Origin of the sequence: Bifidobacterium canis (assembly GCF_009727065.1) — a bacterium.
GTDB classification, from domain to species: domain Bacteria; phylum Actinomycetota; class Actinomycetes; order Actinomycetales; family Bifidobacteriaceae; genus Bifidobacterium; species Bifidobacterium canis.
The window spans coordinates 230,685-288,355 of sequence record NZ_WNLP01000002.1 but is presented as its reverse complement, the minus strand read 5'-3'; the positions used below and the strand labels follow the sequence as shown (position 1 = coordinate 288,355).

Genomic DNA, 57,671 nt, shown 5'->3' with positions numbered 1-57,671 from the left:
GCGAGCCGTGGCGCGCGAATCTTGGCATCTCATATTCGGCGGCGTCGAGCGCGCGGAACGAGTCCGCACGCGTGGGATCGTTGGAAATAAGCGGAATATACCCACGCTTCGATCTCGCGTATTCGTCGACGAACAAGATCGTGGAGCCATCCGCGCGATGCACGAGTGCGGGTCCTTCCACCCACGTCATCTCGGCGAGCGCGCGCTGCGGCACTACTGTGAACTCGCGCGACAACGCTGACGTTTCCGGCGCGTTCGCATCTTCGTCGAACAAATGATCCGCCGTTTTGACATCGATGCGCTTGTCTACTTCGTCTTTGACGATGAGTAGCCAGCGCCCGTTATGCGGGGCGATCAATGTGTCGATGCGCGAGTGCGCGTCGTCGATGAGCAGAAACGCTGGCGAGCAACTGGTGAAATCGGTGGTCCAGCACCCGTAGATGCGTTGCTTGGCGTAGTTATCGGCGGCTGTGGTGCTCGACCAAGTAATTAAATATTGCCCGCGTTCCGGCACGAACACTGCTTTGGGTGCCCACGCATTCCCCGCGTTGAGGTCGCGCGCCACCGGCAGTGTGCGCGGACCGTTCCAATGCACGAGATCGTCTGATTTCCACACCAGAATATCGGTGCGGCCGTGCGTTTCCATACGCCGCCACTGCGGTGCCCCGTTCGCGTCGGCGTATGCGGGGGCGTTCGTGTTGAGATCGGTGCCGATGAGCGCGAATCCGCCGTGTTGCAACCGTATGAGGAACGGATCGCGAACGCCGCAGTCGTTGATATGCGACTCGAGTATCGGTTCGCCGCCGTTCAATTCCAGCCAGTGCAGACCGTCGCGACTCATCGCGAATCTGATCTGCTGGCTGTCTGCACGTGATTCGTCGCCGCTGAAATATGCATACAGATATCCTGCGATCTGCTTGTGTTGCATACGACCACCTTAATGCGCCTGAATATTGGAGACGGCGGGTGATGCTCGCACGCGAACACCGCCCGCCGTCTCGCAAATTACTGAGGAAAAGAAAAGATATCAGTTACTGATTGACCGTATAGCCCTGCTCCTTTCCGTATGCAACGAGCTTGTCTTGCCATTGCTTCAGACCATCTTTGAGTGTGGTGGTCGAATTCTTCGCGTATGCCTTGCCAACGGTGTCTGCGAACACGTCGTTTGCATACACCTGGAATGGCAGGAACTGGAACTCGGTCTTCACGTCGCTTGCGGACTGCGCGAGTACCTTGTTGATCTGCTGGCCGCCGAAGTAGTCGACCTTCTTGTCGAGGAAGTCTTTGTTCTCAAGCGTCGCCTTGTCTGGCGGGAAGCTGCCGCCGTCGGTGAACGTCTTGTTGCCGCCGCCGATCGCAACGTACTTGGCGAACTTGTATGCGGCGTCGCCCTTCTTCGTGCCCTTCACCACGGCGAGCGCACCGCCACCGTTCTCGGAGCTCACGGCTTCGCCGCTAGGAGTCGGCAGTGCTGCCACGCGATACTTGCCAGCGGCGTCTTTCACACTGTTCTCAAGGGTGATCGGCATCCATGCGCCCGTCATCAGCGAAGCGATCGAACCGTCGTTGAGCGACTTGTACCAGTCTTCGGACCAGCCTGCGGTTTGCGTGTCGATCAGGTCTTCGGAGATCATCTTCTGCCAGAAGTCAGCGAACTTCTGCACGCCGGAGTCACCGGTCAGGTTGATCGTCAGGTTCTCGCCGTCCACCTTGAACGGGGCGCCACCGGCTTCCCACATCATCGACATCGCGAAGCCTGCATCACCGGAGTCGGAGGTGATGTATGAACCGGTCTTGCGAATCTTCTTGGCGGCTTCGTAGAACTCGTCCCACGTCTTCGGAGCCTCGGTCACGCCCGCCTTGTCGAACACATCTTTGTTGTAGAACAACGCCATCGGGCCGGTGCCCATCGGCAAGCCATACACCTTGTTCTCGATCGTCACAGCGGACTTCGCGCCGTTGGTGAACTGGTCGATGATGTCGCCAGAACCATATTGGCTCAGGTCTTCCAAGCCGCCCGTCAGCGCGAACTGCGGAACGGCGTTGTAGTCGAGCTGCACCACGTCAGGCGCGCCGGAACCTGCGTTCAAAGCATTGCTCAGTGCCGTGTATTCCTTGGAATTGGTGCCGGCGTTGGTGATCTTCACCTTGATGTTCGGATTCTCTTTTTCGAAGCCAGGAACCACTTCCTTGAGCAGTGGCTCCCAGCCCCACACGTTCAGTTCGACCGTCTCGCCATTCGAGCCCTCCGACGAGCTCGACCCGTTTGAGCCACAGGCGGCGAGCGGAACGATCATGGCCGCAGCCACGGCGAATGCTGCTACTTTCTTCTTCAACGACATACCTTGCTCCTTTGCATGATTCATCGATATCGATAAGCATGTTAACTCAGCGTTGCTTTCGCAAGTCAACCACTCAAGTTTATCGGTAAACTTTTATCGGTAAACCTCATAATAGAACACGGTTTTCACTCTGTCAACTCGATCACTGAAATTCTCGGCTGAACGCCGCTTACGCAGTATATAATCAAAGCGATGTGCGAGCATGCCGGTTTGTGCACGCGCGTTATGCCGCCTTTTCGACCAATATATATTGGTCGAAAAGCATACGCGGCACCGGCAAGAGGCAGGCACGCCCGAAAGGAGACGCAGATGACCACCATCCAAGATGTTGCGGCGGCGGCCGGCGTCTCGAAAATGACCGTGTCGAACGTCATCAATAACAAACCGAACGTCGGCGCCGCAACGCGCGAGCGCGTGCGCGCCGCGATCGAGCAACTCAACTACCGCCCGAATATCGCGGCGAGCGCTCTAAGCTCGGGCCGCAACGGATTCGTGGAAATCGTCGTGCAAGACATCGATTCGCCGTTCTACAGCAGACTGTCTCGCGCACTCACCGAGAGCATCGACGCCGCCGGCATGCAGGCCATCGTGCAGCAGGCGTTGTATTCCGAGGAATCCGAGCGGCGGATTCTCGAGCAGTCCTCACGCATGTTCTGCGACGCGATCGTGCTGGTGACGCACGGCATCTCGCTCGCGGACGCTCGTCGTTTGGCTGACGGACGCGCGATCGTGCTCATCGACGAACTTTCCGACCAGCAGGAGTTCTGCACGGTGAACACGCCGAATTATGAGGGCGCTAAAGCTGCGATGAGCCACTTGCTCGACCGCGGCGTGCGCCACCCGTTCGTGCTTGGCGCAGGACGCGAGCAGATCGTGCACGAAGACGGCAATCGCAAGGGCGATTTGGTGGGGCGCAAGCGCTTGCAAGGCGTGCGCGACGCGTTGCAGGAACATGGCATAGCGCTTACCGACGGCATGGGTGTGACGATTGATTGGACGTATGAGAACGCACGCCGAGCCGCCGCCGAACTGCGTCGGGCTCACCCCGAGTGCGATGGCATCTTCGCGATGTCAGACACGGTGGCGATCGGCGCGATACGCGGGCTCGCAGACATCGGTGTGCGCGTGCCCGACGATGTGCGCGTCACCGGCTTCGACGGCGCGACGATCGGCCAATTCCTCACGCCGTCGCTCACCACCGTTGACGTTGACATGAATGCGATGGCCGACGTTATCGTCAAACGGCTGCAAGCGCAGCTCGACGCGGATTCCACGCAATCGCCGGCGCCCGTCACGCATGACATCGCCCCGTTCACATTGCGCGAGCGCGACTCCACGCGCTAAAACCATTGCCGCACAACCGATTATGATGGAGCATGACAGTTATTTGTAACCAGGAGGCGACATGGCGAAGCCGGAGGATGCGCACACCAGCAGACCGCGCGGGCGCAGAAGTGGCACCGACTCATCCGCCACAAGTCGCGAAGAAATAATCGAGGCGGCGAAACGCGAATTCGCGGAGCACGGCTACGATGGCACCACCATTCGCAGCATCGCCGCGCGCGCAGGCTGCAATTCGAAGCTCGTGCACTACTATTTCGGCACAAAAGACCACCTCTTCACCACCGCGATCAAAGAGACGAGCCAAGCACACCACTTCATGACGCGGTTACTGAACGCCTCCAATGATTCCCAAGACTTCGGCGCGCAATTCCTCACATTGCTGCTGTCTGCCGTGGAAGACGAGGAATTCGGACCGCCGTATTTGGCGCTGATCCGCGACATCGGCACTAACAACAACGTACGCGACCTGTTCCTCGAGTTCATAGAAACCGAGATGCTGCCGGCGATTGCCGACTCGATTCACACCGATCACTTTGAGCGGCGCCTCGGCTTGGTGTGCAGCCAGATTCTGGGCATTGTGATCACACGCTACGTCATCAAACTGCCGGCGATCACCGAGCAAAGCATCGAGCAGATCGCTGCGATGGCAGGCCCCACGCTCGACCGTTATCTCTTCGCGCCGCTCGACTGACCGCGCACTGTGCCACGCACGGCTCGCATATTGCGCGCGCAGAGCGCACAATATGCGAGCGCGGTAATTCACGAAATATGCGCATACAACTATGCATATTTCTTGCAAACGAACAAATCACGCATGGCCAGTCCTTCAAATGTGTCGCCGAGCGCGCAAAAAATCAGCTGGTGTTTGCTCAGCGATTTCGTGCACTTACTATGAGAATCATGCTGAAAAATACTGTGAGGATTATGAGCAAGGAGCGCACCGTCGCATTCACCGACGCCGTGCTCGCGATCATCATGACGATTCTCGTGCTCGATTTGGAGACTCCGAAAGAGCTCACGTGGGCGGGATTCGCGGAACTGTGGCCGCAATATGCTGCGTATGCGCTCACGTTCTTCTGGCTGGGCGCGCTGTGGATCAATCTGCATATCGAGTGGGAACATGCGCGCAATGTCAGCGTTCCCGTGCTCTGGTGGACGATCATCATGCTGTTCTTCGCGTCGTTCACGCCCTACACCACCGGCATGGCCGCAGAGCACTTCTTCAGCCCCACGGTTCAGGCGATCTACGGCGTGGTCGTCATGCTCATTTCGCTGTCTAACCTCGCGCTGAGCTGGCAATTGCAGAAGGTGAACACGAGCACGGAATCCGGGCTGTCTTCGCAACGGCACCGCGGTGCGTTGTGGATTGACCTGAGCATCAAACTCATCGGTTTGGTGCTCGCACTGACTGTGTGGCCGCCGGCGATGATGCTCGCCGTCGTTATCGCAGGCACACTGGTGAGCGTTGCACTGCAGGTGCAACGTCCCAGCGGAACGGCTGAACTCGGCGCACGGGAACATAGCGCACAGAAATAATCTGTGATACTGCTGCAATATTTCGCGCGAATGTGTTGATTCTGTGTTTTCAGTCTCTTCTCAGTGATTCCCTATCTCAATTCAATTGTTTGCTCAGCCAGATTCCAACAAATACTAGTTGACTGAATTGTGCAACAGGGAGGGCGTGCGCCTTCCCGCAGATATGGCGAACACAAAACGTAAAGAATTGAGACACAGATGAGCGACAAGAACACGAGCGCGCAAGACGCGCAGGAAACCGCGACGATGCAGCCGCAGAACGCGGCAGCGCAGGCGCAGGATACCGACAACACGCAGATTATCGCAGCCGAGCAGACTGAGCAGACTACTGTGCAGCCGGTGCAGCAGGCGAACGCGGCGCAGCCGCAGGCAGCTGCGCCGAACGCCACGCAGAATGCGATGACCGCCCCGCAGCCATACGCGTTTGATTTTGCACAGCATCAGCAGGGGGCACAGCAGAACGCGCAGGCGAACGGCATGCCACAGAACGCAGGTGCCGTGCCACCGCAAGGACCTGTCGGCCCAGGCGTGCCAGGTGCGATGCCGAACAATCCGCAAGATCCGAAGAACGTGAAAGTGCACGACAAGCTGAGCAACAAGATGATCGGCCTCGTCGTGGGCATCAGCTTGGCATGCGGTCTCGCGGCGGGCGTCGCCGGCACTGCCATTGCGAATGCGATCTCAGATAGCAGCAAGCACGACGATTATTCGAAGTTCGAGTCCCGCGACGGCTCCAGCGGCATGGGGCAGATGCCGCAGGGTGGCTATGGCAACTCGAATGGCTACGGCAATTCCGACAGCGAAGGCGGCATGGGCATGATGCCAGGCCGCGGCAACCGCCAGATGCCGAACTCGCAAGACCAGGATTCGACTGACGGCAACAGCAACTCCGACAGTGATTCCAACAGCAAGTCGAACTCGAACAAAGATTCCAGCAGCTCGAATTCGAAGAATTCCGCAGATGAGAGCTCGTATTATTACGAGCTGCTCGGCTTGATCAACTCCTGACCCGATGCCCCGCCACGTGCGGGGCATTGTTGTATGCGCTCAACTTGTGCGCTCACCACACTTCGTCAATGTTGTTGACGAGTTTCACCACGATCGCGCGAATCTCCGGCACCGACACTTCCTGCGGAGTCTTCAGCCAGAATCTCACGCCGGAGATGAACGCGGTCGCCGCCATATCGAGCACCAGTGCACGGTTCACCGTCGCCGGACCGCGCTCGCCGTTCACCATATCCGCCGGTTTCTCATCGCCCGGTTTGCCGGCAAACAAGCGGTGCCACACGTGGTATTCAAGCACTTTCTTCCACTGCTCAATGAACCGCTCGCTCGGCTGCTCCAGCACGAGCAGCCGAAACTCAGTTTCGTGCTCGCGCAGCACGTCGACGAACGAGTTGAATGATTTCATCATCTCGTCTGTGCCGTCTTCGCGTATGCGCATCGGTTTCGCGCACATGAATAATTGGTAGAGCAGTCTGTCTTCCACCGATGTGAGCACCTGCCCCATGTGCTGATAGTTCGCGTAGAAAGTACTGCGCGCCACGAACGCGAGTTTGCACAGTTGCGATACACTCAGATCTTGCGCTGGCTTGCCGGTTTTCACCATCCACTGCACCAGCGCGTTCTCTATGGCGCGGCGCGTGGGCGTCAGCGTCGGCGCTTCGATGCGCGCCACCGCGGTGTAAGGGTTCACGTCAGACATATGACAAGCATAGAAAACAACGCGCGCAAATCTCAGACACTTTTCACTTTTTGTAGCGCGGAACTGTGCGCCGCCGCTGATCGAGCTATTTCAATGGATTGAATAGCGCACGGAAAGGCGGCTGAATTGAGTCAGACTGAACGCATCGGTGTTATTGACGTTGGCGGTGGATTGCGCAGCGCGTATGGCGCCGGAGTGCTCGACTACTGTCTCGACAACAATATTCACTTCGACTATGCGCTGGGCGTGTCTGCCGGAGCCGCGAATATCACGTCGTATTTGGCGCATCAGCGTGGGCGTTCACTGCGTTTTTACACGAAATACATTCACCGCAAGCAATACATGAGCGTGGAGAACTATCTGCGCACCGGCTCATATCTCGGACTCGACTACATTTACGGCACATTGATGAACGAAGACGGCGAAGACCCGCTCGACTACAACGCGCTGGTGCACAGCTATGTGCCGTATCGCATTGCCGTCACCGATGCGTTGAGCGGCAGGCCGCGCTTTTTGGGCCCTGAGAGCATGAGTCTCAACCATTATGACGCATTGAAGGCGACGGCGTGCTTGCCGGTGCTCGACAAACCGTACCCGCTCGATGGGCGGCCGTATTTCGATGGGACGATCAGCGACCCGATTCCGCTGCGGCAGGCGTTTGCGGACGGCTGCACGAAAGTGGTGGTTATTCTCACGCGTCCGCGCGACTTCTACCGCAACCCCGACAAAGACATTCTCTCGTCGATGATGCTCGCGCCCTCATACCCGAACGCCGCGCACGCGTTGCTGAACCGCGCGCATACCTACAATTACGAGCTCGGCTTGGCTAAACGCTTGGAATTGCAAGGAAAAGTGCTCATTATTGCCCCGAAGACGATTCGCGGCATGAGCACGCTGACGAAGAATTCCGATGCGATTCACAACCTCTACACCAGGGGTTACAACGATGCGCTGGCGCTCAGATCCTGGTTTGCCCCCGCTCACTAGGAATCAATCGAAGCGGAGGATGCGGTCACAGAAGTGCGCGGCGAGCTCCTCGTCGTGCGTGATCACCAGTACGCACACACCACGGTCGGCGAGTCGGCGCAATAGTTCGCCGACTTGCATCATGTGCGTGTAGTCGAGTCCGCTCGTCGGCTCGTCGAGCACCACCAGCTGTTTGCGCGCCATAAGAGCAGTCGCGATCGCGAGCCGCTGCTTCTGCCCGCCCGACAAACTCATCGGGTGCCGATCCGCGAATTCCAGCAGATCAAGCTCGCGCAGAATCTCATCGCAGCGTTCGCGCGCGCTGCACATATCAGCCGCATCAGCACCGCCGCGCATCTCCGTTTCGAGCATCACTTCTTCGCGCACGCTGTCTGCGAACAGCTGGTAATTCACGTCTTGCATCACCATCGCCGCATTATTCGCCAGTTTCGCCGGCTTCGCGAGCTTGCCGTCGAGCAGAATCTCGCCTGATAGCGGTTTGCCCAGCCCGCAGATCGTGCGTGCAAACGTGCTTTTGCCCGCACCGTTGCACCCCATGAGCCCGATGATCCGCCCGCCGCGCAGTTCAGCGTCGGGCACCTCGCGCGCGAACGCGTTCTTCGCGCGGCGGTGTGTGATGTGCGCGAGCAGTCCGCGCCCGCCGTACCCGACCACCAGATTCTTAGTGCTCAAAAGTGCTGGATTTTCAATGGTTTCCGCAGATTCAGCCTGCGCAATAATCCGCTTGATACGCTGCTGCTGTTCGCTTAGATCGCGCGAACGCAGTCCTTGGTCACGCAACTGCTGCGCAGGCAGCGCGGCGAACTCACGTGCGGAATACTCGCCGATAATCTGCCCATCGTCGAAGAGCACATATCGATCCGCGAGCCCGGCGCACCAGGCGAGGCGATGCTCAGCGATCACGATCGTGTTACCAGCGCACTTGAGCTGCATGAGCATAGTGCGCAGCCGTTCGATCGCGTCGGCGTCGAGGTTGCCGGTCGGCTCGTCGAGCACAAAAGCGCGCGGGTCAAGCATCGTCGCCGCAGCCACCGCGAGTTGCTGCTGCTGGCCACCGGAGAGCTGGATTATTGAGCGGTCACGCAGATGTTCAATATCGAACTCGCGCAGTCGCTCGCTTATTCGCGCGCGTATCTGCGCGGGCTCCATGCCCACGTTCTCGCACGGGAACGCGAGCTCATCGCTCGAATTCGCGTGGAAATACTGGGTTTTCGGGTTCTGGAACACCGAGCCGACGCGCGTGACATAGTTGTTGACCGATGTGTCGCCGGCGATGCAGTCGGCGGTGCGCGCGCGGCCGTCGAGCTGACCGGCGAAATGTTCGGGAGCCAGCCCGTTGAGCATGCGCGTCACCGTGGTTTTGCCGCACCCACTGCGGCCTGTGAGCACAACGACTTCGCCCGCGCGCACGCGCAGCGTTGCGTTGCGCAGCGCCGCACCACTCTCCGCGTCGGCGTAGCGGAACGTGCAGTCACTGAGTTCGCACACAATATCGGTCATTATTATTTGCAGTTCTTTCGTATGTTGGCAGATTACGGCAGAAGAATATGAAGGAGCATCGGCGCGCAGATCAGTGCGAGCGCGAACCAGTCTGCCGCGCGCATGCGCAGCTCGCTCGCACTGGAACGATTGCCCTGCAAGCCCATGCCTTTTGTGAGCGCGGAAACGGTGAGATCGCGCGCGACATTGGCTGCGTTCATCAGCAACGGCACGAGCACGTATTCGAGCGAGCGCATCGGGTGACGCCAGAAACCGCAGATGCCGCGCAGTTTCATGCTACTGCGAATCATGCGGTAGTCGTGCGCGATGGTCGGGAAGAAGCGCAGCAGCACGATGGCGGGGATGATGATTGCGTTCGGCAGGCGAAGTCGGCGTAGCGCGGCGACCAGATCGCCGGGGCGCGTGGTGCAGAATGCGCTCATGCCGGCGACGATGCACGGCAGCATCAACAGCAAGCCGGTGGCTGAGGCACCGAAGAAGTGGAGCCATGGAGCGGAGCCTGCGAAAGTGACGCTTGCCCAGTCCACGGCGCGCAGAATCGCGTAGAATCCCAGCATGTGTGCGGCGGTCAGCGCTTTGCCGCCGAGCAGCATCGGCAGCGCGAAGATGAGCACGCCAACGGTTTGCACCATAGGGCTCACGTGCAGGAACATCATCAGATTCGCCACGACGAGTGCGCATAGTTTCACACGCGGGTCGATTACTAGGCGACCCCGCGCAACAGTTGCCGCGGTGTGCTGCTCTTGTGCGCGAAGCACTGCAGCGTTTGCTGCGGCGTCGCTCATGCCAGCACACCGGCCTTCGCGAAGTGGCGGCGCATCAAACGCAAGCCAAACAGTGCGCCGAGCACCGCGCCTACGACGGTGGCGATCAGCACGATCACCAACGAGGTCGTGTTCACCGCGCTGAACAACGTGTTGATGTATGCGGAATCCTTGCCTTTGCGCCCCAAGTTGGCGATGTAGGCGTCTTTCATCATCCACAATGGCAGAATCGGGCCGGTGCAGCCGAACGAGAAGATCACATATCCACAGATCAGCGTGAGGCGGTTGCGGTATGCGCTGATGCGCGCCACTGCGTCACCGATGAGCGGGAACACGATGCCGGTGATCAGCGAAATCGCGAAGTGGCCGGAGATGAAGAGGAACAGCGCGAGAATCGTGCCCATGATGGTGATTGCGCCGAATCTGTGCACACGAGCCACCATCAGCATGAACACCGGGCCGGAAAGCAGCGCGGCGAGCGCGGGCAGCAGCAGATTGCCGACGACGCCGAAGATCGCCATGCTCGCGAGCGCGCACACGCCGACGATGGTGAAGTAGAGTGCGGAGAACACGCCGATGGTGATCAGGTCAGACACGGTGAGGCGTTTGTTTTCAAGGCTCGTGGCTGGGGTTTGGGCGGTAGACACTAGTCCTCCTCGGTCAGGGGTCGCACTCGATATATTCGTATACCATGCACTGCAATCTCATTATGCGAACACTCGCTGTGATAAGTAGCGAGCAGAGCAGCGCGCAATGGTTCACAATCTATTGGCAGAACGCAGGCTTGGCAATACTTCGGCGCTGAATCACCCAAACATTTCCACAATGCGGATACATTTCTGAACCTCCGCACAAGAGATGTGGCGCGCATAGTCTGAGGGCATAATCGCGCGAATCGCACAGGCTCGCGACTCACAATATGTATATATATCCGCGGTATGTCTAACACACATCACGCCGCACGCGCGCAAACATCGAGCAGGGAGTAGCCAAAATGTCACGTAACGCTACTATGCTCGTAGCGCTACGTAAACCGTATCGTTTTGCAACGGAACGGCGCACCAGCCAGGGGACTCGAGACCAGTAAGGAAGAGCGAAGAGAAGAATGCGCAACATCGGTTTCATTTTGCGGCGCGACTTGAAGCGTCTGATTCGCATACCCGCCGCCTGGGTCATCATCTTCGGCCTCACGTTCATCCCTGCGCTGTATGCGTGGTTCAACATCATCGGTTTCTGGAATCCGTACGGCAACACCGGTGGCATCACCGTGGCAGTCGCCAACGAAGACGCCGGCGCGAACAGCTCGCTCATGGGCAAGCTCGAGCTCGGCGATCAGATAGTCGACACACTCAAAAAGAACCACGATCTCGGTTGGACGTTCAAAACCAAAGCCGAGGCCATGCAATGCGTGGAATCAGGCAAATGCTACGCAGCCATAGTGATTCCGAAGAACTTCAGCGAGAACATGTCGAACGTGGTCACCGGTTCGGGAGACCGCCCGCAGCTCGACTACTACGTGAATGAGAAGGTCAACGCGGTCGCCCCGAAAATAACCGACGTCGGCGCAACCACGGTAGATCAGCAGGTCAACAGCACGTTCGTTTCGACAGTCAGCAAAGTTATCAGCGAGATAGTCAACAAAACAAACGTGTCGATCACCAGCAAAGGCAACGATGCGATCGACACGACCACCGCGAAACTCGACAAAACCAAGGCGACGCTTGAAAAATCGCGCTCGATGATCGCGGATCTGCGCACATCGCTCAACGGCGTGGAGAGCAAGACGCAAGCCGCGAAACAGTCCATCGCACAGGTAAACACCGCAATAGACGGCGCGTCGAGCGGACTTAGCTCCGCGTCCAGCCTGCTCACGAAAACGCAGGGCAGCATCACCACGTTCAGCAACGATCTTTCAACGCAGCTCGACCAGGGCAGCAACCTGTTCCTGCAGGCGAGCGGCAAGGCGAGCACTTCCGCCACGCGCGTGGCGAACGGCGTGCTCACGGCGAGCAACGCCACCGGCAGCGCGCTCAACGAACTCACGTCGGTGAACAAGCAGAATCAGCAGATTCTCGAAGACATGAAGAATCTGCCAGACGGCCCGCTCAAAGACGACATCAATCAGATCGTCTACGATCTCGGCCAGCAGAACGCGAAAGTGGCGAAAACGCTTGACACGCTCACGAATCTGAACAATTCGACCACTGCGGCGGCCAACAGCGCGCTCGACACCACAAACCAGTTCTCCACGACGTCATCCACCACGATGAACGCGCTTTCCGGTGCGCGCAGCACCATCAATTCCAGCGCAATCCCCCAGCTCAACTCCGGTCTCGGCACGCTCTCGGGCACTGCGGGCACACTCTCCGGCTTCGTCAGCAGTCAGAAAACGCTGCTGGGGCAGACGAATCTGATTCTCGACCAGCTGGCGCAGATCAGCACGTCCGCGTCATCGTCGCTCAAGGAAACCTACGATCTGCTCGGTCAGTTCGTCACGCGCATCGACAACGTGAACACCGATCTGAAGGCGTTGATGAACACGAATCTGCTGGGCACTGTGCTCGGCAGCGATTCCCTTGACGTTTCGAAAATCGCCGAATTCATGATGTCGCCGACCGTGCTCAATTCGCATACGCTCTACCCGATCGACACGTATGGCTCGGGCATGGCTCCGCTGTTCACGAGCCTGGCGCTGTGGGTCGGCGTGTTCATGCTGATGGTGCTGTTCCGCCTCGAAGTCGACGACGAGGGCTTCGAAGGCCGTCACGTGACGATCAAGCAGACGTATCTCGCACGCTACCTGCTGCTGGCTATCGTTGCCGGCGCGCAGGGCATCGTGTGCAGCGTGGGCGATCTGATCATCGGCGTGCAGTGCGTGAACCCGTTCGTGTTCGTGCTCACGGCGTGGTGGTCGTCGCTGGTGTATCTCTCCATCGCCTACGCGCTTTCAGCCACATTCATGCATGTGGGCAAAGGCTTGGTGGTCGCGCTCGTCATGGTGCAGATTCCGGGCGCTTCCGGCCTCTACCCGATCGAGATGATGCCGGGCTTTTACCGCGCGATGTATCCGTTCTTCCCGTTCACCTATTCGATCGACGCGTTCCGCGAAACGATCGGCGGATTCTATGACGCCCACTGGTGGCGCATGATGGGCGTGCTCGCCATATTCATGGTGTGCTCGTTCTTCGTTGGACTCGTTATTCGCCCGTGGATGGCGAATTTCAACCACTTGTTCGCGCGCGAAGTCGAGGAGTCCGACATGATCGTGGGCGAGCGCGTATATATGCCGTCTCGCAGATTCAATCTCTCGCAGGCGGTGGAAATACTCTCCGATCACGGTGAATACCGCCGCCGTCTCGAACGCCGCGCCGAGCACTTCGCCAAGCTGTATCCGCGCCTCATTCGCGGCGCGCTCGTCGCCGGCTTCGTCGTGCCGATCACTTTGTTCATCGTGTTCTCGTTCGTCGACACCGACGGTGTCAAACTCATCGCGTTGGCGACTTGGGGCATATGGATTCTCGTCATCATCATCTTCCTGATGGTGGTCGAATCGATTCGCGACAGTTTGCGTAACCAAGCTGAGCTTGGTTCGCTGAGCGAGTCGTCGTTGCAAGACATGATCATGTCGCAGAATCTGTTCGGCTTCTCGCATCACCACATCAGCTTGCGCGACAATATTGTGAACCATACCGCCGCCGCACACACTGCGCACGCCGACGCGGAGCGCGGCGCGCAGCATGATAATTCACAGCAAACCACCGCTCAGCAGAGCGCGCATACTGCGGCGACGAGCATGGCGGAACGTGCTGAAAATACTACAAATACTGCAGATAGTTCGGAAGAACAACGCGAAGAGCACACACTCGACTCGCTGGAAGACACGTTAGATCTCAATCTCGAGCAACTTCGCTCGCGTGAACGCAAACACCGTAGATGGGGTCGCAACAACCATGAAGGGAGGCACTCGGCATGAGAATGCTCGGCAAAATCTTCGTCGATGACGTGCGTCACCTGACGAGCAATATTGTTTCGATCATCATCACGATCGGTTTGATCGTTATTCCGGGACTCTTCACATGGTTCAACGTGACCGCATGCTGGGATCCGTTCTCGAACACCAGTAATCTACGATTCGCCATCGCGAACGAAGACGAGGGATACAAGGGAGATCTGCTGCCGATGAGCATTGACATCGGCAGTCAGGTGGTCGACACTCTGCGCGCGAACTCACAGCTCGACTGGACGTTCACCAAAACGAGCGACGAGGCGATTGACGGCACGAAATCCGGCAAATACTACGCCGCCGTCGTTATTCCGAAGGACTTCTCGAAGAACATGATGACGTTCTTCACCGACGACTCACATCACGCGACGCTCGATTACTACAACAACGAGAAACTCAATGCGCTCGCGCCGAAGGTCACTGGTCAGGGCGCCGACACGATCTCCGCGATGATCAATCAGACGTTCTCGAAAACACTTATCAGCACGGCACTGAATCTCGCGTCTTCGGTGATCACGCTGCTCGACAAGCCGGAGGCCAAGGATCGCCTGACGTCGTTCAATGCGAATATCGCTGATCTGGCTGGCATGCTGACCGACAGTTCCGACGCGTTGCGTGCGTATTCGTCGCTCACCGACTCCGCGCAGACGCTGCTCACGAGCTCGAACAAACTGCTTTCCGACGCGAATAAGTCCACAGATGACGGCGCGAGCAAGCTCTCGGAGGCGAAGAACGGCGTCAGCGATCTTTCCGGTGCGCTGAACACGTCGGTGAGCGCGCTCAGTTCCGCGCTGAGCACGTCGAAGACGAGTCTTTCGAGCTTGTCGGGCAGCATCAACTCGCTGTTCGCGGCGGTTGACAAGCAGGCGGGCAATGCGTCCGCCTCGATTCTCGATCTCGCAGGCAATGTGCGCACGGAGGCGAACGCATATGCTGCCACGCGCGACCGTTTGCAAGATCTACTCAACAAGTCGACGAACTTGACGAGCGGTGTGAGGGCGTTGATTCAGGCGTTCATCAACCGCATCGATTCGGTGGCGAACACGCTGGCACAGATCGCCGATCGCCTGACCAGTGCCGCGAACGACGTGACAGGCAAAGTGACCGACAGCAAGAACAGCCGGCAGGAGATCAAGGATCTGGCGAACAAGGCCGCCAACTCCATCGCGTCGATCAACAAAGATTTTGAAGAGACGATCAAACCTGATTTGACGGCGATGACCAACTCGTTCGCCGCCGCCGCGACTTCGCTGAAGTCCGCGTTCGGCACGCTGCAGAGCTCGCTCGGCAATCTCGATGATGCCGCGAGCAACGCGAAAACTCAGCTGACCAATGTGCACGATCTGATCAACGACGCGTCGGACCAGCTCAGCGGCGCTGCGAAAGATCTCAACAACTTCAACACGCAGCTCAAGAACGCACTGAACACCGGCGATATGAACACGGTGAAGCAGCTGCTCAGCGGTAGCACGTCGAAGCTCTCCGAAGAGCTGTCTTCGCCGGTTGAGCTCAACCGCAAGGCGCTGTTCCCCGTCGACACGTTCGGCGCCGCACTGACGCCGTTCTACACGTTCCTGCCGCTTTGGGTGGGCGCGCTGCTGATGGTGGTCACGCTGAAGATCGGCATTTCGCGCAAACGCCAGCAGGCGCTCGGCAACCCGAAGCCATGGCAGATCTTCCTTGGGCATTACGGCATTTTCGCGGCGATGGCGTTGATGCAGAGCACGTTCTCGTGCGCTGGCACACTGCTGTTCCTGCGCGTGCAGGCCGTGCACCCGTGGCTGTTCATGCTCGACGGGTGGATCAGCTCGCTCGTCTACTCGTTCTTCACCTACACGCTCGTCTCCACGTTCGCAAACGTAGGCAAGGCGATCGGCGTGCTATTCCTGGTGATACAGATCTCCGGCTCGAATGCCGCATATCCGCTCTCGATTCTGCCGCACTTCATCAGCAGCATCAGCCCATGGCTACCGGTGAGCTATTCAGTGACGGCGATGCGCGCCGCAATAGCCGGCATCTACGAGAACGACTATTGGATCGCGATCGGCAAACTGCTGCTCTTCGTGCTGCCGATGATCTTCATTGGCTTGGTATTGCGCCACCTGCTGCTTGGCTTCAACCGCTGGTATGAAGCCAAGGTCGAGAGCACCAAGCTGCTCGGGTGATCGCGATGACTGTGATTACTACTACGAAGGGTGCGGCGCAGCAGCCGGCTGGCAATGCGCTGAACGCGCCGAAGACTGACGCATCACGCCACGGCCAGCGCCGCGAACGCACCGACGAGAAGATCATGAGGGCTGCACTCGATCTGATTCTGACCCGCGGCATCGGGGCGGTGTCGATCGAAGCGATCGCCAAGCAATCCGGCGTGGCGAAAACCACCATCTATCGCCGATACTCGAATGTTGACGATCTGCTGCAGAATCTGTGCCCGGCTCCCCGCGGAAACAAGTTGGATTTCAGCGATCTCGAGCCAAGTTACGATTCGCTGCGCATCGTACTCACCCGCATCATCGATGGATTCGACAAGGAGTTCGGGCTCAAGGCGATCGGCATGGTGCTGACATCGAACAACCAGCATCTGCATGCGTTGGCGGATCGCGTGATCGGCCCCGTGCAGCAACGTTTCTCGGAGTTCATCGCCAAAGGCATGGCTTCGGGGGCGTTCAAGGAGAACATCGATGTGCCGTTTGTGTTCCAAACGGTTATCGGCGCGATGATGGCGGCCAAGGCTCTCTCGTCCACGCCGCACAGCGCCTGGGTCGACCAGACGGCAGCGCTCCTCTACCCTGCCATCTCCGCATCGTAGAATCCGCGCTGCGCCCTTGCAAATAAACGGGAAAAGAGGGAACACTAGACCAATAAAAACTTTCAGGAAGCTCTCAGAAAACTCTCTCAAAAGCTCAAGTATGAGGTGCCTACAATATAGGCATCAGCTGAAAAGCTGAAACACCTTCTTTCTTCTTCTCTTCTCTCTGAAGGCTCGGCGGATCCCCTTAACCGCCGAGCCATTTTCCCTTTTTGCACCCTTTTTACCCCTCCTGCCCACGCTTTTCGCCCATCCTCGGCGCTCAATCCTCCCCCCCACCCCCTTATTTTGCTGGCGGGGATATAAAACTCGAGTATGGGCATGTATACGTGCTACAAAAATGGCTATTTTCCAACGAAAAGAAATGGCGGATACTCGGGGCTATAAGAGTTTTATATCCCGCCAGCAAAATAGTGGCGAATGCACGGGATCATTGAGGGTGGAAGCGCTGCGAGTGCGCGCTATTGCAGGGGCTACGATACGAGTATGGAAGAATTAGCGAAGTCGCAACAGCCGGGCATGCATAACAAGCTGCCCGGCTGGATCTCGTGGGTGCTGGGACTGCTGTGCTTCTTGGATTTTCCAGTCGCACTGATCATGTGCCTTGTCACAGGCATGGACTGGGACAACACAGTGACCGACATCACGCCACAATGCGACGGATACAACTGCACCACCCCGCAGCAACATATGCGAGAGCGGACGCTGCTCATTCTGGTTCAGCTGCTCTGCCTAGCCATCGCCGTTCTTGCGTATTACATCGTGAATGCATGGCTTGCACCCAACCTGACGATGCGTTCGCGAGCGCTCATAAGCGGCGGTCTGTTCCTTGCACTCGTCGTCATGCTCACTGCAGCGGGTTATGGCATCACCCGCTGGTCCGAAAACCCTTCAGACACCGCGATGCTGCTTGCGTCACTCATCGTGCTTTCCATATGGGTTCCGTACCTGCTACTTCGCAACAAATACAGGTATTACGTTCCGACTACGCAATACGTACCTCCCGCCAAGCCCACCAAACCTAGCGAGCCCGCCGAAGCCGCCAAGCCCACTGAGCCCGCCGAACCCGCCCAAGAAAAACCTTCAGAAGATCCTGAAGGAAACTCTCAGCAGCAAGAGGATCCTCAACACAGCAGCGAGGCGTCCAATAGCGAACGCCCCGCGTAATCGCGCATCACAGTTGCACGCGGCGATCCTTGTAGTAGAACTCGCGGTCGTGTTCGCCGACCTCGCGCAGCACGCGGCATGGCGTACCCACTGCCACGACGTTCGACGGAAGATCCTTCGTCACCACACTGCCTGCGCCAACCACCACGTTGTCGCCGATCGTCACGCCGGGCAGCACCGTCACGTTCGCGCCGAACCAGCAGTTTTCGCCGATATGCACCGGCATGTTGAACTGATACCCTTGCGCGCGCAGCTCTGCGTCGATCGGGTGGCCAGCGGTTGTCAATGTCACATTCGGGCCAAACATCGTGCGTGAGCCGACGTAGATGTGCGTGTCATCCACGCAGGTGAAGTTGAAGTTCGCATACACGTAATCGCCAAAGTGAATGTGCGCGCCAGCCCAGTTCGCGTGGAACGGCGGCTCGATGTAGCAGCCCTCGCCAATTTCCGCGAACATCGAGCGCAGCAGTTCGTCGCGGCGCTGCTGCTCGTGCGGGCGGGTCTGGTTGTAGTCGCACAGCAGTTCCAAATGATCGGCCTGCGCAGCCATAATCTCTTCGTCGTTCGGGTAATACAGCTCGCCCGTATGCATGCGTTCTGCTTGTTCGCTCATGTTGCTCCTTCGCAATCCTTAGTATTTCTCCACTGTTTAAATATCTTACTCTACGCAAGAAAATATATATTTTATGCAGCCGTGCACGGGCGGCGGTACGCTGAACACCATGACTTCGCAACCATCAAACTCAGCGAAACATATCGCGCAGAACAGCGAGCGCAGCAGCTCCCTCACTCGTTTTGTCTGGCCGGGCATCGGCGTGCTCGCGCTCATCGGCGTCGTGATTCTCACCGTCAGCGTGCACGCGCACGGCATTCTCGCGATCGACCGCGCGGGTTATGGGTTCATCTCCGCGCGCATCATCTCCGATTCGCTCACGCCGGTTATTCGCGTGGTCACCAAGGCGGCAAGCGCGGTCACGCTCATCACCATCGCCGCGGTGATGCTCGTCGTCACAAGTCTGCGACACCGCCCGCGTGTGGGTATTGCCGTCGCGCTCAATCTCGCGTTCATCGCGGGTATCAATGAGATTTTCAAAATGATTATGCAGCGTCCGCGCCCGAACGTGCCGAGGCTTGCGGTTGAGAACGGGTACAGCTTCCCGTCTGGGCACGCGATGGCGAGCACTGCGTTCTACGGGTTCCTCATCTACCTGACCTACCGCTATGTGCACAATCGCGCAGCCAAGTGGGTGATTATTGTGTTGCTGGCGCTGCTTGTGCCGACGATTATGTTCACGCGAGTGTATTTGGGCGTGCACTATGTGAGTGACGTGCTCGCCGGCTGCCTCTGCTCGATCGCGTGGCTCACGCTCGTCTGGGTGCCGATCATGAAGCACACCCTCCTCAAGTAGTTACCAGTCCTTCGCCTTCCTTACACAAAAAGAAAGAGGCTCGGGAAGGGAACCGAGCCTCTGACAGAAGAGAAGAGAGAAGAAGTATTCAGTTATAATTATCGCCAACCTCCCGGCTGGTGATTACATACTAAGCCCGCCATTCTTGGCACAACAGAAAAAGAAGCTGGGAACACGCATAAAACACCCTCGAATCTTCCTCAAACCACTTCTGTAACACCGTCGTGCGCATTCAGCAGGATAAGTCTGCTAACTGCACTCCAGTGATCTTCTTCGCGTGCATGCAACAGAACCGATCTGTGCAACGTGCGCTAGTGACTCTCCTCACGCACAAACAGCAGAACCAATCTGCACACTGCACGTTAACTCTCTTCCTCACGCACACACAACAGAATCCTCCTGTCCGCTGCACGCGAGCGCACTCCCTCACGCACACATAACAGAACCAACCTGTTCACTGCACACGAGCCTGCTCCCTCACGTGCATACAGCAGAACCGTCCTGTCCAGCGTGCAACAACGATCCTCCTTACGCACACGCAACAGAACCAATCTGCCCACTGCACGCGAACTCTCTTCCTCACGCACACACAACAGAGCCATCCTGCCCACCGCACGCGAGCGCGCGCGCTCGTCTGCAAATAGCAGAACCGATCTGTGCAGCGTGCGCCAACAGCTCTCCTCGCGTGCACGCAACGGAACCATCCTGCTGACTGCACGCGAGCGCAGTCCCTCGCGTGCTCGCAACAGAATCACTCTGTGCAGTGTGCGCCAGCGGCCCTCCTCACGCACACATAGCAGAACCAACCTGTCCACTGCACATGGGTGTACTCCCTCATCTGCATACAACAGAATCGTGCTGCAAAAAGCACGTGGGCTACAGCCGCGGGGCGCGACGATAGGCCACTGGCGCAGTAGTAACCAGTTCGAACAGCGCGCATACTGCCAGCACAGTAAGCGTTGCCAGCAGCCACCACTTCAGCGGGAACACCGTTGCCACCGAGCCAAAGGTCGGAGCCATGACCTGTGCGGTCCACCATGCGCCAAGCCAGATGCAGAATGCGGACTGCGCGCTCGCCACGAGCACGGCAATCATGAATTGCAAGAGTTGCTGAGCAATCTGCTGCATCGGCGTCTCGCCAGCCAGAGCGCCCATGGTCATCGTCGCGTGCTGGCGACGCCCTTCCATGACCAGCGACATCAGCGCGGAACTCATCGCCATCAGCAACGGCAACGCGCACAGTGCTATCAGAGAAGCAATGTCAGCCTGCACGCTCGACTCATTTCCGCCGTGAGTGGCGAGTGCCGAGGCGAGCGTCCACGCCAATGGCAGCAGCAATTGGCTCGGCAGGAGCAGATCGCCTCGCAGATTCACGACGCGCTCAGCGCTGAGCTCTCATATTTGATGCTGCATATGCGGCGCAATGCCGCGGATCCGCAGTTCGATGAGAAGTCGCGCGCGGAGTTCGCGTCGCTGGCGCAAAATGCCGGCGACGCGCTGCGCAAAGTGCGCGACATCGTGCACGATCTCTCCCCCGACGAGCAGACTACTGCTGTTTCCACCGGCGTCACTGACGAAAATATTGAACGGAACAATATTATTCAGTTACTGCGTGAAGACATCGAACACAGCGAGTCGATGCTGCGAGATCTGGGATTCACCGGCTCGATCTCCGTGCGCGGAGATCTGCGCACATTGCCCACGCCCGCGCTGGAGTTTGCGCGCACTGTATTGACCGAACTCGTGGCGAATATTATTCGCCACGGCGAACCCGCGCACTATCTCGTGCAGATATATATTGATAGCAGTCTCCGCATAGAGTCACGCAATCGCGTGCGAACAGCCTCCCAGTTGCCGCACTCCGGGCATGGTGTGGCGGCGCTCAGGCGTGCGGTTGCGCAGCACCACGGAACTGTGACCGCGCAGCTCGACGGCGACACTTGGCACACGGTGGTCACTGTGCCGCTGCCTTTCTTTCCGACCAATATATATACAGGTCGCAAAGGCTAGAGCAGTTTGGGCGCGCAAAGCAGCAGGCGGCAAAAGAACAAAGCAGAAAAAGAAAGAGGCTCGGGAAGGGAACCGAGCCTCTGACAGAAGAAGAGAAGAGAGAAGAAAATGTGTTCAGTTATTCAGTTGTGCCCAACCTCGCGGCTGGTGATTACATAATAACCAGCCCACTCTTGACGCAACTCTAAAGAAACCTGAGAGTTTTCTGAATTCTGTGCTGCGCCGGTGAAAAAGGAGATGCTGGCGTCACCGATAAGCGAGCAACCGCCGCCGGAAAGAGCCAGCGGAGGCATCCTGGCGCCTAATATTGCTTACGAGGCGACATTATCAGCGCTTTTGCGATGTATGTGATTCAGGAAACGTTGAAACTCCGCCGCTTTCCAACTGGCTTACCTGCGCAAACAGCCAATAACGTCTCCTTGTAAGCGAAATAGCGCGCAATAGCGGCAGTGGCCGGTTGCGCTGACTCAATGCAGCGCAACCGGCCACTGTCTGCAACCCTGTTCGCCGCTTCCTTATTGCGCAAGCGTGAACTGGGAGTTGTAGATGTCGGCGTAGAAGCCGTTCTTGGCGAGCAGTTCGTCGTGCGTGCCGCGTTCCACGATGTCGCCGTCTTTCATCACCAAAATCATGTCGGCGTCGCGAATCGTGGAGAGGCGGTGCGCGATCACGAACGACGTGCGGCCTTCGGTGAGCTTGTCCATCGCCTTCTGGATCAGCTCCTCGGTGCGCGTATCGACGGAAGAGGTGGCTTCGTCGAGAATCAGAATCGGTGAATCCTGCACCATTGCTCGCGCGATCGTCAGCAGCTGCTTCTGGCCTTGCGAGAGCGTGGACGATTCATCGAGCACCGTGTCGTAGCCCTGCGGCAGCGAGCGCACATAGTGGTCGAGCCCAACGGCCTTGCATGCGGCCATGATCTGCTCGTCGGTGACGCCCTCCTTCGCATAGGCCACGTTCTCGCGCACCGTTCCGTTGAACACCCAGGTGTCTTGCAGCACCATCGAGAACTGGTCGTGCACGTTCCAGCGCGGCACGTCTTTGGTGTTGATGCCGTCGATGGAGATGGAACCGCCGGCGATCTCGTAGAAGCGCATCAGCAGGTTGACCATAGTGGTCTTGCCGGCGCCGGTCGGTCCGACGATGGCGACCTTTTGGCCGGGTTCGATGTTCGCGGAGAAGTCATGGATGATGAGCTTGCCCGGGTCGTACCCGAACTTGACATGTTCGAAGCTCACACGACCCTCGACAGGCGTGATCTCGCCATTGCTGCCACGACCGAGCAATGGCTGCTTGTCGCTTTCGTCGGCGAGCTCCGGCTCGTTGAGGAAGCTGAACACGCGTTCGGAACCGGCGGCACAACGCTGCAGGTTCTGGAATGCCTGCGCGAACTGCGAGAGCGGCTGGGTGAACAGGCGGATGTACATCATGAAGGCCACGATCACGCCGAATTCGATCTTGCCATCCATCGCGAGCGCCGCACCCACCACGCAGACGACCACATAGCCGAGGTTGCCCACAAGGTTCATCATCGGCATCATCAGGCCCGAGAGGAACTGGCTCTTCCAACCGGAATCGTAGAGGTCGTTGTTGTAGCGTTCGAAGCGGCGAATCGCGTCCGCCTCACCACCGAACGCCTTGACGACGGTGTGGCCGCTATACATCTCTTCGACGTGTCCGTTGACGTCACCGAGCGCGATCTGCTGGCGCACGAAATACTTCTGCGACACCTTCATCACGACGAGCATCAGAATCATGCCGAGAATGCTCGCGCCCACCGCGCACAGCGCCATGATCACGTTGTTCTTGAACATCATCACCAATGCGCCGAAGAACAGTGTGATCGACGAGATGAGCGAGCCGAGCGACTGACCGAGCGTCTGCCCCACCGCGTCGACGTCGTTCGTGATGCGGCTCATCACATCGCCGGTGCTGTGCTCATCGAAGTATTTGAGCGGCAGCTTGTTCATCTTCTCGTCGATCGCCGTGCGCAGATTCTGCGCGGTGCGCTGTGTCACCGTCGCCATCATCCAGCTCTGCACATATGAAAGCAGAGCATACCCTGCGTAAAGCGCCACGAGTGTCCATCCGATGCGTGCCACCGCGCTCATGTCGATCGAACCGAGCACTGGCTTGCCGTTGACGAGCGCGGGCAGTCCCTTGGTGATTTCGTCGGTCATGTCACCGAGATAATCCGGGCCGATGATCTGGCAGATCGCACCGCCCACACCGAGGATGAGCGCGATGATGATCGCCGGAATATATTTGCGGCTGAACCGCATGAGATCTTTGAGCGCGCCGCCGAGATCGTCGGCTTTCTCCGTTGACGCTCCGCCACGAGGTCCGTGAGGACCCATTCCTGCTGGCATTGTATGTCCTTTCAAAACGACTGTTTCACATGAAACTTTGCGTGCCGCGAGCACTGTGCGTATGTGCGTGCGCGCACGCTCGAGTCTCCGAACTCATGCGCTGAGTTCTTCTTCGCTGAGCTGGGATTCGGCGATCTGCCTGTAGACTTCGCAGTTGTCAAGCAGTTCGCGGTGCGTGCCTTTGCCGACGAGCTTGCCGTCGTCAAGCACGAGGATGCAGTCGGCGTCCATGATCGTGCCCACTCGCTGCGCGACGATCAGTTTCGTGGAGTTCTTCGCGTACGACTTCAACGCGTCGCGCACCACGCGGTCGGTCTTGAAGTCCAACGCGGAGAACGAGTCGTCGAAAATAAGAATCTCAGGATTGCGATACACGGCGCGCGCGATAGACAGTCGCTGCTTCTGACCGCCGGACACGTTCGTGCCGCCCTGCGCGATCTGCGCATCGAACTCACCCTGCATTTTGCGCACGAACTCGGTGGCCTGCGCCACATCGCATGCCTCTTCCACACGGTTCGCCTCCTGTGCGGTCAGCGCGCGCTCGGCGTCTGCCTTGAGCATTTCGGCTTCGGCTTTGCGGCCAGACATGCGCGAGACGTCGATCATCGGCACGTCCTCGGATTCGCCCGGCTTGTCTCCGTAGCTCACGTTCGATGCCACCGTTCCCTTGAACAGGAACGAGCGCTGCGGAACATAGCCGATTTTGTCACGCAGTGTTTTGAGGTCGTATTCGCGCACGTCAACGCCGTCCACAATCACTTCGCCGTCGGACGTGTCGTAAAAACGCGGCACCAGATTGATCAGAGAGGACTTGCCCGAACCGGTCGAGCCGATAATTGCAACAGTGTCACCCTGGTTCGCGGTGAAGCTGATGTGTTCGAGCATGGCTTCGCGCGAATCGGGGTATGTGAAGCTCACGTCACGGAATTCGATTTCACCAGCGAGCTCGTCGTCGTTCGCGTAATCGCTAGCATTGGCGGCGGTGATCACGCCCTGCTGCTTGGCTTCGGCGACGGTCAAGCCGCGTTCGCGTGTGCCGGACTTGACGAGCGGCTCGGTGTTGATCACTTCAAGCACGCGCTGTGCAGACACGTCCGCGCGCGGCCAGAGCACGAACACCATGCTCATCAGCAGGAAGCTCATGATCACCTGCATCGCGTAGCTGGAGAAGACGACCATGTTCGAGAACAGCGTGAGCTTGTCGGCAGCGCCCGCGTCTTGAATCAGGTATGCACCGATCCAGTAGATCGCGAGCGAGAGGCCGTTCATGATCGTGCTCATCAGCGGCATCATCACCGCCATCGAACGGTTGGTGAACAGCTGCGTGTTCGTCAGGTCGGCGTTTGCCTTCTCGAACTTGTTCTCCTGATAGTCTTCGGCGTTGTAGGCGCGCACCACACGCATACCGGTGAGGTTCTCGCGCGCCACCAGGTTGATGTTGTCGGTGAGGCGCTGCATCGCCTTGAATTTCGGCATCACGAGCACCATGAGCACCACGATCGAAACGAGCAGGATCACCACGGCGATCGCGGTGGTGAGCGTCCACTCGAAGCCTTCGCCGGCGATCTTGCAGACCGCCCACACAGCCATGATCGGCGATTTAATGATCATCTGCAGACCCATCGTGATGAACATCTGGATCTGCGTGATGTCGTTCGTGGAGCGCGTGATCAAGCTCGCTGTGGAGAAGTGATGCATCTCCGATGGGCCGAACGACTCGACCTTGCGGAACTCCATCGAGCGCAACCGCTGGCCGAACGAGGCGGCGATGCGCGCGGCGAAGTAGCCGGTGACAACGGCGCAGGCGAACGAGCCCGCCGCCACCAGCAGCATCTTGCCGCCGGCGATCCAGATGTCGCGCATCTGGCTGTTCGGCGTCTCCACCAGCGTGGTGATCTCCGACATGTAGCTGGGCAGTTCAAGGTCGAAGTAGACCTGCCCCACGATGGTGATGAGCGAGATCACCAACTGCCCTATCTCCGTTTTGGAGAGGTATTTCATGATTCGTAGCATTACTGCATCTTTCTTGTACGTTTTGTATACGTTCTGTGGCGTCTATTCCGTCCGCTTGCCCCACCCAAACCACTCATTGTGCTGGCGGGGATATAAAACCCCCAACACCGCAAGTAGCCGCAACTCAAAAACCGCTATTTTCCAACGCTTTCTGTTTCGCTATACCGAGGCTTGCGCGCGTTTTATATCCCCACCAGCAAAATGGGGAGGCAAGATAGGCGAGAATCACTCGCGCTGGGGCGCATGAGGCGGGCGGCGGTGCACTTGCTCTGCGAACAGGCCGTCTTCGGCGATTTTCTTAGACAGCTTGACCATTCGCTCGTGCAGGCGGTCGCGCCGCTCAAAAGCCTGCGTCACCTGCTCCTGCGTGGGCTGCGGTCCCTCCGGCTGGCAAATCGACATGTAGACCATGAAGTCGGAGAACAGTTTGACGAATTCGCGCGTGCGCTCCTCGCCCATTTGCGAGAACACCCAACGCAGATCCGCAACGAGCTCCTCCCCCTGCTTTTTCGCCACTTCCCGACCTTCGTCGGTCAAGTCGACGAGCACGCTGCGGCGATCTCGCGGATCGTTCTCACGCTCAATCCACCCTTTGGCATACATGCCGGAGAGCAGTGACGAGATTCGCCCGGACGTCGCATTCATCGCCTCGGCGAGGCTCGACGGCGTGCACGGCCCGTGAAACATGAGCTCGCGCAACACGAACATCTCCCCTTGCGTGCCGCGCTCAAACGTGCGCACTGATTTCGACCGCGAGCTCCACATGGCAAACAGATACTCGTGAATCGCTTCCAACTGGTAATCCATAGTGCTTAAACTCACTTACCTTTGGGTGTAAGTTATTACTAGTGTAAAATATTATCACTGTAAGACAATTTCTGAGTACACTATGAGACTCGTCGGGGAGTCTACAGAGAAAACCGCAGAATACTGCGGAAATTATTTACTCAACATCACTGAGCTGGCGGATTGAGATTATCTACCGCCTCTTTGAGATCACGGTTCTGGAAGCGGTCGTGCAGCACGCAATACCCGCCGAACACAAGCAGCCACACCAGTCCGGCGATCGCCGGCCCGCGCGTATCTGCCCCCAGGAACAGCGTGCAGTAGATGAACACGAAGAATGCCGTGGTCAATGGGTTGAGCACTTTGTACGCCGGCATCAGGAACCCGTTTTCCATGAACTGCGCGGAGTTGCGGTATTTGTAGTGCGCGATCATCGTGAGAATGTAGATGAAGATGATCACCGCGGACGACGCCGATGAGAACATGACGAACGCGCCCGACACCTGCGGAATCAGTTCGATGAGCGGCGACAGCAGAATGAGGATTGCAGACACGACGATCGCCCTCGCCGGCACCTTCGTTTTCGACACGACGCCGAGTTTGCTGATGGTCGGCGACGGTGATTCCTCGGCGATTTCGAACAGGTGACGCCCTGCGGAATACAGCAGCGAGTTGAGTGACGAGGCCGCCGCCGTCACAACGACGAAGAACACGAGGGCCGCCGCCCAATTCGCGCCCGCGTATTCGAACACCATGATGAACGGTGAGGCGAAGGTGCCGTCTTTGTTCGGCGCGAAGTTGCGCCACGGCACGATGGTCATGATGGCGAGCAATGCACCGACGTAGAAGATCAGAATGCGCACGATGATGCCGTTGATCGCCTTCGGCAGCACTTTGCGCGGGTTCTTCGTTTCCGACACGGTGACGCCGATGAATTCGATCATCTCGTAGGCAAAGAACACCATCTGGAAGCTCATCAAAAACGCGAGCCAACCGTTCGGCGCAAGCGAGAATCCGTCGGTGAGATTGCGCAATGTCACACTGCCGGCAGGCGACACGTGGTCTTGGCCGGGCACTTGCACGGCGTTGTATTTGAAGCCGGTGATGAGCATGATGATCGCGGTGGCGATCATGGCCACGATCAGCGTGATCTTGATCATCGAGAACCAAAATTCGGCTTCTCCGAACGCTTTGACGGCTATCAGATTGATGAGCACGAGCACCACGAGGAACCCGAGTTCGATCACTCCCCTCCATGCCGAGACGTCGTACCCGAGCGTCGCGAAGAAAGTGACGCAATACTGCCCGACCGCCGTGATCTCGGTCATGCCCACCAGAATGAGCACGATCCAATACGACCACAGCGCGAACGTTCCCCAGCCGTTGCCCAAATACATCTTGATGAAATTGATGAACGTGTGTTGGCTCGGATCTCGGTACATGAGCTCGCCGATCGCACGCATCATCAGGAACATGATGCCGCCGATGAGAATGTAGACGAAGATGATGCTCGGACCGGCGAGGTTGATGGACTTGCCGGAACCGAGGAACAGGCCGGTGCCGATCGCCCCGCCGATTGCGATGAACTGCACGTGGCGGTTGGTCAGGCCACGTTCCATTTCGTTGTCTTTGTCGAGCGTCTCCAGCGAGGCGTTCACTTCCTCTTCGTGAATCTGTTCAGAGGATTCCGATGATTGATGCACGTCAGACATAATGAATTTGACTTTAGCAGTATGGGGTTGCCAACAGTTTTCACACTATGCACAAGATTTCTGACAGCTTATTGCACAGCGCGCACTGGCACGCTATTCGACGGATTTGAGCGAACTCACCGGATCGATGCGGTCGAGCACGGGGTTGACGAACAGTCGCACGAGCCAAGCGAACGCAAGCGTCGCCACAACGGTGATCAGATAGCTGTACCAAGCGATCGACACTTCGAAGTAGAGCCCCGGCATATTGAGTGCTCCGGTGAGCAGCCCCGAAATCCATCTGCCGAGTGGCAGCCCGATGATGATGCCGATGATGGTGAGCACCATCATCTCGCGGTTCACGTAGTGATGCACTTCGCGGTCGTAGAATCCGAGGACTTTCAACGTCGCCATTTCGCGCAGACGCTCCGACACGTTGGTGTGCGCCAATGTGAACAGCACGACGAGCGCAAGGCTGCCGGCGAGCGCGACGATCAGCGCGACCACCGCTCCCATCAGGTCAAAGGAGAAGTCTTCGGCTTGTTTCGCGCTTGACGTGGCGCTCATCACAGCGGCATCATCTTCGAGCTGATTCACGTAGTCGATCTGCTCTTGGCCGCTGCCCTTGAGTTTCGCGTAGACGGCGTTCCACACCGTTTCCGAAGTATCGTTTGATTGCGATTGCTTAGACTGGCTTGCCGTTTGACTTGTGGATGCGGGGAAGATCTGATGGTAGAGATCTTCACTGATGAAGACTTCGGCCCCGATGAGACTGCGCGTGACTGCGGCGACTTTCACCTTATGCGGCTGTGTGCCGTCGCCGCGCAACGACACTTCATCTCCGGCTTTCACGTTCAACGATTGCGCGGCGGATTGCGCTACGATCACACCGCTGTTATTGAGCGTCACCGTGCTGTTGCCGTTGGATTTGTGCATCCACCCGAACAGCGAATCGTTGCGCGCTGGCTGCAGGTCGAACATTGTGTTGAGTTCGCGCAGTTGGTTCTGCGGTATGACGGTGAGTTGCACGCTGGTGCCGTGGTCGGCCGTGTTGGTCAGTTCTCCGCTTTCGATGCGGGCGTCCAGCATGTCGGTCGTTTTGCCATCTGACTTCAATTGCTTGCGCATGGCGTCTTCATCGCCGGTGTTGGCCATCACGAGCGTGTCGTATTGATCGACGCCGCGGTATTGGTTCGGGCCGAGCGCAGCCACCGTGTCGTTGATCGCCAAGCCGCACAGGATCAGCGCTGTGCAGCCTGCCACACCGCCCACCGTCATGATCAGGCGCGACTTGAAGCGAAAGATGTTGCGTGCCGTGACCTTGTTGAGGAAGCTCATGCGCTTCCAGATCGGCGTGATGTGTTCGAGCAGAATGCGCGAACCGGCTTTCGGCGCTTTCGGGCGCATGAGCGTGGCCGGCATCTGCCGCATTTCGCGAATCGAAGCGAACAGTGCGGCTCCGAGCACGCCGACGACGAATAGCGCAATGCCGATGGAACCATACGCCCAGTCGTATTCCAGCCGCATGTCAGGTATCGCATACAGCCCGCGAATCACCACGAGCAGGAACGCCGGAATGCCCAGGAAGCCGATCAGCAATCCCAACCCGCCACCGATCAGGCAGGCGAGCAGGGCGAACAGCGCATATCGCATTGTGATGGCGATGCGTCCATAGCCGAGCCCTAGGTATGTGCCGACAAGCCCGCGATCTTCTTCCACGAGTCGGCTCATCGTGGTCAGGCTCATCATAACGGCCACGATGAGGAACACGATCGGGAACGCCTTGCCAAGCGATTCGATCGAACTGATGTCGGATTTGAGCGAACTGAATCCCGACAACGCCGAACGCGATTGCACATACCAGCGTGGCGTCTCGATATCGTCTATCTTCTGCTGTTCCGAAGCGAACGTATTCTCCAGCTTGGCACGCTGCGAGTCAAGGTCGCGCTGTGCCGCGGTAAGTTTCGCTTCACCAGACGCCAATTGCTCCTGTGAGGCGCTCAACTGCGCAGGCATTTGCATGCCGGCGGGAATCTGCGAGGTCTGCGCTTCGAGCTGGCTGCGTTGCTCGCCCAGCTGGGAGCGCTGTGCATTGAGTTGTTGCTGTGCGTTGTCAAGCTTGGCGTAGGCGGCGTTCTTCGCATCATCGAGTTGCTTCTGGGCGTCATCCACCAACGCCTTTTTGCGCGCCTGCTCGCGTGTGCCCTGCACGTTCTGCTCGATGTCGTGCACCGCCGATGATGTCAACGAATCGTAAGCGTCGCTGAACGCATCTTTCTGCGCGGCTCCGGCAATGCGCAGCACGATCGCCCCATACACGTCAGGGTCGTAACCGTCATCGCCGAACAGTTGCTCCAACGCTCCGTTGGCCATGTAGAAGCTGTAGTCGTTCGCTATCGAGGAGCGGAACGTGGAATCCGAGTAGCCGTCTGGATTCGTCAGATCGGCAGGATCGGTGACGATGCCGACGATCTTCAGCGCATGGCTCTTCGCTTTGTCTGCCGAATCAGCGGAATCCGCAGAATCATTGGAATCCGTAGACGTTGAAGCGGCTCGCACGTCAATCGTGTCGCCGAGTTTGAGGTGCACGTCGTGCACGAACTGCTCGGTTACGGCAATTTCGCCGTCGTTCTGCGGCAAATGCCCCTGCAACACGTATGGCTCATCCAGCGACTTTGAGCCGACCTTGCCCAATTCGCGTATCGTCGCCGCCTTTTGCCCATCGTCTGTACTCACATCGATGCGTTCCATCCGCACACCTTGCGTCTGCTCCACATCACTCTGCGCGCTCAGCGCCTTCACGTCATCGTCGGTTAGTCCCATCGTCGAAACGACTTGCACGTCGTGCAACCCTTGCTGGCGGTAAAAACGGTTGGCGGCGTTGAATGTGTCTTCGCAGCCTGCGTAGATGCCGGTGAGCACAGCCACTCCCAGCATCGTGATGATCAGAATCGAGAGGAACGGTTTCCATGCGCGCAGCCAGCAGCGAAGCGTGTCGAGCACGAAAGCCGCGCCGACGCCATGCGCCCGCGGCTTCGCGTTCTTGCTCATGTCACACCTCCACTAGCTTGCCAAATTCACCCATTACCATTCGATATTTGCGATCGGCGTCGGATTCGCGTTCTCCTCCTGAGCCGTCACCGTTCCCGACCTGAAGCGAATGATCTTATGCGCCATCGGCGCGAGAGCCGAATTGTGCGTGATGATCAGCACCGTCATGTTCTCTTCCTCGCAGATCTGCTGCAGCAATTCCAGTACCTCTTTGCCCGTCTCATAGTCGAGAGCACCGGTCGGCTCGTCGCACAGCAGCAGTTTCGGTTTCTTCGCGATCGCACGCGCAATCGACACGCGCTGTTGCTCGCCACCGGAAAGCTGGGCGGGGAAATTGCCCAAGCGATCGCCTAATCCCACGCGCTTGAGCACGTCAGCCGGGTCGAAATGGTCGGGGCAGATCTGCGAAGCGAGCTCAACGTTCTCCAACGCCGTCAAATTGGGAATCAGGTTGTAGAACTGGAACACAAAGCCGATGTCGTTGCGCCGGTACGTCACCAGATCGTGATGGTTGAGATTCGTGATGTTGTTTCCACCGACGATCACCGTGCCACTCGTCGCGGTATCCATGCCTCCCAAAATGTTCAGCGCAGTCGTCTTGCCAGCACCGGATTGCCCCAAAATAACAGTCAGTTTGCCTTGATCGGCGGTGAACGAGGCATCGTCGAGCGCGCGGATGGTCGACGACCCCGCCGGGTACTCCTTGACTACGTTGTCAAACTCTATGTATGCCATCATTTCATTCTATGCGCTTAATTTTGGCACTTCAAGAGTCCACTTAAGCGCGTCGCCACACCACATCTCGCGAACATCTCAGCATCCTTCAAATTTCATCGTTTCAACATGTGCGTCTCTTTTGCCTAACGGTGTTCAACGCGTCGCATCTTCTGCGCACAATGAGCAACATCACACGAATACTTCGCTACTCCGCACTGGTCGCCGCATTCATCAAACCGATCGTTGCGCTCTTCCTGATTGCCGGTATCGATATCGTCTGCCTGATCATTCTCGGTACGCAGCACAGCTGATGCGTCCGCCAGCACAACGCACTATCTATAGAACGTATCTGCTGAATATGGGTGAGGCTCGGGAACGCGCAGTTTCCGAGCCTCACCCATATTCATATTCAGCAGAAATCTAATCTGTATTTCTATTTCGCTTCAGCCGATTCGAGCCGCGTGTGCACGCGCTCGCGCAGTGCATACGCGTTGAACAGCACGGCGAGCCAGATCACGCCGGCGATCAACGCGATGCGGTAGCTCGCGGAGAAGCACATGAGCACCGCCACCATCAGCAGGAACGCGATGATCACGTACGGCGTCCAGTTCCAGCCGGGCAGTTTGAACTGAATCTTGTTCAACGCAGCTTTGCCGGTCAATCCGTGCAATTCGCCGGGGCCTTCGCCAGCAGCCACTTTGCGGCGGAACAGCATCTCGGTGATCATGATCATCGTCCAGTTGATAATAGCGGCGATCGTGGCGATCGACATCAAATAATTGAACGCAAACTCCGGCCACAGGAACACCACGACGACGGCGACGATCGTCACGGCGGCGCTCGTGAGCACGCCGGCCACCGGCACGCCGCGCTTGTTCACGCGGCCCAGGTACGCGGGCGCGTTGCCTTGCTTGGCGAGCGAATACAGCATGCGCGAGTTCGAGTAAAGCGCGGAATTGTAGACGCTCATCACTGCGGTCAGGCACACGAAGTTGAGGATTCCGGCGGCAATCGGCACGCCGGTCGATTCGAAGATCTGCACGAACGGGCTCATCTTGCCGTCAATGCGATCCCACGGAACCACAGCCATGATGATGCCGAGCGCGGCGACGTAGAACACGAGAATGCGCCAGATGATGCCATTCGTAGCCTTCGGAATCGTCGTGCGCGGATGCTCCACCTCGCCCGCGGTGATGCCAATGAGCTCGGTGCCGCCGAAGCTGAACATCACCACAACGAGTGCCATCAGCAGACCGCTCCACTTGCCGTCTGCGCCGTGCTGCATGAGTCCGTGCGGGAAGAATCCGCCGTCGATCGTGAACCAGTTCGCGAACGACGCGCGTATGCCCGAGTCAGTCGGCAGATTGAAGATGATGATGGCGAGTCCGCCGATGATCATTGCAATCACTGCGATTATTTTGATCAGCGCAAACCAGAACTCAAATTCACCGAACTCGCTCACCCCGCACAAATTGAACGCGGTGATGAGCACCAGGAAGAACGCCGCAGACGCCCACTGCGGAATGTTCGGGAACCAGTAGTTGACGAACGAGCCGACCACCGCCAGCTCGACCATCGACACCAGCACATAGTTGAACCAGTAGTTCCAACCGGAGATGAATCCCGCGCGCTTCGACCAGTAACGCGACGCGTAATAGCTGAACGCGCCCGCGCGCGGATCTTCCACCGACATTTCGCTCATTGCGCGCACAATCATGAAGATTGCCGCGCCGCCGATAATATATGCCAGCAAAATAGACGGTCCGGCCAGCGAAATCGATTCGCTCGATCCGTAGAACAGGCCGGTGCCGATCGCTCCGCCCAGAGCAATCAGCTGAATATGGCGATTTTCAACGATTTCTTGAGTTCAGGTTCCCCGCTGCCGTTGACTGCTGTGTTCGCGGCTTCCTTGCCAGACTGCACGTCTGCGTTATTCTCTCTGCTCATGTTCTCTTCCGTGCTCGCGCATCGTAGCGATGTATTCTGGCGTTTGACAGAACGTTCCTATTGTAAGATGCGCCCTCCCGCATCCCGATACGCCCCCGAAACAAACTTCTATTTGCCGGCTTTCTTACCGGCTGTGCGTGCAGGAGGCATGAAGTAGCGGTCGTAGGAGATGAAGCAGCGCTTGTAGACGAGCGCGAGGATCGTCGAATCGGCCAGCAGCGTCAGCGCACTGATGGCGGCGAGCACCACGAACTGGTATTTCGCCGCGTTCACCGGGCTCTGGCCGGCGATGATCTGGCCTGCCATCATGCCTGGAATCGTCACGATGCCGCTCGAAGCCAGCGTCGCGATCGTCGGCAGCAAACCGAGCGTGATCGACGAGATGATCGATGGTTTCGCAGCCTCCCACTTCGTAGCACCCAGCGCGAGCAGCGTGTTGACCTCGTCGTAGCGTTCGCGCATCGAGTTGAAGAATCGGCTCAAACCAAGCGCCAGTGCGGAAACAGTGTTGCCGAGCAGCATGCCGCTCAGCGGCACGATGAATTGTGGCGCGTACCACGGCGTGGGGCGTACAACGAGTTCGCCCACAATCGACACCATCAGCAGCATCGTCACCGTCAGGCTCAACAGAATCAACGGGACCAAGCCTTTCGGAATCCCTTTCGCGCGGTCGAGTGTGATCTGCGTGGCGGCGACGAGCATCAGCACAATCAGTCCGAACACCAGCCACACGTTGTTCTGTTTGATCACATACGCGAGAATGAATCCCATCGCGAGCAGCTGCACAAGCGAGCGAATCGTCGCCCAGATAAGCGATTTCGCAATGTCAAGCTTCATCAGCACGGACACTCCGGCCGCGATGAGCACCATCACGACGGCGATCAGCAGTCCCCAGTTGTCAATTGCGAAATACATCAGCGAGCCTGCCCTTCCTGCGCTTTGTCTTGAGGCTGTTGCGCGGGCGCGTCACTGAGCGTGCCGTTTGCGAGCACAATAATTTTGTTGGCGCGACCATCTGCCTGCCGGTGACGTATGCGCACGACTGCAGTGCCCGCGTCGGCGGCGGCGCGCAGAATATCCGCCACTTTGTTGGCGTTCTCATCGTCGAGTCCGGCGTCCACTTCGTCGGCGAGCAGCACGGCAGGGTGCGTGAGCAGCGTGCGCGCGAGCGACACGCGCGCCGCCTGCCCGCCGGAGAGTTCGTGCACAGGTCGCGTCAGATCGATGTCTTCGCAGCCCATTGAGTCAAGTGTTTCGCGAACGAGCGCGTCTGGCAATCTGCGCTCCGCGGACTCGTGATCTGCCGACGTGCGCACGCGCAGAGTGAATGGCAGGCGAATTGCGTCGATCACAGTTTCGCCAATAAGCACAGAGGTTTGCGGCAGATATGCGACTCTCTCGCGCCACTGCTGCGGAGTCAGCGAGTCCGAGTCCACGCCGTCGAGCGTGAACGTGCCCGCGGTGTTCACGTTGAGGCGCGCGAACGCGGTCAGCAACGTGCTTTTTCCGGAACCGGAGGGGCCGGTGATGTCTACGATTTCGCCGCCGCGAATTTCGAAATGAAGATTATTGAAGATTACTTTGTCGCCGGCGTCACCGTGCGCGACTGCCGTCACGTTCGACGCTTGAAAATATGCTGCGAACTCATGCTCCCATTATCGGGCATGCTCGCGCTGTTAGCATAAGCGTTCAACCTACAAACACACTTTTTTTGTTCCAACTTAGCGCGCACGCCTGCATTCTGCATGCCAACCATGCAAAATCGCGCATAATATGAAAGGCGTCGTTTTGAGCAACGACGCCTTTCAGTGTTCAGATACGGCGAACGCCGACCTACCAGGCAAGGGGAAACACAAGCCGACGGTTCGCCTATCTGAAGTCTTTACAGACCTTCTTCCACGCCCTTCTTAGTGGCTGGAGCAATGGAGAGGCTGGGGTCACGCAGCGGAATCATCATCGACTGCGTGGCATGGTACAGATCGGACTTGCCTGGCCACACGGTATCCATCACGTGATTGTGGCGATCGAGCTGGTGGAACCACGAGCCGAGCTTGTGATCCATCAGGTAGGTGTCGACGTACTCGAGGAAGGTCGCATACCAATCGGCGTATTCCTGCTTGCCGGTCACGTGGAACAGCGTGGCGGAGGTGTTGATGGCTTCGGCGAGGGTCCAGTGCATACGGTCGTGCACAACTGGCTTGCCCTGCCAATCGGTTGTATAGACGATGCCAGGAGCACCATCGGCATCCCACGCATCGGCGACAGCACGATTGAACAGATGCTCGGCGGCATCGAGGTACTTCTTGCCATCGCCGTTCAGCACACCGTCCTTGCCGTAGACGCTCAGGGCATACTGCGTGATCAGGCGCGACCATTCGATGCCGTGGCCTGGGGTTGCGCCGTATGGCTTGAACTGGTCGTCTGGCTTGTCGGCGTTGAATTCGAGTTCCGGCTCCCAATTGGAGTTGAAGTGCTCCGGAATGCGCCACTCGTTCTCGGAGGCCCACGTGAGCACATGCTCGATGATGCGGCCTGCGCGCTTGCGCCAGCTTTCGTCGCCGGTCACGTCAGCAACGGCGAGGCAGGCTTCAACGGAATGCATGTTGGCATTGAGGCCACGGTAGGTATCGAGCTCGGTGAACTCGGTGTTCCAAGTGTCGACGCTCAGGCCGATCTCATCGTCCCAGAAGCGAGTCAGATACACGTGCTCGGCCTGCTCAAGCAGTTCCTTGGCACCCGGGCGTCCGGCCAGCAATGCGGAGGATGCTGCAAGCAGCACGAATGCGTGAGCATAGGCCTGCTTGTCGGGCATGTGGTACTGATCCGGCGTGATCTCGGCATACCAGCCATCGTTCTCATCGTCGTGCAGCACGCCGCGCAGACCGCGGATGCCGTCATCAACGAGTTCCGCAGCGCCATCAACGCCGAGCAGCGTGGCCAGCGAGTAGACGTGCGTCATGCGGCAGGTGATCCAAGTGGCGCGGTTGCGGTCCTTCCACGGAGTGCCATCGTCGCCCAGCCAGTAGGAGCTGCCGTCAACCGCCGGGAAGTGGCGGCCGAATGCAATGAGATTGTCACGGGAAAGATCCAGGAACTTCTTGTTCTCCGGAGTTCCGATTTGGTATTTCGGATTCGTTGTGGCCATAGCCCTTGCCTTCCAATCAAAGCCGATAACCGGCTTATGTTGCTTTTCGTATATTCGTTATATTCGCGCGCAAACCGCTCGCATCGTCGTTGACGAAAACGTGTACTTGAAGAGTATCACTGAAGCGCTTAAGTCGCAACTGGGTGTCGCGTCTGCAGATTCCATCTGCCGTGCGTGCGCGAGTAGTCCCCTCCGTGCACTCCCAACAGAACCATTCTGCTGAAAATGCGCCAACGGCATTCCTCACGCACGCCCAACAGCTTAAAGCTGCTCGCTGCAGACTAACAAGGCCCTACGCGCACTCCCAACAGAACCAATCTGCTACCTGCACGCGAATAACTTTCTCCATGCACCTGCAACAGCATCCTCCTGCTGGAAGCACGTTAACAATGCCTTTCACGCACACTTAGCAGAACTAACCTACTACCTGCACGCTAGCAAGCCCCTCCACGCACTCCTAACAGCATCCTTCTGTAAGGAGCACGCCAACCATGCTCTTCACGCACACCCAGCAGGATGTACCTGCCCACTGCACGCCAGCAACGCCCTCTGCGCACACCCAACAGATTCAACCTGTTACCTGTGTGTGAACATCTCTTTCCGTGCACATACAACAGCACTCTCCTGTTGGAAGCACGCCAACAAACCTCTCCATGCACTCCCAACAGATTGGTTCTGCTCACTGCACTCCAACGCACCTCCTCACGCATTTTCAATAGGATCCATCTGCTACCTGCACGCGAGCAAGCCCTTCCACGCACACCCAACAGACTCAACCTGCTACTTACGCGCGAGCGCCCTCCTCCATGCACCCGCAACAGCATTCTCCTGTTGGAAGCACGTTACCGAGCCTCTTCGCGCACACCCAGCAGGATGCATCTGCCCGCTGCACGCAAGCAAAGCCCCCTTGCGCACACCCAACAGCATCCTCCTGCTGGAAGCACGCCAGCGACTCGGCACATGGGATGGGATACGAGCCAGTTAACGGTGGCGGCAAGCAACTGACCCACATCTTCAACGAATAATGGGTCAGTTAACCCGCGATGAGGTTAACTGACCCACAAACCAGACTGGATATGGGCGAATTAACCTCCAGAGCGGTTAAATGACCCATAAATGCAACAAGATGCGGGTCAGTTAACTTTGAGATTCGTTAACCGACCCGCATCTCGGAGCACAGACGCCCAAACGGAGCTACGCGAACTGCGCTATGCGGCTTCCAAAAGCGTCGAGGCGCTTTCACAGAGCACTTTAGCGCCTTTGGAGACGCGGATGGCTTTATTAGAGGGCGCGAATGTCGAGCACGATCGCCTGCATTGGCCACAGCGGTGGAATCTGCAGGCCGACGTTCTTGAGCAGAGCGCCGGAGACTACGAAACCCTTGCTCGTCTCGGCAGGAGCCATCCATTCAGGGGTGTTCCAGCCCCAGCGGGATTCACCGATCTCCTTGCGCAGGCGCACCGAATAGGTTTTCGACTCATCAATGCCGGCTGGGCACAGGCGCTCGGTGAGCACATTGCGCAGGTTGGTGACAGTGGCCACAACCCACACGGCATGCGTCGCATCGGCGTTCACCACGCCGCGAGCGCGCAAGGCTGGATCTTTGAAGTCGGCGTGCTTCACGCTGCCAGTGTGCAGCATGCCACGAAGTTCCTTGACGAGCGAGACGAAGCGCTTGATCTGCTCAAGCTCCTCCGGCGAGCATTCGAGAATGTTCCATTCGAAGCCGGAGCAGCCTTCGAGCGACATCGCCGCGCGGTAGCTCAGATCGGTGGCGCGCCATGTAGAGTGCGCCGGGCTTGGCCCAATGTGCGCGCCGATCATTTCCGGCGGCACGATCAACTCGGTGTAACGCTGAATGTCGACGCGATCGCGTGGATCGTTGGAGTCGGAAGCCCAGATGCGGTCGGCATGCTGCAGAATGCCGGCGTCGGTGCGACCACCGCCGGAGGCGCAGCTTTCGATTTCCAAGCCCGGGAATTCGGCCTTCAACTGGTCGAACAGGTGGTAGCAGGCTTCGGTTTGTGCGTGCAGGCCATAGTGCCCGTCGTGCACTGGCTCGGTGACGTCGCGATTGTGGTCCCACTTGATGTAGTCGATGCCAAGCTCCTCGATGAGAGCCGCCATCTGGTTGTGCACATGCGCATAGGCATCGGGGTTCGCCAGATCGAGCACGTACTGCGTGCGGTATGACACATCTTCGCGGTATGGCACGGCTTCCGGTGCTGCGAGAATCCAATCCGGATGCTCGCGAGCGCAATTGGAATCGAGGTTGATCATCTCTGGCTCGAACCACAGGCCGAATTGCATGCCGAGATTGTGCACATGAGCCGCCAGCGCGTTCAAACCGTTCGGCCACACTTCCGGATCCACAATCCAGTCGCCCAGGCCCTTGGTGTCATCACGACGCAGATGGAACCAGCCGTCGTCGAGCACGAAGCGTTCGACGCCAATGGAAGCCGCGGTATCCGCCAGCTTCATCAGCGTAGCTTCGTCGTGGTTGAAGTAGACGGCCTCCCATGTGTTGAGCGTCACTGGGCGGTCGGTTTTAACGTGGTTCGGCAGCGAGCGCAGCCACACGTGGAAGCGTTGTGCCATCTCGTCCAAACCGTTGGCGGAATACGAGAAGCACACCTGCGGGGTCGTGTAGTCAGAGCCCGGCAGCAGCTGAATTTCGCCGGGGCCGAGCAGTTCGCCAGCGCCGAGCAACGGCTCATGTTGCGGCAGGTTGTCGAGGCGATACGTCTGATTGCCGCTCCACGCCAAATGGCATGCCCACACTTCGCCGCTTTCGAACTTCGGTTCGCCGTCGCTGGCGATGAACAGCCATGGGCTTTCGTGGCTCGTCTTGCCATGGCGGCAATCGCGCGTGACCGAACCAACCGGCAAGCCGGAGGTCCACGGCTGCTTTTCGAGCGGCCAACGGCCGGTGAATTGCGTCAGGTGGTCGGCGCGGCGAGGGATCGGCATCGTGGCGTCGAGCCAGTTGATCGTCAACGGCTCGCTGTCTTCCATATTGACATTCTCAACGCGGGAAGTCACAACCGCCAAGCCGCCCGGCTGCAATGCGAGTGTGAGCTCGAATTCGACTTGGTTCACCGAATCGGCGGCGTGCACGTGCAAGCGGCGGGCGTTGCCTGCATCGTCAACGTCTTCGGCGAAGCTCTCCACGCTGGTCCAGCGAACGAACACAGGGCGAGTGCCGCGGTAGCATTCGAGCCCCGGTCGCCCAGCCCACGCCTCGGCGCCTTGCGGCAGTAGCGATGGCCTCAGGGCGGCATCGGGCTTCTCCCTCGGAGTCTGCACCTTCAGTGTCATCATATCGAGCTGGCGCAGCGCCTCTTCGGCACTGCCGCCAGCAACCGTAAAATCGCGCCCCCAGTACTCGATCTGCGGCATATCGTCAACCGGAGTCTTCGCAATAATGCATACGCCGTCGCGCCTCAGCACAACGTGTGGTCCTTGATCAAACATGATGCTCCTTTGCCTCGTGCGAGCTCGCCAGCGGCGGCGAGCAATAGTGTTCTACGTCGTAGTAATACGCCAATCAGCTCGCGCGCACAATGCACGCACACAACGCGCATAGCGCGCGCCGCACGCTCACCCCGCGTAACTGAACGTTTCACAAAGCAGTTCGGTAAGCTGTATTGACTTTTCCTTGATTTCATAATATATTAAGCGGTTAAGCGACGCAAACGAACACGAGTTGCTGTTCAGTTAGAACAAGGCAGATCATCTGAACAGCTACACTTGCCGCAGCACAGGGAAACACAGCGCTGCGGAGACGCAGCGGCACACAGGCAATCGCAGGAGGGCTCATGACCAACAAGCAGCCGAAACTCACGCAGGAGCAGCGCGAGGCGATCGACACCTTGGCTTCCACTCCGCAATACCAAGGTGAGTCGAAAATCAAAATCTTCATGAAGATTCCGAACAAAGACAAAGCCACGTATTTCCGCGAGCATTTTCTCGTGCCGGTAGTAGCCGCGATCATCGTGATCGCCATGGCTGTATTCGTCACCGTACGCTTGGTGAACCCGAACACGCGCCCCGCGCTCTACGCCGCCGTCGTGAGCGGCAGCGTGCCGATGGGCGAGGCCGACAAACTCAAAGATGAATATTCACAAAAGCTTGGCAAAGACGTCATCATCGACGATTACTTCGACATGAGCAAAGACGGACTCTCTAAATTGCAGACGATGATTGGCAACGAGCAGATCGACGTGATCATCGCGCCGCACGACGTGTTCAAACAGCTGGCAAACTACGGGTACTTCGATAATCTGCAGACCACTCTGCCCGCGAGCGAATACAGCACCGTCAGCAAATACGCAATGGCATTCCACGGATTCGACGACTCCAACGTGACCGACGAAATCGACGAATCCGGCACCGGGCAAGGCAAATCCGAGCCGTACGGACTGCTGCTCGAGCACTCCCCGCGTTGGGATAAAATCGCCGACGCAGACAGCAACGCGCTCGTCGGCATCGTCGCCAACACCAAGCAGCTCGACACCGCGAAGAACTTCATTCAATACATGTTCAGCTGAACACTGACTTATTTACTTAATTTTCAAGGAGACATCATGGCCGGAGGAATCTTCCGTCAAGACAACCCATACAACACCGTTATGAGCCGCATTGGAGACATCGCCATGCTGTCTGTGGCATGGTTCGTCTGCAGTATTCCGGTGGTGACGCTCGGCGTATCGACTGCCGCGGCATGCGAAGTCGCGCGCGAGATGCAGGAAGACCGCGACAACGGTATTTTCCGCGGATTCTGGCGCGCGCTCAAGCGGCGTTTCGGCACGGGCATGCTACTCTCGCTCGTGCTCGGCGTGCTCATCGCGCTCGGCGCGTTCGATTTGTGGTGGATTTCGCGCAGCATGAGCGGCGACAACGCGAGCATTCTCTACGGCGTCACACTTGCCGTGTTTATTATTGTGGCCATGCTGTTCGCGTTCGTACTGCCGCTGTCTGGGCGCAGCAAACTGAGCGCATGGGAGCAGATCAAGCAGTCCGCGAAGCTCGCGATGATGAAACCGTTCGTCGCCATTGCCATCGTCGCGCTGAATATTCTGCCGGTGCTGCTGCTCGCCACCGTTCCGAGCGCCGTCGCATGGGTGCCGCTTGTCTGGTGCATCTTCGCCGGCGGCGGCACTGCGTGGGTGGATATGCTGATGATTCGCCGCGCCTTCGCCCTGGAGTAACGATTATTCACCTGCGAAGGATATTGTTCACCTCTGAGAGTGCGCGGCGAACTTACTCCTTGGGGGCGGGCCGGTGGAGTCACGCTCGACGAGCTCATATGGGGGCTCCTGCACATCTTCGACTTCTTCGCCGTCGATGAGTTTGAGCATGAGCTGCGCTGCCAAGCGGCCGGATTCGAGCACATTACGGCCTAACGCGGTGATTGCAGGATGGGCTGCGACGTTCATGAACGAATCGTCCCACGAGATGATCGACAGCTCGTCGGGCACGGAGACGTTTTTCATCGAGGCGACGCTTTCGCCAGCCAAAGCCATCACATCGTTGTCGTAGATAATCGCCGTCGGGCGCGGGGTGACGCTCAACAGACGCTTGGTGGCGTCGGCGCCGGATTCCGGCGTGTAGTCGGCGTGTAGGCAACGGTAGCGAATGCCGAGTTCCGTGGTGATCTCGGAGAACGCTGCGTCACGAATATAGGAGTGACCGAGCTCTTCAGGGCCTGCCACGCGGGCGATATTGCGATGCCCGAGCGAGGCAAGAAAGCGGATCATCGTGCCGGAAGCGCCGGCATCGTCGCTGGTCAACGTTGGCAAACCGCCCGTGAGTGAGGCGTCCGCGATCGCCAAGCATGGCATTTGCGGGTTCGCCTTCATCAAATCGATGCGCGGGTCGCCGATCTCCAAGTTCAGCAGCAGCAACGCGTCCACGTTGCCGGTGGCGATCCAGTCTTCGAGAATCGACACATCGTCGTCATCGTCCATCGACATGCGGATCAGCAACGAATAATCGCGCTCTTCAAGAGCGGAGCCCAAGCCTGAGATGAGGCGCATGATGTAAGGCTCGACGGAGAGCAATTGCGGGTCGTAACCCAGCACCAAGCCGATGCGACGGGTGCGCGATTGCGCTAGTGACTGCGCCGCACCATTAGGACGCCACCCCAGTTTGCGCGCCTCTTGCAAGACTTTTTCACGCGTGGCGTCTGAGACGCCCGGCTTGCCGTTCAACGCATACGAAACGGCGCTGCTCGACACGCCAGAAGCTTTTGCAACGTCAAAAATCGTCACTTTTGCTTTTTGCGCCACCATGCTCTCTCCAATCAACTGAAATGTTCAGTGCGTGGCAGACCTCTGTGCTTAATCTACTTAAACAAAGATAACCGGAAGTCGTCATCGACTCAAGCCAATCGCCACTTTTCCATGCACATGCAGAGTCGTCATATGCTTATGCGCTTCACCGGCGAGAGAATGGCGGAGAATGCATGTGCAGGCCTGTGCGCGGCACCCCGCGCACAGGCCGAATTCGATCAGAAGTCGCGCTTCAGATCGTTTGCGCTACGCAGCACGTTCGCCGCGGCGAAATCGTTCGGATCGCCTGCGTAGTCGGTGCCGATGTGGAAGGTTACCGATTCGCCTGGAAGCAGCGAAACGAGGCCTTCTTCAACGGTCGCCTTCTCGTCAACCTTGTCGACCATGCAGAACAGGTCGCGCACGTAGTCGTTCGCGGTCACCGTCAGCTCAACACCGTCTGCGGTGCGCTCTGCCTGCGTGCTGAACGCCTGCGCCGGAGCCACGAGTTCCTGCGTGAGGATCTCAGCCGGGTTGTAGATGACGCGGGCGAAGGAGTCGTCGGACGGCACGGCAATGATCAGCTCATTGTTCGCATCATCGAAATCGACGATCTCGTCGTTCAGCGGGTAGCCCTTGTGGCTTGCCGCATCGAGCTCAACATCGGCGATCTCCTGCGTGGCGAGCACATTGCCGTCGAAGTCGACGCGCGACACCTTCCAGCTGCCGCTCCACGGAGTGTTCGTGTCGTTGAGCACGATCAGCTCGAGGTGATCGGTGTCGACCTTCACGCCTTCCCAGCTGTGCGTCTCGCGGTATTCCTCGCTCGTGCGCGGCTGAATGGTGGCCAAGCGCGGCGCGAAGAAGTCGCGGGAAGCATACCAGACCGGCTTGCGGTGGCCGTTGAAGTCAACGGCTGCCCACGAAACGACCGGCCAGTCGTCGTTGAGCTGCCAGATCAGCGCACCGGCGTTGACCGGAGCCAAGCCGCGCATGTGCTCCACACCGAAGCGCATGGCCTGTGCCTGCTGCAGCTGAGTGGCCCAGTGCCAATCCTGAATATCGTCCCAGTTGTCGGTAGGAATCAGCCAGCTGTGCTCGCCATCGCTTGGCTTGCCGTTGACCACGCCGCCGAAACTCACGTCATCGAGGTGACCAGGGGTGATGTGCGAACGCATGCCACGGGCGAGCTTGTAGTTGCCTCCCATTGCCTTCTGATGCACGAGCATCTGCTTGCCGAACGGCTCGAGCTTCTCGTCGTGCACAGCGCCGACGAGCGTGCTCCATGCCGGAGGAGCCTGATAGCCGAATTCGTCTGCGAAGCGCGGAGTGTATTCGGCGTAGATGCGGTAATCCTTGCGATTCCAAGCGTCCCAGATGTGCATTGTGCCATCGGTGTCCCAGTTCGCATTCGTGAACTTCGTGAAGCTCATCGGGGAGCTTGGCAAATACACGTGCGTCGGGTCGAGCTGTGCGAGCAGCTGCGGGAACAGCTCGGAGTAATAGTAATCACCCCAACCTTTCTCGCCGTAGCCGTATTCGTTCGCCGGCAGATCGTCATCGCGAACGGCCTGCTTGTAGCCGCCCCACTCAGCGTATGCAACGTAGTTCTCGTTGGAGCCGTTCCACACGATCAAGCTCGGGTGAGGAGACAGGCGAATAATCGCCTCGCGCGCCTCTGCCTCGACCTCTTCCTTCGTCTCGGCGTCTTCCGGGTATGCAGCACAGGCAAGCATGAAGTCCTGCCACACCATCACGCCATACTCATCGCACAGGTCGTAGAGTTCGTCATCTTCGTAGATGCCGCCACCCCACACGCGAATCATGTTCGAATTCGATTCCACGAGATCGCGAACGCCGCGCTCGTAGTCTTTCTTCGTCACGCGGGCGATGAACGCGTCATCAGGAATCCAGTTGTAGCCGTGCGCGTGCACCGGCACGTCGTTCACGTAGATCTGGAACGGGCGGCCATAATCGTCGGCGCGGGTGTCGACGTGCGTGGTGCGGAAGCCCACGCGTCCCTTCCACTCAGCCTGCAGGTCAGCGCCAGCGGTGATGTCGACGCTGTAGAGCGGCTGGTCGCCGTAGCCGAGCGGCCACCACAGCTTCGCGTTCGGAACGGCAATCGTAATCGTCGTCTCATCGCGACCCTGATCCACAGAACCGTCGGCTTCGAGCATCGAGCCGTAGCCTTCGAGCGTCACGTGCACAGGAACCGGAGTCTGGAACTTGTGAGCATCCATCGGGTTCATAATGCGGCCGGCCCCCTCGCGCTCAACCTTCACATGCACGTTCAGAATGCCGGTGCCATCGGAGGCAACGTCAACGAGCGGGCGAACCTCAGCGAGGCGCACGCCGCTCCAAGAGTCAATGCCGATCTCGCGCCAGATGCCGGCATTCGCCACGTCGACACCCCAATCCCAGCCAAACGAATAGCTCGGCTTGCGAATCTGGTTGAATGCGTGGTGTTCGGTGTGCGGGTAGTAGCCGCGGCGCTGCTCTTCCATGTCGGAGAAGCGAACCGGGCTCATGAACGTCACGGTCAGCTCATTGGCGCCGTCGTGCAGCAGCTCGCGAATGTCCCAGCGGTAGCTGCGGTGGCAGTTCTGCGTCTCGCCCACCGGATCGCCGTTCACGGCGATCGAAGCCACGGTGTCGAGTCCGTAAGCAACCAAGTCGTGGCGAGTGTTCTCGTCGGCCTTCCAATCGAAGTGGCAGGTGAAGCGCCAGTCAACGTCGCCGATCCACTGCAGTTTGTTCTCATTGTCGCCATCGAACGGGTCTGGAATCAGACCGGCATTGAGCAGGTCAAGCGTCGCCTCGCCCGGAACGGTCGCCGGAATGCCGGCGACGAGCTGGTCGCGCAGACCCTCTGGAACCACGTCGGGATTCATAGCCGTCAGCGTCCAGCCCTTGCTCAGCGGAGCAAACGTGCTTGGTGTGTGAATCATCAGTATCTCCTTACGGGGAATTGCTAACTCATGTCAATAAATCTAATGAATAAATTTAAGAAAAGAGCGTAATCAGTAATAAGTGAAATTAAACAGAAGAGAGGAGCCGTGCCGACCGGTTGGCCAATCGGCACGGCTCCTTGATGAGGAAAGGGGATGGAAAGTCTGTTACTCCTTGACAGCGCCAGCCGCAACGCCGTTGTAGATCTGCTTCTGGAAGATCAGGAACAAGATCAAGGCGGGCAGCAGCGTGACGATCACGCCGGCGCAGATCAGGTTGTATTTAGAACCTTGCGGGCCAGTGAACGCGTATAGCGAGATTGCCACTGTGCCTAGCTTCTGTTTATCTTGCAGATACAAGTTCGCGGCGTAGTACTCGTTGTAGATGCCGACGCCCTTGAGGATCAGCGCGGTGACGATTGCCGGCTTGAGCAGCGGGAGCAGAATGCGACCGTAGATCGTGAAGTAGCTCGCGCCGTCGATCATTGCGGCCTCGTCGAGCGAGATCGGCAGGTTCTCGAAGTACTGAATGAAGATGTAGATCGAGATGACGTCGGTGCCCATCGACATGATGATGTAGCCCCAGAGCGAGTTGATCATGTGGAGGTTGCCCATGATCTTGTAGACGGCGACCTGCATTGCGATACCCGGCAGCAGTGCTGCGATGGTGAATGCGCCACGGATGATCGCGTTGCCCGGGAAGGTGAAGCGGCTCAGCACGTAAGCGAGCTGCGTACCGATGATCGTCGTCATGAAGCAGACGCAGACCAGCACGATGAAGCTGTTGCGGAATGCGACGGCCATGTTCGAGAGCTTGAACGCTTCAACGTAGTTCGAGAAGTTGAACCAGTTGTGAGGCATCGTCATGACGGAGGTCGTCTGATATTCCTGTTCCGTCTTCGCTGCCGTCCACACGCAGGAGACCAGTGGCAGAAGAATCCAGAACGTGATGAAGATCAGGCTGAAATACTTCAGGAATACGATGAATCCGCGACGAACGTGATAGAGCGGGCTGACTTTCTCAACCGCTTGAGCTGTTGCTTGTGCTTCCATCTTCGTTTCTTTCTTCAAATCAGGTGTGCTCGGATCAATGACACCGCTGGTCATTTCGAGCTCACCGCCGAACCGTTCTTGATGATTGGAGCTGCCGTTGCAGACACGCGGTTAGCCTTGCGCATTGCCTTACGACGTGCTTTTTCGACCTTCTGCGCATGCTTGCGAGCCTTGGCAGTGCCGTCGTCTGCATCGCGGAAGAGGAAGTTCATGATGATCTTTTGCAGCAATGCGCAGATCATGATGATCACAAGGAGCACCACAGCCATTGCCGATGCCAGGCCGACCTTCTGATCAGAGTGAGCGATCTTATCCATCTGCACGAAGAAGGTGCCAGTGCCGTTGGCGCCGGAGGTGATGACGTATGGCGCTTCGAAGGCGGAGAGCGAACCGGTGATCGACAGGATGATGTTGAGCACGAGGATCGTCTGGATGCCCGGAAGAATGATGTGCTTGAACTGCTGCCACTTGTTCGCGCCGTCGATTTCAGCTGCTTCGTAGAGCGAGCTGTCGATCGACATGATCGCGCCGATGAACAGGATCATCGTCTGGCCGAGGTAGCGCCACACCGAAGAGTAGACGAGCGACCAGTTGTTGATGCGCTGGTCACGCAGCCAGTACGGCAGCTGATCGAGGCTGAATCCGCACCACTGCAGCACGGAGTCGAGCACGTAGCCGCGGGTGTAGAAGAACTTGAAGATGAAGCCGATGGCGATGCCGTTGATGAGGTATGGGAAGAACAACGCGCCCTTGAAGAAGCTGCCGCCGCGGGTCTTGAACGAGAGCACCGTTGCGAGGTACAGGGCGAGAGCCACCTGGATCAGCGCGCCGACCATGTAGTAGAGCGAGAGCTTCAGTGTGCCGAGCAGATCAGGACGGGTGAAGATGTCGATGTAGTTCTTCAGACCAACGAACTTCGGCGTACCGATGTACTTCATCTTGTAGAAGCTGTATCCGCACATTTGGAAGAACGGCAGATACGTGAAAACGAGGAGCAATGCGATCGGCAGAATGCAGAAGAGGACGATGATTCCCGTCTTCTTCCAATCGCGGCGGTGCTTATTGAAAGGAATTTCCTCTGCAGCAACCGCAGCTGACTGTGTGCTAGTCATGATGTTCTCTTTTCTTAGAAAAGCTTGTTTGACTGTGAGTTCTGGATGCCCGACTGGGCGCGGATTGAAGATTCGCAGTTCCTGACGAAACTAAGCGCTTCAGCAGTTATGTGAGTTATTCGCTGAGCAACTGGAAGATTTCGTCGAGACTCTCATGCTCGGTTGCTTCATTGCACGGGGATCTGCCTGACGTTGCCAGGCGTCCGACGATTGCGTGAATCGCGTTGACGTCCATGTTCTTCTTTCCTTCCTTGCCTCTTCGCGAATGCCGGAGCATTTGCGAACCGCCACTTCTCAGCTCCGAGATAGTCGCTCGACGTTGAGTTGATGCGGTACCCACCTCAGGCTTCTCTGCCTGCCTGTGATAAGTGATGTTTTCAATATACGAGTACTCACAAAGTTTGTCAAGCGCTTAAGTTGTGTCGTGTCGCTATATGACCATCTTCTTGTGTGGATCTGTCTAAAACTTGATAGTGTAAACGTTTGACTTTCATTGAAATATCAACGTTTTTCGCAGATGAATTACCTGAATTACTATTTTTGAAGACTTCGTCTGCACGATTCGAGTTTATATTATTATTTCAGTTACTTAAGCACACTGTTCAATTTCAAATTACTAGCTCGAGATCGTTGATATTTCAGCGATCTTGAGCATTGACAACACAATGCAAAGTATATGTGCGCACCGCTGCGCACATATTGGTATCCTCGCTGAACAATATAGCGACACGCTGAAGCAGCGTTACTTAAGCGTGTAATGCCAACTGCCGAGCCACTTCTGCACAGCATCGCCAGTATTCGCTCTTCTACAGGCACGTATAGCCTTCCTTTGCCCTTCTATGCACAGCTTCCCGTCGCCCTCTCCACGCCCCGCTCCCGCCCCCCTCTAAGCACCCGCCAACCATTACAGCGCAATCCGCGTATTAATGCGCAACAATCTTTTACCTCCCTTCCCCTTTCCTTTTCTCCTTCCCTTCCTCCGTTCCTCGATTCCCTACCACCCACGTGCGCGACCTCTGAGAACCGCGCTATCCTCAGCGACAAAAACGCTGGGCCGGCAAGATAGTCTTGCCGGCCCAGCGTTACTGATGTTGAGGAGAAAGGGAAATCAAGTGGTTAGAATCAGGACTCAGACTCGACTGCCGCGCCCCACTTCTGGTTCCACTCGTCCATGATCTGATCGATCGTCTTGGACTTGTTGGCAGCAGCCACAACGATGTCTTGCACCTTCTTGCCGTTGCCGTTGTTGATGCCGAGCTCGGAGTCGGAGTTGATGTCTGCGAACAGATCTTCTTCGCCTTCCTTCGCCGGATCGTCGACGATCAGCTCGACGTCCTTGAAGTGCTCATAGGTGTCTGGGTAGGAGTTGTCGTCCTTGACGATCGGGATGCCGCCCTCGTTCTTGGAGTAGCCGGACTTCTCGGTCATCCACTTGACGAAGATCATTGCAGCTTCCTGACGATCCTTGTCAACGTTCTTGTTGATGCCCATCGAGTAGTTGCCCGCGAGCGTTGCGTACTGCTTGCCGTTCACGGTGATCGGGAATGGCATGTACTGCACGTCGTCAGCGTTGTCGCCAGCCTGCTTCATCTGCGGCACAGCCCAAGCGCCGAGAACCATCGTGGCGATTTCGCCGTTGTTCATCTTGCCCTTCGAAGACTCCCAATCGGTGGTGGAGTAATCGTCTTCGGTGTAGCCGTTGGCAACCGCGTCGTAGAGCGTCTTGTAGACGGCATATGGATGCGTGTCAGGATCCTTGGAATCCTTGGCGAACGGGGTCTTGTCGTGCGGCATGACCTGGTTCATGAACTTCGGGTCGCCGGTGGCGTTGCCGCCGATGTAGGCATCCCAAGCACCCATTGCCCACTCTTCAGCGAAGTTCGTGTAGAGCGGAGTAGCCTTGGTCTTTTCCTTGACTGCCTTGAGGGCCGCCTGGAACTCTTCCGGGGTCTTCGGCAGGTCGGTCACGCCGGCCTCCTTGAAGACCTTGGCGTTGTAGACGACGCCGGAGGTCTGGCCGTCGGTTGCGATGCCGTAGGTCTGGCCGTCGTAAGCCTTCTCGTTAGCGAGCTTGATCTCCTTATCCATGTCTTCGGTCTTGCCGTACGAGACGAAGTAGTTGGAGAACTCGGAACGATCGACTGCCGGGATCATCATGATGTCCCAGGAGTCGTTGTTTGCCTGCAGACGGGTCAGAGCGGAGTCTGCATAGTTGGAATCGGTCTGAGACTTAACGGTGATGTTCGGGTACATCGCATTGAAGTCCTTGATGTAGGATTCCCAGTTCTTGCCCGGGTACGAAGCCAGACCCATATCAGTACGACCGTTGAAGAACGTGATCGTGGTCTTGATGTCTTTGCCGGTCTCGCCGAGCTTGATCTCTGGGTAGGTCACGCCTGCCTTGTTGTTGGTTGCAGACGAATCGCCGCTGCCGCTGTTGCCGCCGCAAGCTGCCATGCTGAGCATGCATGCTGCCGCGATACCCGCAGCTGCAATCTTCTTGACGTTCATGTGTTTTCCTTCCTGTCTTCTAGCTCTTGAGGAGCCGAAGCAAATGCCCCACTCACCGCTGAGCTTATCTGCCCCTCTTTGGCGTCTCTGCCTCGCTTTGAGGAACAATAAGGTCAGAATAACCAAAGAAAAACAGTTTGTCAAGCGCTTAAGTTGTGTCGTGTCACTATACGCATATTTCTGTCCGAAACTATTTCTAGCAAAGTTCTGCGTAACAGTATTTTTCTACTGTAATTCCAACGATCTCTTATTACTTTCTTATAGTTTGGCATACTGCTGCATCGGATATGCCTAATTAATTATCTCAATATATTTCTGAAGCGCTTCATACTACTATTTGCAACCGTTTTCAGCTCACAAATCCTTGATTTTCCAAGCACTAAGCCGCCTTCTCAGACAGCTCATGCCGAAGTATTGCACCGCTTCGCTATGCCGACACGCCCATCTGCTGCCACATGCCAGTGTGCTGACACACATCAGCGCTGCCTTTCACCTGCACGCCGCAGAATCAATCTGTTCATTGCACGTGAGCAAGCTCCTCCAAACACACCGAGCAGAACAAATCTGCTATCTGCACGCGAAGTAACCTCTTCAACTGCAACCAACAGAAACCTCCTGCTAACTGCACGCGAAGAGACGCGTACACGCACGCCCAACAGAACGAAGCTGCTCAGTGCACGATAAGCAGCCTCTTCAACTGCAATAAGCAGAACTGTTCTGTTGGGTGCAGGTAAACAAAGCGCTTCGCACACATTGAACAGAATCAATCTGTTATATGCACGCAAGCAGAATTCCCCGCGCACGCCGAGCAGAACGGGACTGTCAACTGCACGCGAAGAGACGCGTACACGCACAACCAACAGGACGAAGCTGCTCAGTGCACGATAAGCAGCATCTTCAACTGCAGCGAACAGAAGCATCCTGCTAAACGTGCGCAAAGAGATATGTACGTGCACAGCTAACAGAACGGGACTGCTAACTGTGCACGAAGAAGATCGCTCCGCTGCAACCAGCAGAACAAACCTGCTCAGCGTGCACGAAGAGACTCGCACGCGCACAGCGAGCAGAACGAAACTGCTAACTGTGCACGAACAGAGCCTTTCGCGTGTACTGAGCAGAATGGATCTGCTAACCGTGCGCGCAATGCATACGAATAAAGAAAAGGTGCGCCAGCGCAATGCTGACGCACCTAGCAGAGAGGGACATCGACTGTCGGATTCACTCACTGGTTGTCTTCAACGGCTTGCGACCACTTGGCGTTCCACTCGTCCATGATCTGGTCGATGGTCTTCGCCTTGGTGGAAGCCTGAACAACGATATCTTGAATCTTCTTGCCGTTACCATTGTTGACGCCGAGCTCAGAGTCAGAGTTCACATTGGCGAGCAGATCTTCCTGACCTTTCTTTGCAGGAGCGTCGGTGATCAGCTCAACATCCTTGAACTGCTCGTAGATCTCAGGCATCGTGTCATCGTCTTTAGCGATCGGGATACCACCCTCGTTGAGCGCGAAGCCCGACTTCTCAGTCATCCACTTGATGAAGATCATCGAGGCTTCCTGGCGATCTTTGTCAACGTTCTTGTTGATGGCCATCGAGTAATCGCCGGCGATCGTGGCATACTGCTTGCCGTTCACGGTGATCGGGAATGGCATGTAGCCAACGTCGTCCGGGTTGTCGCCAGCCTGCTTCATCTGCGGCACAGCCCAAGCACCAAGCACCATCGTCGCGATCTGACCATTGTTCATCTTGCCCTTCGAAGACTCCCAATCGGTGGTCGAGTAGTCGTCTTCGTTCAGGCCGTTCGACACGACGTCGTAGAGCGTCTTGTATACGGCATATGGGTGGGTGTCGGGGTCGGTGGAATCCTTCTTGAACGGATCCTTGGTGTTCGGCAGCACCTGGTTCATGTATTTCGAGTCGCCGGTGGCATTGCCACCGATGTATTGATCCCATGCGCCCATTGCCCACTCTTCAGCGAAGTTCGTGTAGAGAGGCACTGCGTCGGTCTTCTCTTTGACGAGCTTCAGGTCGGCGACAAACTCCTCCGGCGTCTTCGGCAGATCCTTGATGCCAGCCTGCTCGAACACCTTCTTGTTGTAGACCACGCCAGCCGTGACGCCGTTGTTGGCGACGCCGTAAGTCTGGCCATCATATGCCTTCTCGTCGGCGAGCTTCACAACCTTCTCCATGTCGGCCGTCTCTCCAAGCGGCACGAAATAGTTCTTGTATTCCGACTTATCGACGGCCGGAATCATCATGATGTCCCACGAATCATTGTTCGCCTGCAGACGCGTGAGCGAGGAATCCGCATAGTTCGAGTCAGTTTGCACCTTGACTTCGATGTTCGGGTACACCTTGTTGAAGTCTTCGATATATGACTTCCAGTTCTTGCCCGGGTAGTTGTCGAGGTTCATGTCGGTGCGATTGTTCATGAACGTGATCGTGGTCTTGATGTCTTTGCCAGTCTCACCGAGCTTGATCTCCGGGTAGGTGACGCCTGTTTTGTTGCCCTCGGCAGTCTTCGAGCCGCCGTCTGCGCTGTTACCTCCGCAAGCAGCCATGCTCACTGCGCACGCAGCAGCCAGGAATACCGCAGCAATTTTCTTAGCCTTCATTTTCTTCCTCCCATGTGGGTTCCCGAACAGTGACTCTGCCTTGAATCACCGCTGGATTCGCTCACCGCAACTTCGTGGTGTGCGAACTTGATGATTGACAGACTAAAACCGCACAGATGTTTTTGTCAAGCGCTTAAGTTGCAGTAAATGCACGCTTTTCTTCAGAAATTATTTTCTTGAGAGAAAAATATTATTAGTCAAACTCAAGTATTTTCAACAGTTATCAATTTATTGAATGATTGGACTAACTGATGTGCAAACCTTTGCAGAACATCACAAAAACGTGTGCGAATTTCGGCGCGCCGTCCGAATCCTGAACTGCATAAGCACGGCAACTGATACAAAAAGTGCTTCTGCCCGCGAGAAAACGCGCGGGCAGAAGCACTAGTAAGCAAAGGCACTGATTTAATCAGCATAAGCGATTAAGCAACACTATGCCGCACAAGTATCACGCCATCGATCACTTGGCGGAATGCTCAGCGATGAAGTTGCGGTACCAGTTGTAGCTGTCTTTCTTGATGCGCTCCTCGCTGTCGTAGTCGACGTACAGCAGTCCGAAGCGCTTCGAATAGCCGAATGCCCACTCGAAGTTGTCCATAAGCGACCACACGAAATAGCCGATGACGTTGCTGCCCTCGTCGATCGCGCGATGCACGGCATCGAGGTGGCGGCTCAGGTAGTCGATACGGTCGCCATCGTGCACTGCCTTCACGCCGTCGGCGCTCACCTCAACCTTGTCGGGGCACGCCATGCCGTTCTCGGTGACGACGAGCGGAATGTGATCGTAATCATCGTTCAGGCGAACCAGCGTGTTGTAGAGCGCGTCAGGGTCGATGTTCCAGCCCATTTCGGTGTGCGGGCCCTTGGTGGGCAACCAGTCGATGTCGCTTGCACCCGGAGCCGTTGAAGCGGCAGTGCTCTGCGGGAATTGCGGGCGGTCGCTCATCGCGAGCAAGCCGGTCGAGTAATAGTTCAAGCCGAGCACGTCGATCGGCTGGTGAATCAGCTCGAGGTCGCCGTCGCGCACGAACTCCCAATCGCAGATGCCCTTCGTGATCGCAAACAGTTCATCTGGGTAGTAGCCGCGCAGCATCGGGTCGAGGAACACGCGGTTGGCAATCAAGTCAACGCGGTGCACGGCGTCGGAGTCACCACGGTTGATCTGCAGATTGCACGTCACCGAAAGATCAGGCTTGGGGCCCGCCTCGGCGCGCACAGCCTCGCACATCAAGCCATGCGCCAGATTCAGGTGATGCGCGGCGCGGAACGCGAGCGGGCCACCGCCCAAGCCGGGAGCGTGCTCCGTGCCGCCATAGCTCAGATGAGCTGAGCACCACGGTTCGTTCAGCGTGGTGTAGGTGTGCACGCGATCCCCGAGCCGCTTGGCCACAATGCCGGCATACTCGGCCATGCGGTATGCGGTATCGCGATTCAGCCAGCCATCGGTCTGCGGATTTTCGTTCAAATACTGCGGCAAATCCCAGTGATACAGCGTCACGACCGGATCGATGCCATATTCGAGCAACTGGTCCACGATGCGCTCATAGAAGTCAAGCCCCTTTTCGTTCGGCTTGCCGTCAGGCGTCGGGATCACGCGCGGAATGCCGATCGAGAAGCGGTATGCGTTCACGCCGAGGTCGCGAATCAGTTTCAGGTCTTCTTGCCAGCGATGGTAGAAATCGTCCGCCTTATCACCGGTGTCACCGTTCAGCACGTGACCGGGAGTGTGCGAGAAGGTGTCCCAAATCGACGGCGTGCGGCCGTCTTCCGAAGCAGCCCCCTCGATCTGGTAGGCGGCCGTGGCCGTGCCGAACATGAATCCTTCTGGGAATGTCGTTGTCATATCTGCCTGCCTATTCTATCGATCATTGATGCCGGTTGCGCAACCTGGTTCGCCAAGCCGCGTTTTCCTTGTCATTGTGCAGAACCGCGCCATCGGCACACCGCCGATTCGCCGGTCACGCCATGCTCTGCGCGCAAGTTCGCACGCGCAACTGTGCACACGCGTACTTATGCGCTTCAGCGAATATAACGTTCGCCTGCGCGCTCACACAACGCACACCGCCAGCGTCACATCCGCAGTAAATAACAATCGCTATCGTAGCGCGCGCCCCCGCTTTTGTGAGCCCGTTGAACTTTCGGCGTGTTGGCGCCTGCGCAACGCGCAATGTCAAGCACATCACCGCAAGTCATATAATCAAATTGCTGAGTCTGCATTGTCAGCAGACTCTCCCGTTTACCACCAACTACTATCAACACCGACTGCATAGCAGCCATCCGCCGCAGCTGCACAAGCAAAGGAGCGAACATGCAGTACATCGATTCGCATACTGAAGCGCTTAGGTACATGGGACGCACCGAACGCACCGCCGACGGCGAGCTGTGGGTGTTCCCATACACTCAAGCGCAGTTCTGCTTCACGGGCACGAGTCTCGCTGTGCGCATTCGCAATCACTGGGATTACGGCAATATTCGCCTTGGCGTGATCGTCGACAACACGCAGTTCAGTGTGCGCGTGCCCACGCCCGCCGAGCCAGACGTGCCCGCGAACTGCGAACTTCACAGCGACGGCACTATGACGCTCACTATTGCGCAGCATCTGCCGAATATTGAGCACCGCGCCACCGTGTTCAAAAGGCAAGACGGCGGCATGCACTACATGGAATTTCTCGGCGTGCTCATCGACGACGACGCGCGCGTGCTGCCGCCGCTCGACCCGCCCAGCTCACGCCGCATCGAAGTCTACGGCGATTCGGTGAGCTGCGGCGAGCGCAACGAAGCCGTGCTCTACACCGGCAAAGCGGATCCCGACATCGATTTGTCCGCCTACAGCAACGCCTGGTATTCGTATGACGCGATCGCCGCGCGCACACTGCACGCCGACCTGCGCATCATCTCGCAGGGCGGCGCGTCGCTGCTCGACAATATCGGCTGGTTCAACGCACCGAACTACATCGGCATGGAGAGCATCTGGGATCGCGTGCGCTACAACCCCGCGCTAGGTGAGACGTCGCGCTGGGATTTCCACGAATATGTGCCGCAAGTGGTGGTGATCGCGCTCGGCCAGAACGACTCCCATCCCGTCGATTTCATGGCAGACGATTACTGCTCCGAGCAGTCCGCGAATTGGCGCGCGGAATATGCCGTGCTGATCGCGCGTCTGCGTGAGCGCTACCCTGACGCGCATATTATCTGCACCACCACGCTGCTGCAGCACGACGCGAGTTGGGATCGCGCGATTGACGAAGTGGTCAGCAATCTCGACGACCCGCAGGTGACGCATTTCGCTTACTCGCGCGCGGGCACTGCCACTCCTGGGCATCCGCGCATCGCCGAAGACGAGGAGATGGCGCGCGAACTCACTGCATACATCGAATCGTTCGGCGAGGAACTCTGGGAGAACTAGAGCGGCACGCTCATATTGAACACTAACGAAACCACCAAGATTCCTCAGTAGTATCAATTACGAACGGCGAATAAGGAGATTGACATGGCGACAGTAACCGGCATTGCACCCGGCGCATCGGGTTTGGCAGACTCTGCACAGAGTGATTACGGCAACGCGAACAATGCAGATGACCGCACGCGACACGGCAAACTGCGCGTCGCAGCGGTGTTCAGTGACCATATGGTGCTACAACGTGAAACACCGATCGCCGTGTTCGGCGAAGCTCCGGCGGGCGAAGTGGTCGCCGCGTTCGTCACTGATGAAGATGGTCAGGAAATCGCGCAATCCGAAGGGCATGTGAGCAGTAACGGCACGTGGCAGCTCGAACTGCCGTCGCTGCCTGCGGGAGGCCCGCTTATTCTGCGCGTGCGCTGCGGTGCTGACGAGATCGAGTTTCGCGATGTGCTGGTCGGCG

At 57.7% G+C, this 57,671-nt stretch carries 42 protein-coding genes and 3 pseudogenes (2 of these 45 cut by a window edge); 16 read left to right on the top strand and 29 right to left on the bottom strand.

Going from position 1 to position 57,671, the window contains the following annotated elements; translation table 11 throughout:
- Both GSD1FS_RS03555 and GSD1FS_RS03550 read right to left on the bottom strand, forming a co-directional pair.
- Positions 1 to 928, bottom strand: the 5' portion of a protein-coding gene (locus GSD1FS_RS03555) for a glycoside hydrolase family 43 protein (protein WP_155588397.1). The gene continues 59 nt to the left of window position 1, outside the view; the window shows 928 of its 987 coding nt (coding positions 1-928); the start codon lies at positions 926 to 928; its stop codon lies beyond the left edge, outside the window.
- Positions 929 to 1,031: 103 nt separating this feature from the next.
- Positions 1,032 to 2,342 (bottom strand): ABC transporter substrate-binding protein, encoded by a 1,311-nt coding sequence (locus GSD1FS_RS03550; protein WP_155588396.1) that lies wholly within the window; start codon positions 2,340 to 2,342, stop codon positions 1,032 to 1,034.
- A gap of 309 nt (positions 2,343 to 2,651) precedes the next feature.
- On the opposite strand from GSD1FS_RS03550, the gene GSD1FS_RS03545 reads away from it, so the two are divergent.
- The 4 genes from GSD1FS_RS03545 to GSD1FS_RS03530 all read left to right on the top strand — a co-directional run bounded on the left by GSD1FS_RS03545 (position 2,652) and on the right by GSD1FS_RS03530 (position 6,230).
- Entirely contained in the window at positions 2,652 to 3,686 is a 1,035-nt protein-coding gene (locus GSD1FS_RS03545; protein ID WP_196425018.1) for a LacI family DNA-binding transcriptional regulator, read from the top strand.
- Positions 3,687 to 3,747: 61 nt separating this feature from the next.
- Entirely contained in the window at positions 3,748 to 4,377 is a 630-nt protein-coding gene (locus GSD1FS_RS03540) for a TetR/AcrR family transcriptional regulator (protein ID WP_155588394.1), read from the top strand.
- Between the two features lie 209 nt (positions 4,378 to 4,586).
- The gene (locus GSD1FS_RS03535; protein WP_246165763.1) at positions 4,587 to 5,222 is read left to right on the top strand and encodes a TMEM175 family protein; all 636 of its coding nucleotides are present in this window, start codon (positions 4,587 to 4,589) and stop codon (positions 5,220 to 5,222) included.
- Positions 5,223 to 5,420: 198 nt separating this feature from the next.
- Positions 5,421 to 6,230, top strand: coding sequence for a hypothetical protein (locus GSD1FS_RS03530; RefSeq protein ID WP_155588393.1), 810 nt, complete (start codon positions 5,421 to 5,423; stop codon positions 6,228 to 6,230).
- Between the two features lie 52 nt (positions 6,231 to 6,282).
- On the opposite strand, the gene GSD1FS_RS03525 is transcribed toward GSD1FS_RS03530, so the two are convergent.
- The gene (locus tag GSD1FS_RS03525; RefSeq protein ID WP_155588392.1) at positions 6,283 to 6,927 is read right to left on the bottom strand and encodes a hypothetical protein; all 645 of its coding nucleotides are present in this window, start codon (positions 6,925 to 6,927) and stop codon (positions 6,283 to 6,285) included.
- A gap of 126 nt (positions 6,928 to 7,053) precedes the next feature.
- Between GSD1FS_RS03525 and GSD1FS_RS03520 the strand changes: the two genes are divergently transcribed.
- Positions 7,054 to 7,914 carry a patatin-like phospholipase family protein gene (locus tag GSD1FS_RS03520; protein WP_155588391.1) on the top strand — a complete coding sequence of 287 codons (861 nt, stop codon included), beginning with the start codon at positions 7,054 to 7,056 and terminating at the stop codon, positions 7,912 to 7,914.
- A gap of 3 nt (positions 7,915 to 7,917) precedes the next feature.
- Here the strand turns inward: GSD1FS_RS03520 and GSD1FS_RS03515 are convergent, their stop codons facing one another.
- From GSD1FS_RS03515 to GSD1FS_RS03505, 3 genes are read right to left on the bottom strand one after another with little or no spacing between them, the layout of a single operon-like run.
- Complete coding sequence (locus tag GSD1FS_RS03515; RefSeq protein WP_155588390.1) at positions 7,918 to 9,414, bottom strand: ABC transporter ATP-binding protein; 1,497 nt, start codon at positions 9,412 to 9,414, stop codon at positions 7,918 to 7,920.
- A gap of 32 nt (positions 9,415 to 9,446) precedes the next feature.
- Positions 9,447 to 10,199 carry an energy-coupling factor transporter transmembrane component T family protein gene (locus GSD1FS_RS03510; RefSeq protein WP_155588389.1) on the bottom strand — a complete coding sequence of 251 codons (753 nt, stop codon included), beginning with the start codon at positions 10,197 to 10,199 and terminating at the stop codon, positions 9,447 to 9,449.
- The gene (locus tag GSD1FS_RS03505) at positions 10,196 to 10,825 is read right to left on the bottom strand and encodes an MptD family putative ECF transporter S component (protein ID WP_343030184.1); all 630 of its coding nucleotides are present in this window, start codon (positions 10,823 to 10,825) and stop codon (positions 10,196 to 10,198) included. Before GSD1FS_RS03505 ends, GSD1FS_RS03510 begins: the two co-directional genes overlap by 4 nt.
- 458 nt (positions 10,826 to 11,283) lie before the next feature.
- Between GSD1FS_RS03505 and GSD1FS_RS03500 the strand changes: the two genes are divergently transcribed.
- From GSD1FS_RS03500 to GSD1FS_RS03485, 4 genes are all read left to right on the top strand, one after another.
- Entirely contained in the window at positions 11,284 to 14,151 is a 2,868-nt protein-coding gene (locus tag GSD1FS_RS03500) for a YhgE/Pip domain-containing protein (protein ID WP_155588388.1), read from the top strand.
- Positions 14,148 to 16,346, top strand: a complete 2,199-nt coding sequence (locus GSD1FS_RS03495) for a YhgE/Pip domain-containing protein (protein WP_155588387.1) — start codon at positions 14,148 to 14,150, stop codon at positions 16,344 to 16,346. Before GSD1FS_RS03500 ends, GSD1FS_RS03495 begins: the two co-directional genes overlap by 4 nt.
- Positions 16,347 to 16,351: 5 nt before the next feature.
- Complete coding sequence (locus GSD1FS_RS03490; protein ID WP_155588386.1) at positions 16,352 to 16,990, top strand: TetR/AcrR family transcriptional regulator; 639 nt, start codon at positions 16,352 to 16,354, stop codon at positions 16,988 to 16,990.
- Positions 16,991 to 17,476: 486 nt separating this feature from the next.
- A complete protein-coding gene (locus GSD1FS_RS03485; protein WP_155588385.1) occupies positions 17,477 to 18,157 on the top strand; it encodes a hypothetical protein in 681 nt (226 codons plus the stop codon).
- A 7-nt stretch (positions 18,158 to 18,164) separates the two neighbouring features.
- Here the strand turns inward: GSD1FS_RS03485 and GSD1FS_RS03480 are convergent, their stop codons facing one another.
- Positions 18,165 to 18,770, bottom strand: a complete 606-nt coding sequence (locus tag GSD1FS_RS03480; protein ID WP_155588384.1) for a sugar O-acetyltransferase — start codon at positions 18,768 to 18,770, stop codon at positions 18,165 to 18,167.
- 109 nt (positions 18,771 to 18,879) lie between these two features.
- Here GSD1FS_RS03480 and GSD1FS_RS03475 point away from each other — a divergent pair, with 109 nt between their 5' ends.
- Complete coding sequence (locus GSD1FS_RS03475) at positions 18,880 to 19,566, top strand: phosphatase PAP2 family protein (RefSeq protein ID WP_155588383.1); 687 nt, start codon at positions 18,880 to 18,882, stop codon at positions 19,564 to 19,566.
- A gap of 876 nt (positions 19,567 to 20,442) precedes the next feature.
- Here GSD1FS_RS03475 and GSD1FS_RS09485 read toward each other — a convergent pair.
- Complete coding sequence (locus tag GSD1FS_RS09485; protein ID WP_196425017.1) at positions 20,443 to 20,838, bottom strand: hypothetical protein; 396 nt, start codon at positions 20,836 to 20,838, stop codon at positions 20,443 to 20,445.
- A gap of 18 nt (positions 20,839 to 20,856) precedes the next feature.
- On the opposite strand from GSD1FS_RS09485, the gene GSD1FS_RS09480 reads away from it, so the two are divergent.
- On the top strand, positions 20,857 to 21,576 hold the full coding sequence (locus GSD1FS_RS09480) for a histidine kinase (protein ID WP_196425016.1): 720 nt from the start codon (positions 20,857 to 20,859) through the stop codon (positions 21,574 to 21,576).
- Positions 21,577 to 21,698: 122 nt separating this feature from the next.
- Here GSD1FS_RS09480 and GSD1FS_RS03465 read toward each other — a convergent pair whose 3' ends face one another.
- From GSD1FS_RS03465 to GSD1FS_RS03435, 8 genes and pseudogenes are all read right to left on the bottom strand, one after another.
- Positions 21,699 to 21,869: a hypothetical protein gene (locus GSD1FS_RS03465; protein ID WP_155588381.1), complete on the bottom strand. Its 171-nt coding sequence runs from the start codon at positions 21,867 to 21,869 to the stop codon at positions 21,699 to 21,701.
- A 222-nt stretch (positions 21,870 to 22,091) separates the two neighbouring features.
- Positions 22,092 to 23,945 (bottom strand): ABC transporter ATP-binding protein, encoded by a 1,854-nt coding sequence (locus GSD1FS_RS03460; RefSeq protein WP_425481777.1) that lies wholly within the window; start codon positions 23,943 to 23,945, stop codon positions 22,092 to 22,094.
- Positions 23,946 to 24,038: 93 nt separating this feature from the next.
- Positions 24,039 to 24,830, bottom strand: coding sequence for an ABC transporter ATP-binding protein (locus GSD1FS_RS10395; protein ID WP_425481779.1), 792 nt, complete (start codon positions 24,828 to 24,830; stop codon positions 24,039 to 24,041).
- A 146-nt stretch (positions 24,831 to 24,976) separates the two neighbouring features.
- Positions 24,977 to 25,958 (bottom strand): annotated as a pseudogene (locus GSD1FS_RS10390) (ABC transporter permease); the annotation flags it as partial.
- Between the two features lie 225 nt (positions 25,959 to 26,183).
- Positions 26,184 to 26,765, bottom strand: coding sequence for a MarR family winged helix-turn-helix transcriptional regulator (locus tag GSD1FS_RS03450; RefSeq protein ID WP_155588476.1), 582 nt, complete (start codon positions 26,763 to 26,765; stop codon positions 26,184 to 26,186).
- A gap of 146 nt (positions 26,766 to 26,911) precedes the next feature.
- A complete protein-coding gene (locus GSD1FS_RS03445) occupies positions 26,912 to 28,456 on the bottom strand; it encodes an amino acid permease (protein ID WP_155588379.1) in 1,545 nt (514 codons plus the stop codon).
- Between the two features lie 93 nt (positions 28,457 to 28,549).
- Positions 28,550 to 31,486, bottom strand: a complete 2,937-nt coding sequence (locus GSD1FS_RS03440) for an FtsX-like permease family protein (protein ID WP_155588378.1) — start codon at positions 31,484 to 31,486, stop codon at positions 28,550 to 28,552.
- A gap of 33 nt (positions 31,487 to 31,519) precedes the next feature.
- On the bottom strand, positions 31,520 to 32,221 hold the full coding sequence (locus GSD1FS_RS03435) for an ABC transporter ATP-binding protein (protein ID WP_155588377.1): 702 nt from the start codon (positions 32,219 to 32,221) through the stop codon (positions 31,520 to 31,522).
- A 161-nt stretch (positions 32,222 to 32,382) separates the two neighbouring features.
- Between GSD1FS_RS03435 and GSD1FS_RS10130 the strand changes: the two genes are divergently transcribed.
- Positions 32,383 to 32,514: a hypothetical protein gene (locus GSD1FS_RS10130; RefSeq protein ID WP_281349829.1), complete on the top strand. Its 132-nt coding sequence runs from the start codon at positions 32,383 to 32,385 to the stop codon at positions 32,512 to 32,514.
- A 122-nt stretch (positions 32,515 to 32,636) separates the two neighbouring features.
- Here GSD1FS_RS10130 and GSD1FS_RS03430 read toward each other — a convergent pair.
- The 5 genes and pseudogenes from GSD1FS_RS03430 to GSD1FS_RS03410 form a co-directional block, all read right to left on the bottom strand.
- Positions 32,637 to 34,126 (bottom strand): annotated as a pseudogene (locus tag GSD1FS_RS03430) (amino acid permease).
- 132 nt (positions 34,127 to 34,258) lie between these two features.
- Entirely contained in the window at positions 34,259 to 35,065 is an 807-nt protein-coding gene (locus tag GSD1FS_RS03425) for an ABC transporter permease (protein WP_155588375.1), read from the bottom strand.
- Positions 35,065 to 35,816 (bottom strand): annotated as a pseudogene (locus GSD1FS_RS03420) (ABC transporter ATP-binding protein). Before GSD1FS_RS03420 ends, GSD1FS_RS03425 begins: the two are co-directional and overlap by 1 nt.
- Positions 35,817 to 36,032: 216 nt before the next feature.
- The gene (locus tag GSD1FS_RS03415) at positions 36,033 to 37,295 is read right to left on the bottom strand and encodes an AGE family epimerase/isomerase (RefSeq protein ID WP_155588374.1); all 1,263 of its coding nucleotides are present in this window, start codon (positions 37,293 to 37,295) and stop codon (positions 36,033 to 36,035) included.
- Between the two features lie 1,281 nt (positions 37,296 to 38,576).
- Positions 38,577 to 40,769 (bottom strand): alpha-galactosidase, encoded by a 2,193-nt coding sequence (locus GSD1FS_RS03410; RefSeq protein WP_155588373.1) that lies wholly within the window; start codon positions 40,767 to 40,769, stop codon positions 38,577 to 38,579.
- Between the two features lie 344 nt (positions 40,770 to 41,113).
- Between GSD1FS_RS03410 and GSD1FS_RS03405 the strand changes: the two genes are divergently transcribed.
- Together GSD1FS_RS03405 and GSD1FS_RS03400 are read left to right on the top strand one after the other, a co-directional pair.
- Positions 41,114 to 41,845 (top strand): hypothetical protein, encoded by a 732-nt coding sequence (locus GSD1FS_RS03405; protein ID WP_155588372.1) that lies wholly within the window; start codon positions 41,114 to 41,116, stop codon positions 41,843 to 41,845.
- 33 nt (positions 41,846 to 41,878) lie between these two features.
- Complete coding sequence (locus tag GSD1FS_RS03400) at positions 41,879 to 42,505, top strand: YesL family protein (protein ID WP_343030189.1); 627 nt, start codon at positions 41,879 to 41,881, stop codon at positions 42,503 to 42,505.
- Between the two features lie 27 nt (positions 42,506 to 42,532).
- Here the strand turns inward: GSD1FS_RS03400 and GSD1FS_RS03395 are convergent, their stop codons facing one another.
- From GSD1FS_RS03395 to GSD1FS_RS03360, 8 genes are all read right to left on the bottom strand, one after another.
- On the bottom strand, positions 42,533 to 43,588 hold the full coding sequence (locus tag GSD1FS_RS03395; RefSeq protein ID WP_155588370.1) for a LacI family DNA-binding transcriptional regulator: 1,056 nt from the start codon (positions 43,586 to 43,588) through the stop codon (positions 42,533 to 42,535).
- Positions 43,589 to 43,806: 218 nt separating this feature from the next.
- Complete coding sequence (locus GSD1FS_RS03390) at positions 43,807 to 46,518, bottom strand: glycoside hydrolase family 2 protein (protein WP_155588369.1); 2,712 nt, start codon at positions 46,516 to 46,518, stop codon at positions 43,807 to 43,809.
- Between the two features lie 168 nt (positions 46,519 to 46,686).
- Positions 46,687 to 47,625, bottom strand: a complete 939-nt coding sequence (locus GSD1FS_RS03385; RefSeq protein ID WP_246165761.1) for a carbohydrate ABC transporter permease — start codon at positions 47,623 to 47,625, stop codon at positions 46,687 to 46,689.
- Positions 47,622 to 48,683: a carbohydrate ABC transporter permease gene (locus tag GSD1FS_RS03380; protein ID WP_155588368.1), complete on the bottom strand. Its 1,062-nt coding sequence runs from the start codon at positions 48,681 to 48,683 to the stop codon at positions 47,622 to 47,624. Before GSD1FS_RS03380 ends, GSD1FS_RS03385 begins: the two co-directional genes overlap by 4 nt.
- 1,122 nt (positions 48,684 to 49,805) lie before the next feature.
- Positions 49,806 to 51,194: an ABC transporter substrate-binding protein gene (locus GSD1FS_RS03375; RefSeq protein ID WP_155588367.1), complete on the bottom strand. Its 1,389-nt coding sequence runs from the start codon at positions 51,192 to 51,194 to the stop codon at positions 49,806 to 49,808.
- Between the two features lie 476 nt (positions 51,195 to 51,670).
- Positions 51,671 to 52,114, bottom strand: a complete 444-nt coding sequence (locus GSD1FS_RS03370) for a hypothetical protein (RefSeq protein WP_155588366.1) — start codon at positions 52,112 to 52,114, stop codon at positions 51,671 to 51,673.
- Positions 52,115 to 52,416: 302 nt separating this feature from the next.
- Positions 52,417 to 53,808, bottom strand: a complete 1,392-nt coding sequence (locus GSD1FS_RS03365; RefSeq protein ID WP_155588365.1) for an ABC transporter substrate-binding protein — start codon at positions 53,806 to 53,808, stop codon at positions 52,417 to 52,419.
- Positions 53,809 to 54,268: 460 nt separating this feature from the next.
- Positions 54,269 to 55,651, bottom strand: a complete 1,383-nt coding sequence (locus GSD1FS_RS03360; protein ID WP_155588364.1) for a GH1 family beta-glucosidase — start codon at positions 55,649 to 55,651, stop codon at positions 54,269 to 54,271.
- 465 nt (positions 55,652 to 56,116) lie between these two features.
- Between GSD1FS_RS03360 and GSD1FS_RS03355 the strand changes: the two genes are divergently transcribed.
- Positions 56,117 to 57,214: an SGNH/GDSL hydrolase family protein gene (locus GSD1FS_RS03355; protein ID WP_155588363.1), complete on the top strand. Its 1,098-nt coding sequence runs from the start codon at positions 56,117 to 56,119 to the stop codon at positions 57,212 to 57,214.
- A gap of 84 nt (positions 57,215 to 57,298) precedes the next feature.
- A protein-coding gene (locus GSD1FS_RS03350; RefSeq protein WP_155588362.1) for a sialate O-acetylesterase crosses the window boundary here: on the top strand, positions 57,299 to 57,671 show its 5' end (the start). 1,352 nt of this gene lie beyond the right edge of the window; 373 of the gene's 1,725 nt are visible here — the first part of the coding sequence; the start codon lies at positions 57,299 to 57,301; the stop codon falls past the right edge of the window.

Bases quoted from the DNA above. Each gene is read 5' to 3' on its own strand.
- GSD1FS_RS03550 (WP_155588396.1), bottom strand. From the start codon at position 2,342: ATGTCGTTGAAGAAGAAAGTAGCAGCATTCGCCGTGGCTGCGGCCATG.
- GSD1FS_RS03545 (WP_196425018.1), top strand. From the start codon at position 2,652: ATGACCACCATCCAAGATGTTGCGGCGGCGGCCGGCGTCTCGAAAATG.
- GSD1FS_RS03540 (WP_155588394.1), top strand. From the start codon at position 3,748: ATGGCGAAGCCGGAGGATGCGCACACCAGCAGACCGCGCGGGCGCAGA.
- GSD1FS_RS03535 (WP_246165763.1), top strand. From the start codon at position 4,587: ATGCTGAAAAATACTGTGAGGATTATGAGCAAGGAGCGCACCGTCGCA.
- GSD1FS_RS03530 (WP_155588393.1), top strand. From the start codon at position 5,421: ATGAGCGACAAGAACACGAGCGCGCAAGACGCGCAGGAAACCGCGACG.
- GSD1FS_RS03525 (WP_155588392.1), bottom strand. From the start codon at position 6,927: ATGTCTGACGTGAACCCTTACACCGCGGTGGCGCGCATCGAAGCGCCG.
- GSD1FS_RS03515 (WP_155588390.1), bottom strand. From the start codon at position 9,414: ATGACCGATATTGTGTGCGAACTCAGTGACTGCACGTTCCGCTACGCC.
- GSD1FS_RS03510 (WP_155588389.1), bottom strand. From the start codon at position 10,199: ATGAGCGACGCCGCAGCAAACGCTGCAGTGCTTCGCGCACAAGAGCAG.
- GSD1FS_RS03500 (WP_155588388.1), top strand. From the start codon at position 11,284: ATGCGCAACATCGGTTTCATTTTGCGGCGCGACTTGAAGCGTCTGATT.
- GSD1FS_RS03495 (WP_155588387.1), top strand. From the start codon at position 14,148: ATGAGAATGCTCGGCAAAATCTTCGTCGATGACGTGCGTCACCTGACG.
- GSD1FS_RS03490 (WP_155588386.1), top strand. From the start codon at position 16,352: ATGACTGTGATTACTACTACGAAGGGTGCGGCGCAGCAGCCGGCTGGC.
- GSD1FS_RS03485 (WP_155588385.1), top strand. From the start codon at position 17,477: ATGGAAGAATTAGCGAAGTCGCAACAGCCGGGCATGCATAACAAGCTG.
- GSD1FS_RS03480 (WP_155588384.1), bottom strand. From the start codon at position 18,770: ATGAGCGAACAAGCAGAACGCATGCATACGGGCGAGCTGTATTACCCG.
- GSD1FS_RS03475 (WP_155588383.1), top strand. From the start codon at position 18,880: ATGACTTCGCAACCATCAAACTCAGCGAAACATATCGCGCAGAACAGC.
- GSD1FS_RS03465 (WP_155588381.1), bottom strand. From the start codon at position 21,869: ATGCCTCCGCTGGCTCTTTCCGGCGGCGGTTGCTCGCTTATCGGTGAC.
- GSD1FS_RS03460 (WP_425481777.1), bottom strand. From the start codon at position 23,945: ATGCCAGCAGGAATGGGTCCTCACGGACCTCGTGGCGGAGCGTCAACG.
- GSD1FS_RS10395 (WP_425481779.1), bottom strand. From the start codon at position 24,830: ATGCTCGAACACATCAGCTTCACCGCGAACCAGGGTGACACTGTTGCA.
- GSD1FS_RS03450 (WP_155588476.1), bottom strand. From the start codon at position 26,765: ATGGATTACCAGTTGGAAGCGATTCACGAGTATCTGTTTGCCATGTGG.
- GSD1FS_RS03445 (WP_155588379.1), bottom strand. From the start codon at position 28,456: ATGTCTGACGTGCATCAATCATCGGAATCCTCTGAACAGATTCACGAA.
- GSD1FS_RS03440 (WP_155588378.1), bottom strand. From the start codon at position 31,486: ATGAGCAAGAACGCGAAGCCGCGGGCGCATGGCGTCGGCGCGGCTTTC.
- GSD1FS_RS03435 (WP_155588377.1), bottom strand. From the start codon at position 32,221: ATGGCATACATAGAGTTTGACAACGTAGTCAAGGAGTACCCGGCGGGG.
- GSD1FS_RS10130 (WP_281349829.1), top strand. From the start codon at position 32,383: ATGAGCAACATCACACGAATACTTCGCTACTCCGCACTGGTCGCCGCA.
- GSD1FS_RS03425 (WP_155588375.1), bottom strand. From the start codon at position 35,065: ATGTATTTCGCAATTGACAACTGGGGACTGCTGATCGCCGTCGTGATG.
- GSD1FS_RS03415 (WP_155588374.1), bottom strand. From the start codon at position 37,295: ATGGCCACAACGAATCCGAAATACCAAATCGGAACTCCGGAGAACAAG.
- GSD1FS_RS03410 (WP_155588373.1), bottom strand. From the start codon at position 40,769: ATGTTTGATCAAGGACCACACGTTGTGCTGAGGCGCGACGGCGTATGC.
- GSD1FS_RS03405 (WP_155588372.1), top strand. From the start codon at position 41,114: ATGACCAACAAGCAGCCGAAACTCACGCAGGAGCAGCGCGAGGCGATC.
- GSD1FS_RS03395 (WP_155588370.1), bottom strand. From the start codon at position 43,588: ATGGTGGCGCAAAAAGCAAAAGTGACGATTTTTGACGTTGCAAAAGCT.
- GSD1FS_RS03390 (WP_155588369.1), bottom strand. From the start codon at position 46,518: ATGATTCACACACCAAGCACGTTTGCTCCGCTGAGCAAGGGCTGGACG.
- GSD1FS_RS03385 (WP_246165761.1), bottom strand. From the start codon at position 47,625: ATGACCAGCGGTGTCATTGATCCGAGCACACCTGATTTGAAGAAAGAA.
- GSD1FS_RS03380 (WP_155588368.1), bottom strand. From the start codon at position 48,683: ATGACTAGCACACAGTCAGCTGCGGTTGCTGCAGAGGAAATTCCTTTC.
- GSD1FS_RS03375 (WP_155588367.1), bottom strand. From the start codon at position 51,194: ATGAACGTCAAGAAGATTGCAGCTGCGGGTATCGCGGCAGCATGCATG.
- GSD1FS_RS03370 (WP_155588366.1), bottom strand. From the start codon at position 52,114: ATGCTTCTGTTCGCTGCAGTTGAAGATGCTGCTTATCGTGCACTGAGC.
- GSD1FS_RS03365 (WP_155588365.1), bottom strand. From the start codon at position 53,808: ATGAAGGCTAAGAAAATTGCTGCGGTATTCCTGGCTGCTGCGTGCGCA.
- GSD1FS_RS03360 (WP_155588364.1), bottom strand. From the start codon at position 55,651: ATGACAACGACATTCCCAGAAGGATTCATGTTCGGCACGGCCACGGCC.
- GSD1FS_RS03355 (WP_155588363.1), top strand. From the start codon at position 56,117: ATGCAGTACATCGATTCGCATACTGAAGCGCTTAGGTACATGGGACGC.